Here is a 43,092-nt window from a genome sequence, read left to right on the forward strand (position 1 = left end):
GCTCACTCCTCGGCGATGATCGCCGACCACGACGACCCCTCCGCGCGGTTGTCGAGCACCTCCATCAACGAGTCGGTGAGTGGCACGGACCGCACGGTCTCCAGCACCTCGGCGACCTGTTCCGGTGTGCCCGCTCCCTCGGGCAGCCCGGTGCCGTCGACCCACGACACGGCAACGGCGGCCCGCTCGCCGAACGTGATCACCTCGGTGAGCGGCACCAGCACCTGGAACGGCAGGTCTGCTCCGGCCAGCCGCCGCAGCACCTCGGTGCGGCGAGGCAGCGAGGTAGCGTCCAGCGGTCGCCGACTGACCCGGACGGCGGCGACACCGGGGATCAGCAGCACCTCGTGGATGGTGCCGTCGGGTGCGACGACGGCGTTGTCGAGCGGGGTGCCGGGCAGCAGTGCGGAGGCGACGTCCAGCAGGTGCGGGGCGGGCTTGATCACGTCCGGAATCTGCAACGCGAGTCTTCGTCGCTACCCGCGGTAGACGTTGGCGCGGTGCCAGGTGAAATAGCCCTCGGAGCCGGTGCGGTGTGCTCCGCAGGGCCGTCCGTCCAGCTCGTTGAGGTGGTCGTGCAGCCGCCCGCGCAACCCGTGCTCGAACCAGGCGCGGACGCGACCGGTGTCGTCCACGGTGACGTGGCCGGACTCGAACAGGCTGTCGCACCCGAACGTGCAGGCCAGCATCGCCACATTGGTCAGGTCGTTGCGTTCGTCGTCGGTGCACAACGATCGCTTCTTGATGTGCGCCGCGACGAGGAAGTCCCCGGGGAAGTCATGCCCGCACAGGTCGCAGGGAGCGACGGTCCGGCCGCCGAGCAACACCCTGCGCAGCTCCCGCTGTTCTTTGCGGGTCGTGACCTGCGCGCTGCCGTCGAGCACGGCGAATTTCCGCACGCGCACCGGGAACTTCGCCTCGTGCAACGTGACGACGGCCGGCCGGAGCGAGATGGCCGTGCCGGGAACGGTCGCCAGCACGGCCCCGACGAACGAGGACCGGTGCCCGAGCTCGTCGACGTTGACGAGCACCGACCCCTGCGCGTGCAGCTTCTCCAGACCGGCCTCGACGTCGCGAACGTCGACCCATGTCCCCTCCGGCGACCTGTCGGTGCTCACCAGCACGCGCTTGTCCTCGACCGCGACGATGGTGTTCACACTGCCGGTCAGCGTCTCGATCGGATCCCCGATGAGCGACCGCAGCAGTGCCGACGCGTCCGGCGCCTCACCCCGGCTCGCGCGTCGTGCCAGGTCCGCGGCGAGGCAATCGGCGTCGTCGGCGGCGTAACCGGGCACCCGCAGCCGGAGCCGGATCTGCTTGGTGGCGTTGCCGTCCTGGTTCCGGCCGACCTTCCCCTGCGCGCGGCCGAGGCTCCTGCGCAACGCCTCGACGTCGGGCGTCGCCGCCAGCACGACCGGCGCCTCGACGATGGTACGTTCCGCCTCGGGCAGGTGCCTGGCCGGCGCGGAGTCCACGACTCCGCTCACCAGCACCGCGCCGCGCTCGCGAAGCCGGCGGAGCAGCAGCTCCAGGGCGAGGTTGTACTGGTGGTTGCGGCCGTGCGGGCTCCCGATGACCTTGCCGCCGGCGCTCTTCATGACCAGCGCGAGGTGGTCGCCGTCCGGCTCCACCTCGAACTCGGCGTTGAGCACGGCACCGGCGTCGTCTGTTGCGCGCATGCCTCCATCATCGGTGCCCGTGGTGAGCGGGTTACCGCGAGTGTGCGCCGGAACCTGCAACGCGAGAGGGCGGGTGCTCGTGGTGAGCACCCGCCCTCTCGCGTGTGGATAAAGCTGGTGTCCGAGGGGGGACTTGAACCCCCACGCCCTTACGGGCACTAGCACCTCAAGCTAGCGCGTCTGCCATTCCGCCACCCAGACTGATGTGAACAGAATACAGGGTGCCAGGAGGGGTCTGAACGCGGGGTTACGATCGGCCCGTGAAGGTGATCGTCGAGGCGGATGGCGGCTCGCGGGGCAACCCCGGACCTGCTGGTTACGGTGCGGTCGTGCGCGACAGGCTCAGCGGCGAGACCTTGGCCGAGCGCAAGGGGTTCATCGGGGTCGCGACCAACAACGTGGCCGAGTACCAGGGGCTGATCGCCGGGCTGCGGGCCGCGCGGGAGCTCGGTGCCGAGGTCGTCGACGTGCGGATGGACTCCAAGCTCGTCGTCGAGCAGATGTCCGGGCGCTGGAAGATCAAGCACCCCTCGATGCAGCCGCTCGCGCGGGAGGCGCAGGAGGTGGCGCGCGGGTTCGCGAAGATCACCTACGAGTGGATCCCTCGGGAGCGCAACAAGCAGGCCGACCGGCTGGCCAACGAGGCCATGGACGGCGAGGGCCGCCCCGAGGAGGCCGAAGAGCCTGCGGAGGCCAAGGCCGAGGGGGACAGGCAGCCGCACTGGAGCGGTGCGGTCGGGGAGCCCACGCGGATCATCCTGCTGCGGCACGGGCAGACGAAGCTGTCGGTCGACCGGCGCTACTCGGGGCGCGGCGACCACCCGTTGACGGACCTCGGGCTCGAGCAGGCGGAGAAGGCGGCGGCCAGGCTGTCCAAGTTGGACGGCATCGCGGCCGTCATCTCCTCACCGCTGCAGCGCGCGCACCAGACGGCCCAGAAGCTCGCCGACAGGATCGGCCTCGAGGTGGTCACGCACCAGGGCCTCATCGAGACCGACTTCGGCACGTGGGAAGGGCTGACGTTCGCCGAGGCGAGCGCGCAGGACCCCGAGGTGCACCGCCGGTGGCTCGGCGACACCTCGGTCACACCGCCGAACGGCGAGAGCTTCGACCAGGTGCACGCCAGGGTGCGCAGGGCGCGCACGGACATCATCGCGAGGTACGGCGGCAAGACGGTGGTGCTGGTCAGCCACGTCACGCCGATCAAGACGATGCTCCGGCAGGCGCTGGACGTCGGGCCCCAGTTCCTGTTCCGGATGCACCTCGACCTGACGGGCGTGTCGATCGCCGAGTTCTACCCGGACGGGCACGCGTCGGTGAAGCTCATCAACGACACCTCGCACCTCGGCTGACGTCAGCGCGACGAGGAACGGCGGCGCACCAGCAGCAGTACGCCCGCGGTGGCCGCTCCTGCCAGGAGACCGCTCACCAGCACCGCGACGCTGGGCCCGGCGGTCATGTCCTTGGGGCGCGCGTTGCGCATCTCCTCCTCGGTCCAGCCCGAACCCGGTGACGAGGACGGCAGGCTGGTCGAGGTGGGCTGGGACGCGGCCGGCTCGTCCGGGCCGCCCAGCAGCAGGAAGCCTGCAACGCCCACCACCAGTGCGGCGGCCGCCGCGGCCAGGACGATGTGGAGCAGCTTCACGGTCATCCCTCCCGAGGGGCCGGGCGGACCGCTCCGCCCGGCCGGTGACCAGGTCTAGCCGTTCATGAACGTGCGGTACAGGTTTCCTTCGACGGCGTCCTCGAAGTACGGCGAACGCAGGTTGCCGAAGATGTCGTTGTTGCTGGTCACGCCGTGGACGTAGCCCAGGCCGGTGCCGTTGGCGTTGTCCTGGAAGTCCGTCAGCCACGGGCCGCCGCTGGAACCGCCCTGCAGGCCGCAGCTCATCGTGATCTGCCGCGGGAAGAACACCGTGGCCTGTTCGGACGGGCCCACGCAGTTGTACTGGGCCTGGCAGCTCTCCTTGTCGCAAGGGTAGCCAATGACGGTGTGCGTGCGGTTGAACGGACCGCCCACGCGGACGCCGTTCGCCACGCCCACCGCGTCGACCAGCCGCTGGCCACTGCCATTGGTGCCCATCAGCGCGAACGCCGAGTCGTAGGCCCAGGAACCGTCGTCGGTCCAGCCGCGCAACGTGGTGAGGTTGTACGCCTCGAACGTGCCGAACGGCCTGCTGTTGTGGTGGTAGTCCGGCACGAAGAGCCAGTTGTTGTGCCAGTTGCCGCCGTCGCCCTCGTGCACGCAGTGCCCGGCGGTGGACACCATGTTCCTGGCCGGGCTGTTGACGACGCTGCCGGAGCAGACCCACGACCCGCCGGCCGAGTCCTTGTAGAAGACCTTGCCCGCCACCCGGGTCCGGTAGATCGACGTCCCGACGTCACCGTGGGCCGAGTACGGCTCGGCCAGCTTCTGGTCGGCCTGTGCCCGCGCCTCGCGCCGCGGCGCGTTCGGGTCGCCGTCGACCACGTGGTCCGCGTTCTTGGCCTCGGCCATCCGCTCCGGCGTCCAGTACTCGGCGGCCGCCCTGGCCTCCGCGGCCGAGATGCGGTGCTCGACGACCTGAGACGCGCGCGCCTCCCAGGCCTCGGTCGCCCCGGCCGTGCCGGTGAGGCCGCTCACGAGCAAAAAGGGTATAGCGAACAGAACTCTCTTCTTCACCGTGCGCACACCTTTCCGGGGTGCAGCAAACAGAGCACGCGAAGAAAGCGGCACATCGCCGCGCGCGTGCGAATCCCCGCCCCCCAACGGAAGAACTCCCCAGAGCCGGTCGAACGGACCGGCGCGTTCTCGACCGTAGCGTCAGCGGTCAGGGGATGTCGAGAGCGAAAAGGCCAAAACGGACGTCAGCTCACCCGGCGCAGACGTGGCGTCAGCGCCGTCGTGAACCGGTCGGCCGCCGCCTCCAGGGCCGCGTTCGCCGCGGGGGTGCCCACGTTCTTGTCCAGCACGAACTCGCCCCGCACCACCTGGTCGGCGCCCTTGGCGGCGAGCAGCGGGTGCAGCGCGTAGTCCATCGCCACGAGGAAGCCCTGGCTGCCGCCCGTCGCCAGCGGCAGCACCGCGCGGCCACGCAGCGCCTTCTTCGGCAGCAGGTCCAGCAGGGCCTTGACCAGGCCGCTGTAGGCGGCGCGGTAGACGGGCGAAGCGACCACCACGCCGTCCGCCGACAGCACGCCGCTCACCGCGTCCGCGATCTCCGGATCGCGCAGGTCCTCGGTGAGCAGCGACAACGTGGGCAACGCCCGCACGTCGAGCAGCGCCACGCGGTGCCCGGAGGCCCGCAGGTGGTCCTCGACGTACGACACGACGACCCCGGTGGGCGCGGAGTGGGACGGCGCGCCGGAGATGATCAGCAGATCGGACATGACGAGGCACTCCCGAGGTCGCGGACTGAGGACGACAGACTCACGGAAGGCAACAGAGGCTTGCTGCCACGCGGCCGTAGTCGACGTGGCGACGTCGTGTCATGGCTGAAGTCAACCAACGTCCGCACCGGTGGACAACCGGTTCCAGACGCTGGGATATCCTGGTGAGCGCGGATGAGTCGGCAGGGCGGCCGCGGCGCGTGAGCGTCGAGGAAAGTCCGGACTCCACAGGGCAGGGTGGTTGTTAACGGCAACCAGGGGTGACCCTCGGGACAGTGCCACAGAAAGCAGACCGCCTCGCTTGTCGAGGTAAGGGTGAAACGGTGGTGTAAGAGACCACCAGCGCCCCAGGTGACTGGGGCGGCTAGGTAAACCCCACCCGGAGCAAGGCCAAGAGGGCACCGGATCGCAAGAGAAGGTGCCTGCGTGAGCGTTCGAGGGCTGCCCGCCCGATGCTCGCGGGTAGGCCGCTAGAGCCTGTCGGCGACGGCAGGCCCAGATGGATGGCCGCCGACTGGGACCTCGGTCCCACGAACAGGATCCGGCTTACATGCCGGCTCATCCGCCTTCGCCGACCGCCTCGTTCGGCCCACCTTCCGGAACAGCGTGGAAAACACGATGAAGAGGTCTGCTGTCGCCGACATCACCGGCGCCACGTGCAAGACCGGCCACGGTGGCGGCCTGCAACCGCGGTGTCGAGCAGCGCATGGCCGATCCCCACTGCGGAACGGCGTGAGGGAGGGATTCGTGCCTGAGCAAACGTCACCACCGTGGAAGATGCGGTGGAGCATCGGACTCCTCGGTGACTTCCTGTGGATGAACCTGCCGGAGTCCCGTCCGTTCTTGGCGGAGCGGATCGCGGCCGAGGTCGGGGAGGCGATCGAACTCGACCGGGAGCTGCAGCCCATCCAGCCGATGGACACCGCTCGCGACGTGTTGTGGTATCCGCTGATCCAGCCGGCGCTCGATGCGCGGCCGAGGGACGAGGAGTGGGTGGCCCGGCTGTTGCGGGTCGTTCGAGAGGCGTGGGAGCTGGAGCCTCCTCCGTGGGAGGACACCAGGTACGGCCTGCGCGTGTACGTGCTGGAGAACCTCGACGTACCGGACTGCCTCCCGATCGTCGAACGGCTCGAACCGGCGCTGTACGCCGTGATCAGGAGCGAGATCGGTTCCTAGCTCCACAGAGGACGGTGCCTCGGGGGTTCTGGTGTTCACACCCGAACAGCTACCTGTGTTAGTCCGTTCGGGTGTGATCGGTACGAGTGATTCCTGTATTGATGGACGTGTGCTCTCCCATCTGGAATGTGCTCGCTGCGGTCTGCGTCACGACGCCGACCGGCCGCAGAACCTCTGCCGAGAGTGCGCGTCGCCGCTGCTGGCTCGCTACGACCTCAGTGACATCGGCAAGCCCACCGGGGACAACAGCCTCTGGCGCTACCGGGACGTCCTGCCGGTCCGCGAGCTCGATCCCACCTTCAGCCTCGGCGAGGGCATGACCCCGCTCGTGCCGCTGCCCGCGCTGAGCCGGGCGCTGGACGCGAAGGTGCTCATGAAGGACGAGTCGCTCGTCCCGACGGGCTCGTTCAAGGCCCGTGGCGCGGCCGTCGGCGTGGCGCGGGCCAGGGAACTGGGCATCGAGGGCATCAAGATGCCGACCAACGGCAACGCGGGCGCCGCCTGGGCCCTGTACGCGGCGCGCGCCGGTCTGCGCAGCGTCATCGCGATGCCCGAGGACGCCCCGCTGATCACCCGCGAGGAGGTCCAGGCGAGCGGCGCCGAGTTGCGGATCGTGCCGGGCACCATCGCCGACGCCGGCAAGGCCCTCGCGGACGTCGACCTCTTCGACGCGTCGACGCTGCGCGAGCCGTACCGCATCGAGGGCAAGAAGACGATGGGCTACGAGATCGTCGAACAGCTCGGCTGGCGCGTCCCCGACGTGATCGTCTACCCGACCGGCGGCGGGGTGGGTCTGATCGGAATCCACAAGGCGCTGCAAGAGATGCGCGAGCTCGGCTGGATCGAGGGAGAGCTGCCGCGCCTCGTCGCCGTGCAGTCCACGGGGTGCGCGCCGATCGTCAAGGCGTTCGACGAGGGCAAGGCGGAGTCGACCTTCTGGGACGCCGCCTACACCGACGCGTTCGGCATCAACGTCCCGAAGCCGTTGGGGGACTTCATCATCCTCCAGGCCATCAGGGAGACCGGTGGCACGGCGGTGGCGGTGACCGACGAGCAGATCGCCGCCGACCGTGCCGAGACCGCGCGCCTCGAAGGCGTGTTCCTCTGCCCGGAGGGCGCCGCGACGATCAGCGCCGTCCGGCACCTGCGCGGGACCGGGTGGCTCGAGGCGGACGACGAAGTGGTCGTGCTGAACACCGGAGCGGGCATCAAGTACCCATCTCTCCGCCTCTAGGTCCCCCACTGCCCCAAGGGTGTTACAGAATTTCGGCCGTTCGAGTGGTGCGTTGCCCGCGCTTGTCCACTCTCGGTATCACCAGGAACAACGCCAGATCCTCCTGTCAGACGGTCGGCCCCTGCAGCCGGCCGTCCCCAAAGGGAGGGAAGAGACATGCAACGCAAGCTGACGGTCGTGCTGGCCCTGTCCAGCCTCGTCACCGCCGGAGCGGTCGGTGTCGCGACCGCCGACGTCTCGGAGTTGCCCGTCTACGGGGTCACGAGTTCCGGTCTCGACCAGGAGCAGGCCCAGCAGCTGCAACGGGCGTTCGGACTCAAAGACGTCCAAAGATCCGAGTCCGGCGCGGTGTCCTTCGCGGACGAGCAGCGCTACCAGTACCTGCCGACCGTCGACAAAGGACAGGGCAGACCCGACGAGGACGGCAACGAGACCACGCAGACCGCGCTCGACACCGAGGCGCTCAAGCGCATCAGGACCATCTCGACGGAGGAGGCCACCAAGCGCGCGCAGGAGGGCCTGAGAGCGGCGGGCGTGCTGCCCGGCAACGCGTCGCCCACCGCGCAGCACACGACGTTCGAACTCGCGGACCCCAACGGGCGCAACGCACTCACGGCCAACCTCGACACCAGCGTGACGTACACGTTCCAGCTCGGCGGCATCCCGCTGGAGGGCGAGGGCGCCAACATCCGCGTCTCGTTCGACGCACAGGGCGTGACGGCCGTCAGCCACGCCGCCCGCACCTACGACAAGGCCGGCACGGTCAAGGTCAACGACCTCGCGTACGGCGCCAAGCTGTGCCAGAAGTACCTGGGCGCCTCGGTCAAGGCGGAGGCGAGCTACGTCTACGTCGCGGCGCCGCTGGAGGACAAGACCGACAAGGTCGAGCCCTCGTTCCGCTGCACCGGCCGCAACGACGACGGCGGCGCGCCCCAGGCCATCACCCTGCCCGCCGCGGTCGGCGCCGAACTGCCGCAGCCGGGGCCCGGCCAGGAGCCCCGGCCGCAGGCCCAGTTCAAGGTCCAGGGCGCCGGCACGCAGGTCGGCAGCGAGGGCACCGGCAACTGCGCCGGCCTGCCCAACACCGCGGCCAACATCGGCACGTTCAACACCGAGGCGGGCAACCACGGCATCACCCGCCAGTTCAGCTGGCTCGACGGCAACGCCTGGGAGAGCGACTTCAAGGACCCGGCGTTCGCGGGCGGTGACGACACGAACTGGGCCGACGACGTCGACCTCACCTACTGGCAGGGCCACGGCAGCGGCACCGGCTTCTACTTCACCGGCTGCTCCAACCACACCGACGACAAGCTCGCGAACACCGACGCCCGGTGGGGCCAGAACGACGTCGAGTGGATGAGCCTCTTCACCTGCCAGGTCCTGGAGGACTCGACCGGCGGGCAGACGTGGGCGCAGCGCTGGGGCCAGGCCTTCCGCGGCCTGCACCAGATCAACAGCTTCACGACCGTCAGCTACAACTCGGCCAACCACGGCGGCAAGTTCGGCCACTACATGTGGCGCTCGCCGTTCCTGTGGTGGAACAACCCGATGAAGGTCCGCGACGCGTGGGCGCAGGCCAGCATCGACACCCAGCCGGCGTCGGTCCGGTGGGCGACCATGGGTGTCTACCTGCCCGCGTCCGGTGGGCTCGGCAACTACGACGACTACTTCTGGGGCAAGGGCTCGGTCGGTCCCGACTACGCCTCGACCGGTTGGTTCTGGCGGATCTCCGGCACCTCGTGACCCGCTGATCCACGCGGATGAAGCCCGGTGGCCTCGCGGTCGCCGGGCTTCAGCGGTTCGCCGGACGCCCCGACGGCATCCGCAGCACCGGCCGGAACGGCTCCCCGCCGTTGTAGAGCTCCTCCAACTCCGTCACGTACGCCAGCACCGCCGGATTGACGATGTCGGCGAGCGAGCGGACCCCCGCCTGGGGCTCGTAGGAGGAGAGGTAGGTGGCCGCCGCACGTGCCCGCTCCAGCACCGACCGGTCGAAGTTGATCGTCCTTTGGACCCGACGCCGGGATTGCGCGCCTTGCCCGGTAGGCTCGTCCACGCCTGGAGCACTAGGGGAGGCTGTGATTCCGTCCACACTTCCGTCCGGCACGAGGTCAGGTTCGAGCATGGGCGAATCTCCTCGGGGTCGTCGCTCCGGCGCGCGCCCGCGGTGTCCGTCCCGGGGCTCGCGAACCGGCCGATCAGGGCGTTCACATGGGTGCGCACGTGCGCATGTTTGAGACGCACGCACTGTGGGTGACCAGGGCGTTCGCAGTCGGGTGAACCTTGCCAGCGACGGAGAGAATCTTGATCCGGGTGTTCCCCGCTGACCTCTGCTCGGTGATGATGTGTCGGCCAGATTAGACGTAATTCCTCCCAGGGGGAACGGCCAGATGATCTACAGCCCGCTTCACTTGCCCCACACGCCGTGACGAACTCGTGTTCTACTCGTAGCGCTAGCCCCCGCGCACTCTGGAGTACCTAATGATCGCCATGGACCTGGTGACACTCGCTCAGCAGCAGCCGACGGTGCCGGGCACAGGCAATGTCCGGGACTGGATCCTGGACAACATCGTCCCGCTCCTGCTGCTGACCGTCGCGCTGCTGCTCCTCTGGCTCGGCGGTGGCAAGGGCGACAACGCGGGCGTGATGCGCCGCCTCGGTGGCGTGATCGTCGCGCTGGCCATCATCGGCCTCGCCGTCACCACAGACGCTGGCGCGAACATCGGCCAGTGGCTCGCCGGTTTGTTCGTCGGAGGCTGACACGTGCGGGTCCGCACCGACGACGAGGTCTACCGGGTCGACGCCGTCTGGCTCGGCCCGCCCAAAGCGACTTTCCCCTGGCGCGCGCGATACGTCGCGTGGGGCGTCGGGATCGTCGTTTTCCTCGTCGTACTCACGATCGAGCGGCAGGTGGGCGTCGGGTTCGGGTTCTTCTCGACCGCGTGGGCCCTCGTGGCGACGATCATCCTGACGCGCTTCATCACCCAGCGGATCAGCCATGAACGGCCCCTCACGGCGGTCATGTCGATGTGGGTCCGCGAGCTCACCGCACCTCGAGAACGCACGGCCAGCACCGGCGGAGCGGCCAGCGCCGCCCGGATCCGGGTCAGCCCGCAGCGGCCTCGTCCCAAGTTGAGCAAGAAACAACAACGACGGGCGAGACAGCAGGCCCAGCCCCGCCGGACGTCAGCCAGCCGTAAGAAGGAGGTTCGCGGTGTTCGGACGCCGGCGAGACCGTGACCGTCGCTCCGCCCAGCACATCGCCCAGCACGCCGCCGCCGACCCGCGCGACCGCGACCGGGCCGCCTATTCGAAGCGCGGCCGCCGCCTGCCCGGCGAGCAGGCCGTGCCGAGCTACACGCCGTCGATCAGCGCCCGCAGCATCGACGGTCACCTGCTGCGCACCGGCCAGGAGGTCTACGCCTGGTACCGGCTCGCGCCGCAGCGCTGGTCGTTCCGCAGCGACTCGCAGCGCCAGGACCTGATCGCCGCCATCGCGGGCCAGTACGCCGAGCTGCAGGGCCGCTGGATGCACCTGCGCGTCACCACGCGGCCGTACCCGATCCGCATGTGGGCCGAGGCGCACGTGCACAACGCCGTCAAGCGCCTGCCGGACACCCCCGGCACGCTGTCGTTCGACGACTACATGGTCGGCGAGCAGCAGCAGCTCATGGGCCGCTCGATGGCGGAGAAAGAGGTCTACCTGGGCGTCCAGGTGCAGACCCGCAACATGATGGACCGCGCCGTCGAACGCGCCGCCCCCGTGCTGCGCAAGGTCTTCCCGGACGCCGTGGACGCCGAGCTCGTCGCGCTGGACTCCGAGGTCGAGCACCTCGACCAGGTCATCGGGTCCGCCGGTCTCGAAGGCCGTCCCGCGACGGCCGAGGAGATGTCCTGGCTGATGCACCGGTCGTGCTCGCTGGGCCTGCCCGCGCCGCGCAACCTGCCCGCCGTGCCGGGCGCCGCCTGGGAGCCGGAGGACCTGGCGTCGTTCACCGACGCCGCGGACTTCCACCAGGAGCCCTACTCGCCGACGGTGACCGTGCGCGGCCGCACCGGCTCGAACGCGGGCATCAAGCGGCACGTCGCCGTGCTCACGGTCGGGCTCATGCACGGCCTGCAGATCCCCGAGGTCGATGACCCGTGGGTGCAGCGCGCCGACCGGCTGCCGGCGAGTGTCGAGTGGTCCGCCCGCATCTACGTCCGCAGGCCGGAGGAGGTCTCGGGCGAGCTGTCGCGGCAGATGAGCAAGGTGCGCTCGCAGGTCCGCCACTACACCGACGAGCACGAGCTGGAACCACCGCAGTCGCTGGCCCGCCAGGCCGGGCGCGTGCTGGAGATCGACGACGAGATGACGTCGGGCTTCACCGCGCTGGGCACCCGGGTGCGCTCGTGGTGGCGCCTCGCGGTGAGCGGCCCGACCGAGCGCGAGGCACTGCGCCTGGCCCAGTCGTTGCTGGAGCTGTACAAGCCGAAGGTCGCGATCGAGCACCCCGAGGCCCAGTACGCGATCGCCCGCGAGTTCATCCCCGGCGAACCGCTGTCCAACGGCGCTTACCTGCGCCGCGGCAGCGTGCTGTGGGCCGCGAGCGCGGTGCCCACGGCGACGGCCGAGGTCGGTGACCGCCGCGGCATCCTGCTCGGCGAGACCGTCACGGCCACGCGCCGCCCGGTCGCGTGGGACCCGTGGATGGCGCAGGAGCTCCGCGACGCCTCCGGTCTGACGGCCATGGTCGCGGGCCTCGGTGCCGGCAAGTCGTTCCTCGGCGGCGGCATGGTCTACAAGACGCTGCGCGCGGGCGCCCACTGGACCCTGCTCGACCCGTCAGGACCGCTGTCGGCGCTGTGCGAACTGCCCGAGCTGCGACCGTACGCGCGTCCGATCAACCTGCTCAACGCCCAGCCCGGCATCCTCAACCCCTACCGGGTGGTCGCCGAGCCGATGATCGAGCACTTCCTCGACGAGGACGACCCGGAACGGGCCTGGCGCCGGGAGAAGGCACTGGCGGCGGCGACCCGTCGTCGTCTGGTGCTGGACGTGCTCACCGGCCTGCTGCCGTTCGAGGTCGCGAGGCTCCCGCAGACGCGCATCGTGCTGCTGCGCGCCGTCCGCACGGTCGGTGGCCGCTTCGACGCCCACCCCGGTCTCGTCTTCGAGGCGTTGCGCCGGGACGCGTCCGAGCACCACGAGCACGCGGTCGTCGTCGCGGACTTCCTCGACGAGATGCGCGAGCGCATGTCGTTGCTGATCCCCGAGGACAACCACGACCCGTACAACGAGCAGCGCGACGACCGGCTCACCGTCCTCACGATGGCGGGCCTCAACCTGCCGAAGGACGGCGTCGGCCGCGAGCACTGGACCGACGCGGAGTCGCTCGGCGTCGAGATGCTGAACCTCGCCGCCTGGCTCACCCAGCGCTCGATCTACGACCGGCCGAAGGACCTCCGCAAGGGCGTCTGGATCGACGAGGCGTTCTTCCTCTCCGAGGTCCCGACCGGTCGCGTGCTGATGAACCGCTTCGCGCGTGACTCGCGCAAGTGGAACGTCCGCGTGCTGCTGTCGTCCCAGATCCCCGCCGACTTCCTGAAGATCCAGGGCTTCGTCGCGCTGCTCGACTCGGTCTTCGTCGGCCGCCTCGACGACGACCAGGCGCAGGCCGACGCGCTGCGGCTGCTCAAGGTGCCGGTCGGCGCCGGGTACGAGCAGGTCGTCGCGTCGCTCGGCCGCCGTCCCGGTGGCGAGCGCACCGCGACCGAACGCGACCGGGCGCCCCGCCAGTTCATCTTCGGCGACGGTGCTGGTGGTGTGGAGCGGATCCGCATCGACTTCAGCGGACCGCACCTCGAACACCTGCGCACCGCCCTCGACACGACGCCCGACGCCAAGCGCGACAACGGCAAGGGCGAGCTCGTGCCGGTGGACGACCAGCCCGCGGCGCCGCAGCCGCCCGCCTACGTGCCCGACGAGATCGACGACGAACTGGCGGCGGACATGGAGCTCGGCCTGACGGAGGAAGAGGCCCAACTGGTGGGCCACGGTGACGGCCCGAACCGCCACCGGGACGGCGGCGCATGACCGCGCTGACGATCGTGCTCGCGATCGCCGCCTTGCTCTGGGCGAGGCGGCGGTTCGCGCTGCGCACGTCAGCACGCACCAGGTCGGTCGGCCTCGTGGCGGCCATCCTGGCGCTTCAGGTGGTCATAGGTGCCCCGATGGCGCACGCCCAAACCTGTGGCGAGGCACCGAACCCGGAACGGCCGGGCGCGGGCATGGTCGGCGCGCTCGACCCGCCCGTCGGCAACGGCCTGCCCGGCTCGCCGTACCTCGAGTACGGCTACGCGGGCATGGTCTGGCACAACTACAACGCCAAGTGCAACGTCCTGCCCGACGCCAACGCCACGCTCGACACGTGGGCGGGCAACGAGCTGTTCAGCATCGGCAAGAACATCGTCGGCGCCACGAACGCGTTGCACTACACGGTGATGGGCCGCGGCCTGCTGGTCCCGCTGGACGACGCCGTGAAGAACGGCGTGCAGAAGGTCTACGACAACGTCTACCTGCGCTGGTTCGGCCTGGTGGCGCTGATCCTCGCGATCCTGATGTTCCGGCAGATCTGGACCGGCGACTTCGCCACGATCTCCAAACGCGGGCTCTGGGCGCTGGCGGCCATGTGGCTCGCGACGTCCACCCTCGCGCTACCGCAGTTCTACAACCTCCTGGACAACACGCTGGTCTCCAAGACGTCGGAGATCCAGGCCGGGTTCATCGAGGCACCAGAAGAACAAGGCACGCTCCACGTACTACCGACGAAACTGCACGACGCCGTCGTCTACCAGAGCTGGCTGCGCGGCGCGTTCGGCACGCCCGAGGCACCGCAGGCCGCCGAGTACGGCCCGCGCATCCTGAAGACGCAGGCGTGGACCACGGCCGAGATCGCCGAGGGCAAGGACGGCGACCAGGCCGCCTTGGACGCGAAGAAGTCCGAGTGGAAGGCCCTCGAAGCCCAGCTCGGCACGGCCAAGGGCTACTTCGACGGCACCGACGGCAGCCGCACCGGCGCGGGATTCCTCGCGCTGCTGCAGTCGATCGCGTTCTCGCTGTTCCAGCTGTTCGCGAAGGCCGCCGTGCTGCTCGCCCAGCTGTTGCTGCGCATCCTGACGCTCGCCGGTCCGCTCATCGGTCTCGTCGCGCTGCTGCACCACGACCTGCTCCGCAAGGTCGCCCGCGCGGCCGCCGTGACGGTGTTCAACGTGCTGGTGCTCGCGGTCCTCGCGGGTGTCCACGCGTTGCTGCTGCAGGCGATCTTCAACGCGACGGGGCTGTCGTTGCTGACGCGCACGTTGCTCGGCCTGATGTTGACGCTCGTGTGCTTCGTGATCGGCAAACCGTTGCGGCGCATGTGGCAGATGGTCGAGATGTCCGTCGGCTCCGCGTCCAACGTCCTGCCGATGAGCGGGGGCGTCTGGTCCAAGATGATGGGCCGCCGGAAGCAGGCCGGCCCGACGCCGCAGGACGAGTTCTGGGAGTCCGTGCGCGAGAACGACGGCGAGGGCGCGGACGTGCCGCAGCGCGGCCGCGGCCGGATCCGTCCCGAGGCGTCCAGCCCGGTCATGGCGACGGCGCAACGGCTCGACCGCGACGCGGTGCCGGTCCAGATCGTCAACGGCGGCGACTCCTCCGCGCCGGTGCGAACGGGCGCGCTGCCCGCCGGATCGGGTCCGGCGGCGCTGCCGGTGGCCCGGTCGCGCGTGGTGGACAGCCCCACGGTCACCGACCGGCAGTGGGACAGGGTCGACGACGCGGTGCTCGTGCCGTCGCGCTCCAGCGCCTACGCGGCTCCGGTGCAGGAACCCCGCAGGGCCGAGACGGAAGTGGTGGCAGGACGCCCGGTGCACGTGATCTACCGACCGTCACGCGGTTTCGAAGTCAGGGACAACTGAAGGGAGGCGTAGGTGCCGATCCGGACCAACCGCGGCCGCGCCGCGGTCTACCGCAGGCTGTGGGGATGGCCGCTGCGTTCCCCGCGTCACCTGGCCGCGTCGATCATCATCTTCGTGGTGGTGGTCGTCGCGCTCGGCGTGATCATCCCCAGGGTCCTCGACCGCAGGCCGGCTGACCCGAACGCGGCCGGTCAGCCCTCGACGTCGTCGCAGGGCACCCAGGTCGGGCAGCTGCCGTCGAGCGGCGCCTCGCTGCCGACCAAGCAGCCGGCGCCGTCCAACTCCGCGAAGGCGGCACCGCCCGCCGTCGACGCGCAGCTCACCGCCGAGCTGTGGGCCGAGACGTGGATCAAGCCGCCGCCCGGCAACGACGTCAACAAGTGGCTCAAGGAGCTCGAGGACTACACGACCCCCGAGTTCCTCGCGCAGATGGCCACGATCGACCCGAAGAACGTTCCCGACAAGCTCGTCGACAAGGTCAAGGCGGTGAAGTCGACGACGTCGTCCATCGACTACGAGGTCACCACGAACCTCGGCAAGGTGCGCATCACCCTGGTGAAGGCACCGGACGGCAAGTGGCGTGTGAACAGCTACACGAAGGCGGACTGACCATGCGCGTGATGTTGCTGATCGGGGCGCTCGCCATGATCGTCGTGATCGCCGTGGCGACGTCGGGTGTGTCGCAGGTGGTCAGCAACTCCACGAACCCCGCCGTGGGCGGGAACGTCATGAAGATGAGCTGCAACGCGGCCATCGGGCCGTGGACGATCAAGGGCGGCGAGGCCAAGGGCCAGGCCGACGCGGCCCGCCTCAACGAGGAGCAGCGCAACATCGTCGCGCGCATCATCTCCATCGGCCAGGAGCGCCAGCTGCCGCCGCTCGCGTGGCAGATCGCGATCCAGGCCGGCATGACCGAGTCGGGCCTGCGCCCGCTCAACTACGGCGACCGCGACTCGCTCGGCATCTTCCAGATGCGCCCGTCGATGGGCTGGGGCACCCCGGCCCAGGTGATCGACCCTACGTACGCGATCAACAAGTTCTACGACGTGCTGCTGAAGGTGCCGGACTGGGAGAACAAGCGGCCCGGCGACTCGGCGCAGGCGGTGGAGCGGTCGGCGTTCCCGGACCGCTACCACAACTGGGAACCCATGGCGACGTTCCTGCTGAGCGAGCTGGGGCAGATCAGCGACCCGGCCGGCTGCGGTTCGGGCGCGGGGGAGTTCCTGCTGGCGTCGAACGCGGCGGGCATCGCGATCGAGTTCACCAAGCAGCAGCTGGGCGAGCCGTACCTGTGGGGCGGCAACGGCCCGGACGCGTGGGACTGCTCGGGCATCCTGGTGAAGGCCTTCGGCGCGGCGGGCGTGAGCATCCCGCGCGTCGCGAACGACCAGTACGAGAAGGGCGGCGCCCACCTCCCGGTGCGCGACGCCCAGGCAGGCGACCTGATCTTCTGGGCGACCGACACGTCGAACCCGCGCACGGTGCACCACGTGGCCATGTACCTCGGCGGCGACGAGTACATCCACGCACCTCAAACGGGTGATGTCGTGAAGATCAGCAAGATCAACTGGGACTATTACGAGTTGATGCCGCTGGCCGTCCGGCCGGGCGTGTAGATCGCGGGGAGGCGCTGCATGTTCAACCACGACCCCATCCCGAGGCCTTCCGGACCGCCCGCGTCGAGCACTCCGGTGCGTGACTACATGGCGGCCGGTGCTCCGGGGGTCTCGTCCGACTACGTGGTGATCCCGCGGGCGTTGGCCGAGGCGATGCCGTTGCCGTTCCAGCAGCACCTGGTGCACCTGCTGGCCGACTTCCACCGCACGTACGGGCACCTCAAGTGGCCTGTCTACCGCGTGGTGCCGTCCCGCTACGAGAAGCTCGCGGACCTCGACGAGGAACAGCTGGCCGAGGTCGGCGCGATCATGGAGATCGACTCCGACGGATCTCTCGTCTACCGCGACCGCTCCGGACGTAAGATCGAGAACGCCGAAGACCGCACGGTGCTGGTCTCGTGTTTGGACCCGATCCCGTCGGAGTACGCCAACGCCAACCAGTCGACGCCGCCGCGGGGATTCCCGGCGCCTTTGGGAGGCGAACGCGTATGAGTGACAGCAGCGGGTGGTACTTCTGCCTGACCCACCAGACGGTGGAGCAGGGCAAGGGCTGCAAGGGCCCGGACCGGATGGGCCCGTACCCGGACGAGGCCACCGCGGCCCGAGCCCTGGAGATCGCCAGGGAACGGACGAAGGCGGCCGACGAGTCCGACAAGAAGTGGCGCGGCGACGACGAGGACTGATCTTCGGACTTAGGCTGTGCGGGTGCTTTCCCAGGTGATCCGCACCGGCCGTGCCGACCTCTCGTTCGACGGCCTTCGCTCCGAGTTCAGCCTGCCCTCGTCGTTCCCGGCGGAGGTGCTGGCCGAGGCCGAGGCGGCGGTCTCCCGTTCCCCGGGAGACCGCCCCGACCTCACCGCGCTGCCGCTGGTGACGATCGACCCGCCCGGCGCCAAGGACCTCGACCAGGCGCTCTGCGTGGAGCGCTCGGGTGACGGCTTCGTCGTGCACTACGCGATCGCCGACCTGGGCCTCTTCGTGACGCCCGGCGGGCCGTTGGACCTCGAGGTCCGCCGCCGCGGCCAGACGATCTACCTGCCCGACGGCAACGTCCCGCTGCACCCGACCGCGCTCTCCGAGGGCGCGGCGTCGTTGTTGCCCGGCGTGGTGCGTCCCGCCGTGCTGTGGACCTTCACGTGCGGCGCCGACGGCATCCCGTCCGACGTCGAGGCGCGCCGGGCCCTGGTCCGGTCGACGGCCCAGTTCGACTACGCCACCGTCCAGGTCTCGTTCGACGCCGGTGACCCGCACCCGTCCGTGGCCGCGCTGGCCGAGTTCGGCCCGCTGCGCCGCGCGCACGCCCTCTCCCGGGGTGCGATCGAGCTCCAGCTGCCGGAGCAGGAGATCGAGCAGGACGGCACCGGCTGGAAGCTCGTGACCCGCCCGCGCACGGCCGTGGACTCCTGGAACGCCGAGATCTCCCTGATGACGGGCATGGCGGCCGCCTCGATCATGCTGGAGGCGCGGGTCGGCATCCTCCGCACGCTGCCGGACCCCGACGCCGCCGCCGTGGCGTCCCTGCGCCGGTCGGCCGCCGCCCTGGACGTGAAGTGGCCTGCCGACCTGTCGCCCGGCGCCTTCCTGGCCGGACTCGACCCCGCCACGCCCGAGGCACTGGCGTTGTTCACCGACGCCACCCGCCTGCTGCGAGGCGCGGGCTACACGGCGTTCAACGGTTCTGTGCCCGAGGTCGTGACGCACGCCGGTGTCGCAGCTCCCTACACGCACGTCACCGCACCTCTGCGGCGGCTGGTCGACCGTTTCGCCACCGAGGTCTGCCTGGCGGTGACGGCGGGGGAGGAACTGCCGTCGTGGCTGGCCGAGGCCCTGCCGCAGCTGCCGTCGCTCATGGGGTCGTCGGACTCGCTGGCGTCGAAGGTGGACCGCGCGGCCACGGACCAGGTGGAGGCCTGGGTGCTGGCCGGACGTGCCGGGCAGGAGTTCGACGCGGTGGTGCTGCGGGCCGGCGACGACGAGGCCGAGGTGTTCGTGGCGGAGCCGCCGATCCTGGCCAAGTGCGCGGGTGAGCGGCTGCCGGAGGGGGAGCGGATCCGGGTGCGCCTGGTGGAGGCGGACCCCGTCGAGCGCAAGGTCCGTTTCGCGGGCCCGGTGTGACCCAGGCCAACACCGCCTCGTGTGAAGATGCAGGGGTGACTGACATTCGTGACCTCACCGTCGGCGTCCTCGGCGGTACCGGAGCCCAGGGCAAGGGCCTCGCCATCCGCTGGGCCAAGGCGGGCGTCAAGGTGATCATCGGCTCCCGCAGCGCCGACCGGGCCGAGGTGGCCGCCAAGGAGATCCAGGAGATCGCCGGCGGCGACGTGCGGGGTGCGGACAACTCCGACTGCGCGGCCGACTCCGACATCGTGCTGGTGGCCGTGCCGTGGGACGGGCACGGCGACCTCCTCACGGCCCTGCGCGACCAGTTGGCCGGCAAGATCGTCATCGACTGCGTGAACCCGCTCGGCTTCGACAAGCAGGGGCCGTTCGCCCTGCCCGTCACCGAGGGCAGTGCCGCGCAGCAGGCCGAACTGCTGCTGCCGGAGTCCCGCGTCACGGCCGCGTTCCACCACGTGTCGGCGGTGCTGCTGGCCGACCTGAGCGTGTCCGAAGTGGACATGGACGTCCTGGTCCTGGGCGACGACCGCGAGGCGACCGACACCGTCCGGGAACTGGCCGAGCTCGTGCCGGGCTTCCGGGGCGTCTACGGCGGGCGGCTGCGCAACGCGCACCAGGTCGAGGCGTTCACCGCGAACCTCATCGCGGTCAACCGCCGCTACAAGACCCACGCCGGTCTGAAGATCACGGGCGTCTGATGCTCCCCGCCGACGACCTCGGTGAGCCGGTCCCGCTGGACCAGCCGCGACGAGTGGTCAGCCTGGTGCCTTCGATCACCGAGGCCGTCGCGCGGAGCGTGCCCGACTCCCTGGCCGGTGCCACGGACTACTGCACCCACCCGGCCGGTCTCGACGTCCAGCGGGTCGGCGGGTCGAAGTACCCGGACGTCGACAGAATCCTCGGGGTGAAGCCCGACCTGGTCGTCGCCAACTCCGAGGAGAACCGCCCGGAGGACGTGGACCGGTTGCGCGCCAACGGGATCAACGTCTGGGTCACCGAGGCGCCGAAGACGGTGCCGATGGCGCTGGAGTCGTTGAGGCGGCTCTTCGCACTGGCCTGGGACCTCGAACCGGACTGGCTCACCGAGGCCGAGGAGCTGTGGCGCGACGCGAAACCGGCCGGGCTGACCGCGTTGATCCCCGTCTGGCGCCGCCCGTGGGTCGTCGTCGGCAGGGACACCTTCGCCACGGACGTGTTGCGCCGCCTGGGAATCGAGAACGTCTACGCGGACCACGAGGAGCGCTACCCGCGCCCCACCCTCGCCGAGCTCAACGAGCGGTGTCCAGACCTGGTCGTGCTGCCCGACGAGCCGTACGAGTTCACCCACGACGACGGCCCGGAGAGCTTCCCGGGGCTGCCGTACGTGCTCGTGAACGGCCGGCACCTCACCTGGTACGGGCCTTCGCTCGTGGAGGCAAAGCCTGCCCTGGAGAGAGCGCTCGACTACGGCCAGGGTTGACAACTCCGGGTGGATTCGCGAAACCCGGTGCGCTGCCAGGATTCTCGGCCATGGGGAAACTAGCCGCGATCATCGCGACAGCCGCCGCCACCGTCACGCTCACCGCCCTCCCGGCGAGCGCCGAACCCGTTGTCGTGTACCAGCTCGCGGGCAGCAACCGCTGCCTCGCGGACGCGAGTGGCAACGTCGTCCTGAAGCCCTGCGACGAGATCGACGACCAGCAGCGCTGGATCGTCCCGATCAGCGGCGGCGTCGACTGGCCGCACAACATCGCGACCGACCGGTGCCTCGCCGCGACCTCCGCCGGTGACGTGCTGACGCAGGCGTGCACGACGAGCGCCGGCCAACGTTGGCGCCGCACGACGTCCGGAAGCTCCTTCCAGTTCCGCAACGTCGGCACGAACAAGTGCCTGACGGCGACCGTCACCGTCGCGACCTGCACGACGGCGAGCGCGAAGTGGAACGCTCTGCGCTAGGGCGCGTGTCGAAGTCCGGTCCGCGACCGCCGGGCCCGAGGCGGCCCCTGGCGGCACGGCCGAAACGCCCACGTACAACACCGGTACGCGGCCGTTCCGGCCGCACCACCAGGAACCACCTCAAGCGCGACGTTCATCGAACCGGACTTCGACACACGCCCTAGTCCCGGAACCGGTCCGTCGCCTCCAGCAGGGCGGCCAGGATGCCGGGCTCGTCGTAGGCGTGCCCGGCGTCCGGCACTAGCACCAGTTCCGACCCCGGCCACGCCTTGTGCAGGTCCCACGCCGACACGGCGGGCGTGGCGATGTCGTACCGACCCTGCACGATCACGCCAGGAATGCCCTCCAGCCGCCCCGCGTCCCGGATCAGCTGCCCCTCCTCGAACCAGCCGCCGTGCACGAAGTAGTGGTTCTCGATCCGCGCGAACGCCAGCGCGTACTCCGGCACGGCGAACTCCGCCACGAGCTCCGGCCGGGGCAGCAACGTCACCGTCGCGCCCTCCCACGTGCTCCACGCGACGGCCGCCGGCCCGTGCACCGCGGGGTCGTCGGACGCGAGCAGCTTCGCGTACAGCTCGACGGGATCACCCGACAGCCCGGCCAACGGCGCCGTGAACCGCTCCCACAGGTCCGGGAAGAGCTGCGCCGCACCGCCGCGGTAGTACCAGTCCACTTCGGACGACCGCAGCGTGAAGATGCCGCGCAGCACCAGTTCCGAGACGCGGTCCGGGTGCTTCTGCGCGTAGGCCAGCGCCAGGGTCGAGCCCCACGAGCCGCCGAAGACCTGCCACCGCGAGATGCCCAGCGACTCCCGCAGCAGCTCCATGTCCGCCACGAGGTGCCAGGTCGTGTTCGTCGACAGGTCGCCGGACACGGACGCGTGCGGCAGCGAACGGCCGCACCCGCGCTGGTCGAACAGGACGATCCGGTAGGCGGACGGGTCGAACAGGCGGCGGTGCGACGGCGAGCAGCCGCCGCCGGGGCCGCCGTGCAGGAAGACGACGGGCTTGCCGGACGGGTTGCCGCACTCCTCCCAGTACACCTGGTTGCCGTCTCCGGTCTCGAGGTGTCCTGACGCGTGGGGCTCGATCTCGGGGTACATGGGCCTATCGTCGGACACATGGCGCAGTTCACGAAGGAGACGTCCACCACCGGCGCGTTCGTCCGGCAGCCCAACCGCTTCACCGCCCGGCCGGAACCCGAGCCGGGCCGCTACCGGCTCGTCGTCAGCCTCGCCTGCCCGTGGGCGCACCGCGCGGTCATCGTCCGCAAGCTCCTGGGCCTCGAAGACGCCATCTTCCTCGCCGTCGTCGACCCGATCCGCGACGAGAAGGGCTGGCGGTTCGCCGAGACCGACCCCGTGCTGGGCATCGACTACCTGAAAGAGGCCTACGACAACGCGGATCCCGGCTACGAGGGCCGCGTCACCGTCCCCGCGCTGGTCGACACGACCACGAAGCAGGTCGTCACCAACGACTACCCGCAGATCACCCTGGACTTCAGCCTGAAGTGGCGCCCGGAGAGCACCCTCTACCCGGAGCACCTGCGCGAGGAGATCGACGCCTGGATCGAGCCGATCTTCCACAACGTCAACAACGGCGTCTACAAGGCCGGTTTCGCCACGTCACAGGAGGCCTACGAGGAGGCGTACACGAACCTGTTCGCCGAACTCGACCGCATCGAGGCCCACCTCGCCACCCGCACCCACCTGGTGGGGGAGCAGCTCACCGAGGCCGACATCCGGCTCTGGACCACGCTGGTCCGGTTCGACGCCGTCTACCACGGCCACTTCAAAACGAACCGCAACAAGCTCACCGAGATGCCGAACCTGTGGGCGTACGCGAAGCGCCTCTACGCGCAGTTCGGGGACACGGTGAACTGGGACCACATCAAGCGCCACTACTACGTGACGCACCACCAGATCAACCCGACCGGCATCGTGCCGGCGGGTCCAGACCCGGAGGTCTGGACCCGCTAGAGGCTCAGTGGAAGGTGTGCTCGGGACCGGGGAACTGCTGCCCGCGCACCTCGTTGGCGAACTCGGTGGCCGCGCCGAGCATGATGTTGCCGATGTCCGCGTAGCGCTTCACGAACCGGGGCGCCTTGCCGCGGTTCAGGCCCATCATGTCCTGCCACACCAGCACCTGGGCGTCGGTGTCCGGACCGGCGCCGATGCCCACGGTCGGGATGACGAGGTCGTGCGTGATCTGCTTCGCGACCTCGGCGGTCACCATCTCCAGCACGACCGCGAACGCGCCCGCCTCCTGCACGGCCAGCGCGTCCTGCACCACGACGTCGTGGTTGTCGTGGCGGCCCTGCACGCGGTAGCCGCCGAGCGCGTGCTCGGACTGCGGGGTGAAGCCGATGTGCGCCATGACCGGGATGCCCGCGGCCGTGATCGCGCGGATGTGCGGCGCGAAGTAGGCGCCGCCCTCCAGCTTGACCGCGTGCGCCTGGCCTTCCTTCATGAACCGGACGGCCGTCGCGACGGCCTGCTCGACCGACACCTGGTAGGAGCCGAACGGCAGGTCGGCGACCACGAGAGAGCGCTTGACCGAGCGGGACACCGCACGCACCAGCGGTACGAGTTCGTCGACCGTCACGGGCAGCGAGGTGTCGTTGCCGAAGACGGTGTTCGAGGCGGAGTCACCGACCAGCAGCACGGGGATGCCGGCCTCGTCGAAGATCTGGGCGGTGAAGGTGTCGTACGAGGTGAGCATGGGCCACGCCTCGCCGCGTTCCTTCATCTCACGCAGGTGGTGGACGCGAACGCGCTTGGCGGGGGCCTTCTGGCCCGCTCCGGAGCCGTAGGGCGCGGAAACTTCGGCAGTGGTCATCGTCGACCGTTCCTTTCCTCGAGGCCCACGTCGGTGGGTCCCCGGGCGCTTGTGCACGGTTGCCGAAGTCCAGAGTGGCACCGTTGACCGGAAACGGAACGGAGATGCGGCTACCGTCACACGGGTGGCAGCACGAATCACAGAACTGGTACTCGACTGCACCGATCCCGAACGCCTTGCCACCTTCTGGGGGGAAGTCCTGGGCTACGAGGTGCTCGACCGCGACGACGACTCGGTGGAGATCGGACCGCCGGACAAGCGCACGACCCTGCTGTTCCTGCGCAACCACGACCGCAAGCTGCAGAAGCTCCGCCTGCACATCGACGTGAAGGCCACGGACCGCTCGCAGGCCGAGGAGTTGGAGCGACTCCTCTCGCTCGGCGCCACCCGCGTCGACATCGGCCAGGGCGAGGACGTGAGCTGGCACACCCTCGCCGACCCGGAGGGCAACGAGTTCTGCCTGCTCAGCGGTCGGGCAGACCCCTGAGTACTTCCCGGACGGCCATGACCACGGCGTCCGGCCGGTCCATCTGGATCATGTGACGGCTGCCGGGCACCGGCACGTTGCGTCCCCACGGCACGAGGGCGGCCAACGACCGGTGCTCCGGCCAGACCTTCCGTCCGGCCGTGAGCACGAGCCACGGCACACGGGGCAACGGCCGGCGCGTCCGCAGCCGTTCCAGGGTCGCCACCTGGCCGGGGTAGGACGCGAGCTCCCACAACACCGCCCGCCCGACACCGGGCCGCCGGTAGACCATCTCGACCAGGTCGGCGGGTGCGGGATCGGTGACGCCGAGCGTCGAGACCGCCGTCAGCAGGTTGCGGAACGAGTGCCCGTAGCGCCGCGTGATCCGGGCGCCGAGCCAGCGGCTGCCGAACGCCCGCACGCCCTGCGCGAGCACCGCCGACACGTCGAACGGGGCTCCCGCGCCCGGCGTCTCGGTGTCCGGGTCCAGCAGGACCACCCCGTCGACCCGGTGCGGCCGCAGCCGCGCGTAGGCCTCGACGTGCATCGACGCCATCGAGTGTCCGATCAGGACCGCGCTCGGCACCCCGCGCAGCACGGCGTCGAGCACCGCCACCTCCCGCGCGAGCGACGGCCCGCGCCGGGCGGGACCGCTCAGCCCGAGCCCGGGCCGGTCGAACACGATCACCCGCGCGAGTGGTGCGAGCAGCCGCACGGTCCGGTCCCAGTCGAACCACGCACCGCCCAGGCCCGAGCTGAGCACGACGACGGGTCCGTCGACACGCCCGGACGCCGCGACATGCACCCGCCCGGCGGAAGACGGGATCATGGCGGTCATCGGCTGACCTCGGGAGTGGTAGTGGCACCGGCGTGGAAGTGGAAGACCGCGGGGGCGATCGCGACGATCGTCCAGCTGGCCGGGGTGTTGTCGCTGCTCAGGGTGATCCTGCCCGAGGAGAGCTGGTTCACCGACGTCGCGGACGGCATCGGGTACTTCTTCGGTCTGCCGATCGACGGCAACCTGTTCATCGCCATGGTCTTCTTCGTCCTCGGCGCCGCCCTGCGCAGGCACAAGCGAGCGGCGCTGTGGACGCTGCTGCTGTTCCAGCTCCTGGGCCTGCTGCTGGTCGGGTTCATCATGGTCATCTTGGCCCTGGCGCCTGAAGAAGTCCTGGACGAGGGCGAGAAGCCGCACTGGGTGTTCCTCGGTGTCGGCGTCGCGACCTCGCTGGTGCTGGTGACGCTGCTGTTCGTGGTGCGCGACGCGTTCCCCGCCCGGCTGGCCCGCGGCGCGTGGCTGCGGGCGCTCGTGTCGTTCGTGGTGGGCATGATCGCGCTGATCGGCGTCGGCTGGGCCCTCACCGAGGTGTTCCCCGGGAAGCTGGTCGCGCAGACCGACAAGCTCGCGTGGGCGGCGAACCAGGCCACGGGTGAGGTCGTGCGGCTGGGCCGGCTCGACATCCCCGAGGGCCCGCAGTGGCTGAGCGTGGTGCTGGGCCTCGGTGGCGCGCTCGTCGCGGTCCGCGCGATGTACCTGTTCTTCCGCGGTGTCCGCACCCAGAGCATGATCACCCCCGAGCAGGAGCTGGACGTGCGCCGGCTGCTCGCGGCCGACGGCGAGCCCGACTCGCTGGGCTACTTCGCCACCCGGCGCGACAAGAGCGTCGTGTTCGCGGCATCGGGTCGTGCCGCCCTGACGTACCGCGTGATCGGCGGCGTGACGCTCGCGTCGGCCGACCCGATCGGCGACGAGGAGCACTGGCCCGAGGCCGTGCGCGCGTGGCTGGCCGAGGCGCGCACGTACGGCTGGATGCCCGGCGTGCTCGGCGCGTCCGAACGCGGTGCGCAGGTCTACTCCGACGCCGGGCTGAAGGCGCTGGAGATCGGGGACGAGGCGATCCTCGACGTCCGCCGGTTCGTGCTCGCCGGTCCGGAGCGCAAGGGGCTGCGCCAGGCCGTGTCCCGTGTCGAACGGGCCGGGTACACCACCCGCGTCCGCCGCCACAGCGAGATCGCGCCGGACGAGATGGCGTCCATCCTGGACCTGGCGGAGGCGTGGCGCGGTGCCGAGACCGAGCGCGGGTTCTCGATGGCGTTGGGGCGCCTGGGAGATCCGAGCGACGGCCGGTGCGTGATGGTCGAGGCCTACGACGCCTCAGGTGCGTTGCGCGGCCTGCTGTCGTTCGTGCCGTGGGGCCGTCGCGGGGTCTCGCTGGACTTGATGCGGCGCGACCGTGCTGCGGAGAACGGCCTCAACGAGTACATGGTCGCCCAGCTCGCGGCCGCCGCCGGACATCTCGGCGTGCAACGGATCTCGCTCAACTTCGCGATGTTCCGCGCGGTGTTCGAGGAGGGCGAGAAGATCGGCGCCGGCCCGGTGCTGCGGGCGTGGCGGAGCGTGCTGTCGCTCGCCTCGCGGTTCTTCCAGCTGGAGTCGCTGTACCGGTCGAACGCCAAGTACCTGCCGGAGTGGGAACCGCGTTTCCTCTGCTACCAGCGCTCGCGGTCGTTGCCGCGGGTCAGCATCGCCGCCGGTGTCGCCGAGGGGTTCGTGCCGTCGCTGCGGTCGTTGCGCAAGCGGGCGTTGCAGAAGACGGACGTCAGCGACGACTTCGCGGCCCGCGTGGCCGAGATCGACGCGATCCGGGTCGAGCCGAAGTCCGTGCGCAGGCCCGAGCAGGTCCGGGTGCGGATCGCGAAGGTCGAACGGCTCCTGTCGCAGGGCGTCGACCCGTACCCGGTCGGGTTCGCCCGCACGGATCTCCTCGCCGGGGCACGGGAACGCTTCGGCGAGGAGGTGTCGGTCACCGGCCGCGTGGTGGCGTTGCGGGAGATGGGCAGGCTCTGCTTCGCGCGGGTGCGGGACTTCAGCGGCGAGATCCAGCTGATGCTGACCGCCGACTCGCTGGGCGACGCGCTGGCGTCGTGGAAGTCGGACGTCGACCTCGGCGACCACGTCGGCGTGACCGGACGCGTGATCAAGTCCGACCACGGCGAGATCTCGGTGCTCGCGTCGTCGTGGACGATGACCGCGAAGTGTCTGCACCCGTTGCCGGACAAGCGGAAGGGTTTCACCGACCCGGAGGCCCGCGTCCGCCAGCGCTACCTCGACCTGGTGGTCAACTCCGACTCGGCGCACCTGCTGAAGCTGCGCAGCGACGTCATCCGCAGCGTGCGGGAGTTCCTGCACGCGCAGGAGTACCTCGAGGTCGAGACGCCGATGCTGCAGGCGGTGCACGGCGGCGCGAACGCCCGGCCGTTCGTCACCCACATCAACGCCTACGACATGCGGATGTACCTGCGGATCGCGCCGGAACTGTATTTGAAACGGCTCTGCGTCGCCGGTGTGGACCGGGTGTTCGAGCTGAACCGCAACTTCCGCAACGAGGGCGCGGACGCGACCCACAACCCCGAGTTCACGATGCTGGAGGCCTACCAGTCCTATGCGGACTACCGGGTCATGCTCGACCTCGTGCGCGCGTTGATCCAGCACGCGGCGCGCGAAGCGTTCGGCGAGGAGGTCGCACACCGGCCCGAGGGCGTCTTCGACATCTCGGGGGAGTGGCCGGTGGTTCCGGTCTACACGGCGGTCTCCTCGGCTCTGGGCGTTGAGGTCACCCCGGACACGTCCGTCACCGACCTGCGGTCGTTGCTGGGCGCGCGGGGCGTGGAGGTCAACGAGGACTGGGACCACGGCCAGCTGGTGCAGGAGGCGTACGACTCGTTCGTCGAGGCGAACACCGTCGGCCCGACCTTCTACATCGACTTCCCGACGTCGGTGTCGCCGCTGACCCGGCAGCACCGCGTCGACCCTCGCCTGGCCGAGCGGTGGGACCTGGTGGCGTTCGGCGCGGAGATCGGCACGGCCTACTCGGAGCTGACCGACCCGCTGGAGCAGCGGCGACGGCTGGAGGCGCAGTCGCTGAAGGCCGCGTCCGGTGACGTCGAGGCGATGGAGCTGGACGAGGACTTCCTGCGGGCGCTGGAGCACGGCATGCCGCCGACCGGGGGGCTCGGCATGGGCGTCGACCGGTTGCTGATGATGCTGACCGGCACGTCGATCCGGCAGACCGTGCTGTTCCCGTTCGTCCGGCCCCAGTGATCAGGCCCAGTGATCCGGCTCAGTGGTCCAGGTACGCCAGGACCGCTTGCACCCGGCGGTCGCCTGAGCCGTCCTCGCTGTTGAGGCCGAGCTTCAGGAACACGTTGCCGATGTGCTTGTGCACGGCTCCCGCGCTGAGGACGAGCTTCTCGCCGATGGCGGCGTTCGACAGCCCTTCCGCCATCAGTCCGAGGACCTCGCGTTCGCGCGGAGACAACACACTCAGCGCGTCGTCCGCCTTGCGCCGCACGAGGAGTTGTGACACGACCTCGGGGTCGAGCGCCGTGCCGCCGTTCGCGACGCGGTGCAGCGAGTCGAGGAAGTCCGCGACCTTGCCGACGCGTTCCTTCAGGAGGTAACCGACGCCGCCGTTGGTGCCGGCGAGCAGTTCGTGCGCGTAGCTCTGCTCGACCCATGCGGACAGGACCAGCACGGCCAGCTTCGGGTGCCGTCGCCGTGCCTCCACCGCGGCCCGCAGGCCCTCGTCGGTGAACGTCGGCGGCATCCGCACGTCGACGACGGCGATGTCCGGCTCGTGCTCGGCGACGGCCACCAGGAAGTCGTCCGGGTTGTCGGTCGCCGCCGCCACTTCGATGCCTTCGTTGCGCAGCAACAACGTCAGCCCTTCGCGGAGCAGGGCGTCGTCTTCGGCGATCACGATGCGCATGAGTTCACTTCCCCACAGGTAGCACGACGGTGAGAACGGTAGGGCCACCCTCGGGACTGCTCACTTCCGCGGTGCCGTCGAGCGCCGCGACCCTGCCGCGAATGCCGTCCAGCCCCGTCCCCTGCTTCTCGTCCGCGCCGCCCTTGCCGTCGTCGTGGACGACCACGGCGAGCCGGTCCCGGTCGAGGTTCAGGCTGACCCACGCGTGCCGGGCACCGCTGTGCTTGGCCACGTTCGTCAAGGCCTCGGCCACCGCGAAGTACGCCGCCGCCTCCACCGCCGCCGGCAGCCTGCCCAGGTGCTCGGCCGTGAGCACGCACGGCACCGGGCACCGCGCCGCGAGCGCCTGGATCGCGCCGTCCAGCCCCAGGTCCTCCAGCACCGGCGGGTGGATGCTGCGCACGACGTTGCGGAGTTCTTCGAGGGCGTCCCCCGCCGCGTCCTGCGCCCGCAGCAACGCCTGCAACGCGTTGTCGGGGTTCTGCTTGAGCGTCCGCTCCGCGATGCCGAGCATCATGACGACGCCGACCAGCTTGTTCTGCGTGCCGTCGTGCAGGTTCCGCTCGATGCGCCGCAGCTCGGCCCCGTGCGCCTGCAGCGCGGCGGCACGGGTGGCGACGACCTCGGCGAGCCGCTTCTCGAGCGACGCCTTGGGCGGCGACAGCATCTTGCCCGCCCACCGCGCGTCGAGGTTCGCGAGCTTCGGGAACTGCAGGACGACCAGCCAGAGCACGAGCGCGATGGGCACGCTCAGCAACGCCTTCGGCCAGGAGTCGACGTGGACGCCGAACGAGTTGTCGTTGCCGCCGGGGATCATCCACCACGTCAGCATTACGAACGGCTGCTGGATCAACGAGCCGGGGATCCCGATCGCGAGCGCCCCGAACACCGTGCCGAACAGGGCGTGCGTGACCAGCCACAACCCCTCGCGCCGGCTCTCCGGATCGGCCAGCACCCGCTGGGCCCGGTGCAGCCACGGCCCGTCGAGCGGCGGCGGTGACGGCAGCTCGACCCCGGTGTAGCGGGCGAGCCGCCGCCGGTCGAAGTCGACGATCCGGCGCACGTACGGCGCGGTGATCGGCAGCAACGGCAGGACCACCACCGACAGCAACAGGATGCCCAGCGCGAGCCACGAGGCGATGGCCGTCAACAGGCCGCTCGCCAGGTAGACGATCGCGGCCCAGATCCGTTTCATGCCGAGAAACCTAACGGTCCGACCTGGGGCGGCGCGGTACAGCAGGCTCCACTCTCGTCCCGGGAGCCCAGGCCACCGCGAGGGCCACCGGCCCTCGGCGGGAGGCGCTCGCGCGTCCCGACCGCGTCCGGCACACGAGAGTCAGCGCTCGCGCCACGCGCCGCCGTGCGCGGGGCGGCCCGCGATCCTCAGGCCTGGCACCGCCCGCCGTCGTCTCGCACCACCCGCGCGTCAGCCCGAGCCCTCAGCCCTCGCGCCACCCGTTCGTGATCGGCAGCCGCCGGTCCCGCCCGAACGCCTTGTTCGAGATCTTCGTGCCCGGCGGGTACTGGCGCCGCTTGTACTCGGCCTTGTCCACCATCCGCAGCACCCGGTCGACCAGCTCCGGCGAGTGCCCGGCGGCCAGCAGCGCGTCGTACCCGCGGTCGCAGTGCACGTAGTCGTCGAGCAGGGCGTCGAGGACCTCGTAGTCCGGCAGCGAGTCGGTGTCGACCTGGCCGGGGCGCAGTTCGGCCGACGGCGGCTTGGAGATCGAGTTCTCCGGGATCGGCGGGGTCTCGCCGCGCTTCTCCGCCTCGGCGTTGCGCCAGCGGGCGAGGTCCCAGACCAGCGTCTTCAGCACGTCCTTGATCGGGGCGTAGCCGCCGACCGCGTCGCCGTAGATCGTCGAGTAGCCCACGGCGAGCTCGGACTTGTTGCCGGTCGCGAGCACCAGGTGACCGTGCTGGTTCGACAGCGCCATCAGCAGCATGCCGCGGCATCGGGCCTGGATGTTCTCCTCGGCCAGGCCGGTCAGCTTGAGCTGCGAGACGTACACGTCGACCATCTCGCCGATCGGCTCGGTCGTGAAGTGCAGGCCCGTGCGCTCGGCCATGTCGGAGGCGTCCGACCGCGAGTGCTCGGACGAGTAGGAGGACGGCATCGAGACGCCGTAGACCGCGTCGGCGCCGAGGGCGTCCACGGCCAGAGAGGCGACCACGGCCGAGTCGATGCCACCGGACAGACCGAGCACCACGGATCGGAAGCTGTTCTTGTGCACGTAGTCCCGCAGGCCGGTGACCAGGGCGTGCCACACCTCGGCCTCGTCGGACAGCGGCTCGAACACGCGCGGCGCGGGCAACGGCTCGTAGGCCGGCACCGCGTCCGAGACGAACACGCGGCGCACGTCGAAGTCGCCGATCTGACCGGTCCGGTAGGTACCGCCGCCGGGCAGGTCGAAGTCGACGAACATCAGGTGCTCGACGAACTGCGGCGCGCGTCCGACGAGCGCGCCCTCGGCCGACACGACGAGCGAGTCGCCGTCGAACACCAGCTCGTCCTGGCCGCCGACCAGGTTGCAGTACGCGAGGGGCGCGTGGGCCTCGGCGGCGCGGCGGGCCACCAGCGGCAGGCGCAGGTCGTCCTTGTTGCGCTCGTACGGCGAGGCGTTGGGCGAGACCACGACGTCGACGCCCGCGTCACCGAGCGCGGTGATCGGGCCGCCGTCCTGCCACAGGTCCTCGCAGATCACCATGCCGACCTCGACGCCGTTGACGCGCACGACGTCGAGCGACGAGCCGGCCTTGAAGTAGCGGCGCTCGTCGAACACGCCGTAGTTCGGCAGGTGGTGCTTGAACTGCCGCGCGACGACCTGGCCGCCGTGCAGCACGGCCGCGGCGTTGCGCGGGCCGACGGAGTCGTGCTCCAGGTACCCGACGACGGCGGCGACGTCACCGAGCCCGGCCGCCTCCAGCGACCCCGCCAGCGCCTCCAGCGCCTCGGCGGACGCCCGTGCGAACGACGTGCGGATCGCCAGGTCCTCGACCGGGTAGCCGGTCAGCACCATCTCGGGGAACACGACGAGGTGCGCCCCGCCCTCACGGGCCTTGCGCGTCCAGTCCACGACCAGCGAAGCGTTGCCCCGAAGATCGCCAACAGTGGCGTTGACCTGGGCTAGCGCGATCCGAAGCTGCGGCATGCCCCCATCATCTCCCATACCATCGGACTGTGGTCCGTCTCTTGAGCGTGTTGCTCGTCATTCCGCTGCTCGCGTCCTGCACGTCGGTCATCGAGGGGACGTCCAAGCCCGGCGTCTCCTTCGAGTCCTCAGGCCCCGCCGGCGTCGTTCCCGCTGGTCTGGAGGAGTTCTACGGCCAAAAACTCGGCTGGGAGAACTGCGCTCCTTATGCCACCACCGGGTCCAGCAGGGACGCCTACGGCACCAAGCGCGACGTCGAGTGCACTCGCCTGAGGGTTCCCCTCGACTACAGCAAACCAACCGGCGACACGATCACGATCGGCGTGCTCCGGTACAAGGCGACCGGGCAGAAGATCGGCTCGCTGCTGACCAACCCCGGCGGCCCCGGCGCGTCCGGCATGGCGTCGGCCGCCGGCATGGTCTCGGAGTACCGCAAGACCGACCTCGCGGAGAAGTTCGACCTCATCGGGTTCGACCCGAGGGGCATCGGCGCGAGCGAACCGGCGGTCACCTGCCTCACCGGACCGGAGCGCGACGCCGAGCGCCTGGACCTCGACACGGACACTTCTCCGGCCGGAATCGCCCAAACGGAGCAAGAGAACAGGACGTATGCCGAGAAGTGTGCCGCCGGGACAAAATTCGGGGCGGCAATGCTCGCCAATTTGGGCACGCGGGACGTAGTTAAGGACATGGATGTCCTCCGCTCTGCGCTCGGCGACGCGAAGCTGAGCTACGTCGGGTACTCGTACGGCACACGTATAGGCACCGAGTACGCCGAGACCTTCCCCCAGAACGTGCGCGCGCTCATCCTCGACGGTGCCGTCGACCCCACCCAGGACCAGCTCGCGTCGCTGGTCGCCCAGGCCGCGGGCTTCCAGAAGGCCTTCGACGAGTTCGTGAAGTGGTGCCGCGGGAAGAAGGACTGCCCCCTCGGCGCCGATGCCAACTCGAGCTTCCGGCAGCTCACGACGCCGTTGATCCAGAAGCCGGTCGACGTCGGCGACCGCAAGCTGTCCTACAACGACGCCATCACCGCGGCGATCCAGGCGATGTACTCGGAGCAGTTGTGGCCGATCCTGCTCAACGGCCTGCAGGAGCTGAAGGCCGGCAAGGGCACGACGCTGCTGCGCCTCGCGGACGCCTACTTCGACCGCGACGACCAGGGCCAGTACTCGACCATCACGGACGCGTTCAACGCCGTGCACTGCGTCGACGACCCACGGCTGACGGACAAGAACGCGCTGTTGGAGACCCAGAAGAAGTACAAGGAGGCGGCGCCGTTCCTCGACGACGGCAACCCGGCCGGCGCGGCGCTCGACTCGTGCGCGTTCTGGCCCGCCCCCGTCACCGCCCGCACCGGCCCGCCCAAGGCCGACGGCATCCCGCCGCTGCTGGTCATCTCCACGACCGGCGACCCGGCGACGCCGTACGAGGCGGGCGTGAACCTGGCCAAAGCGCTCAACTCGCGCCTGCTCACTTTCGAGGGCGTGCAGCACACGGTCTTCCTGCAGGGTGACCGGTGCGTGGACGACGCGGGCGTGAAGTACCTGATCGACCAGACCTTGCCCGCTGACGGAACCCGGTGCGCCTAATGACGAAGAGGCGATCCCGAGTCACCGCGGCCTTGTTCGCCTTGATCGTTGTGCTCAGCACGTCCACCTCCTACGCGCGCATCGACGGCACGCCCGTCGCCGGCCGCAAGGGCATCGAGCGCTTCTACACGCAGGTGTTGGCGTGGGGCGCGTGCCAGCCCTACGCGACCGATGCGAAGAGCAAGGGGCTGTACGAGCGCGAGGGCATCCAGTGCGCGCGATTAGCGGTCCCCCTCGACTACGAGAAGCCGGACGCGGGGACAATCACCGTCGGACTGCTGCGCAGGCCCGCCACCGAGAAGGACCGCAGGGTCGGCTCCCTCGTGGTGAACCCCGGCGGTCCGGGCGGGTCGGGCATGGCGCACGTCGCGAACATGCAGGCGGGCAACCCGGTCGGCAAGCGGTTCGACGTCGTCGGGTTCGACCCGCGCGGCGTCGGGGCGAGCCAGCCCCGCGTCCAGTGCCTGACCGACGCGGAACGCGACGCGCAGCGGTTGCGGCCCAAGGGCGAGAGCGCGAACCAGACCGAGCAGGAGAACAAGTACTTCGTCGACAAGTGCGCCGAACGCAGCGGCATCGACCTGCTGCGCAACGTCGGCACCCGTGACGTCGTGCGGGACGTCGACGTGCTGCGCGCCGCGCTGGGGGAGAAGAAGCTGAGCTACCTCGGCTACTCCTATGGCACGCGCATCGGCACGTTGTACGCCGAGATGTTCCCTCGCAACGTGCGCGCGATGGTGCTCGACGGCGCTGTGGAGACCAACGCCGACAAGGTGGCCGCGTCAGCGCGTCAGGCGCAGGGCTTCGAGGAGTCGTTCAACCGCTTCGCGGGCTGGTGCGCCCAGCGCGACTGTCCGATCGGGAGGGACACGGCCACGGCCGAGTCGAAGTTCCGCCAGATGATCGAGCCGCTCAAGAAGGCCCCGCTGCAGGTCGGCGACCGCAAGCTGTCCCACTCGGACGCGAACACCGCCATCATCCAGGCGATGTACACGGACCGGCTGTGGGAGACCGCCTACAAGGGACTGCAGGAGCTCAAGCAGAACAAGGGCACCACCCTGCTGCAGCTCGCCGACCAGTACCTCGGCCGCGCCCAGGACGGCACCTACAGCCGCATCCAGGACGCGTTCGTGGCCATCCGCTGCGTCGACGAGCCGCCGATCAAGGACCGCGCCACCCTGGAGTCCAACCGTCGGAGGCTGTTGGAACTGCTGGGCAACGACACCGTCCCCACCGACGAGACGGCGCTCGGCCCGTGCGCGTTCTGGCCGGCCCCGCACACGTCGGAACCGCACCCGCCGATCGTGAACGGGCTGCCGCAGGTGCTGGTGGTGTCGACGACCGGTGACCCGGCGACGCCCTACCAGTCCGGCGTCGACCTCGCGCAGGCCCTCGGCGCACGACTGCTGACGTACAACGGCAACCAGCACACGGCGTTCCTCGCGGGCATCGGCTGCGTGGACGGCGTGGGCACGAACTACCTGGTCGACCTGAGGCTGCCCGAGACGGATTCGATCTGCTGAGCCCGACCGGGGAGGAAGACCGATCCCAGCGCTCCGAACGCGCAGATCACCGCCGTGATCAGGAAGATCTCGTGGTACTCGGTGAGCAGCGCCTCGGTGAGCCCGCGCTGGTACTCGGCCATCTGCCGCTGGAACTCAGCGGGTTCGACGCCGAACGGCAGCGGCGTGTTCAAGCCTGCCGTGAGCTCGCGGAACCGGTGCAGTCCCCACGCGGACAACGCCGCCACTCCGACGAGCATGCCCGTCATGCGCGCGACGACGACGAACGCCGACGCCACGCCGTGACGCACTGACGGGACGACGCGCAGCACAGCACCGGACAACGGCGCGATGACCAGGCCCAGCCCGAAACCGGCGATGGCCAGGTCACGCGTGAGCACGAGCCCGCTGACGTCCGCGGGCCACTGCGCGATGAACACGTACGACACCGACGCCAGCGCGAGCCCGCCGAACGACACCCAGCGGTCGCCGATCCGCGACGCGAGGAACCCACCCAGCACGGCACCGACCGGCAACGCGATCAGGAACCGCGTCAGCAGCGTGGCGGCGGACGCGGAATCCCGCCGCAACACCGTCTGCGCGAACAACTCCACGTCGACCAGCGTCACCATCAACGCCGCCCCGGCCGCGAGAGAGACCCCGAGAACGGCCCAGAACGGCCGCCACTGCACACCCTCGGGATCGATGAGCCGCACGGCACTACGGCGTTCCCACAAGAAGAAGGCACCCAGCACGACGAAGGCCGCCGCCAACGTCGGCCAGCCCCACGACGGCAGCACCGATTCGGCCGGAGTCGGGTTGTAGAGCGCCACGACCAGCAACGACAGCGCGGCGGCGAGCAGAACGCCGCCCACGACGTCGATGCGCACCTCACGCCGTGTGTTCGGCACGGTCCGTTGCACGATCACCATCGCGATGACCGCCAACGGGATGTTCACCCAGAAAATCCACCGCCAGCTCTGCGGCTCCCACGCCTCGAACAACGGCAGGGCGTTGAACAGCGACGCCACCGCGATGCCGTACAGCGTGCCGAGAACAGACCCCAGCTCCTGAGCGGCACCCACGGTCCCGAGAGCGGCCGACCGCCGGTGCTCCTCCCACAGGTCCGCGACCAGCGCCATCGTCACCGGCAGCAACGCGCCACCGGCCAGGCCCTGCACCACGCGCCCGAGGACGAGCAACGGCACGTCAGCGGCCAACGCCGTGATGACCGAGCCCACCAGGAACCCGAGCAGCGAGACCTGCAGCACGAACCGCCGCCCGAGCCGGTCCGACAGCTGCCCGAGCAGCGGCATCCCCGCCACGTACCCGAGCAGGTACCCGGTGACGATCGGCGTCGCCTGCTCCAGCTCGTTCACCGCGATGCCGAGATCACGCACCATGTCCGTGAGGACGCCGACGACGACGTACGCGTCGAGGGCCCCCAGCAGCACAGCCGCGCCGGACGCGGCGAGAGCGACTTTCCGCATTACGCGGGCGCTGTCACGGTGACGGGCTTGTCGAAGTCGGTCAGGCCGATGTCGACCTTCTGACCACCGGGGAGCTCGAACAGCGCGCTCTTGAGCTTGTTGTCGCTCCCGACCGAGAACGTCGACTTCACGTCCGCGGAGATGCCCGGCACCAGCCCGGCCGCCACGTCCTTCGGCACCGTCGCCTCGACCACCGACACGTCACCGGACGACTTGGTCTTCGCGTCCTTGGCGCTGCTCAGCACCTTGGCCACGCCCTTGTCCGGGTTCAGGATCGCGGACGGGTCGTACACCTGCCCCGCGAACGCCGCCGGCAGCTTCGTGAACCCGCCCGTCGGGCCCTTGAAGTGCAGGTTCCCGCCGGTCAGCACGTACTCGACCGACAGCAGCTGCCCGCCGAACGTGACCTTGGCGGTGCCCTTCGAGTCCCCTGCGGAGGTGAGGTCGCCGTCGGCGTCCTTCACCGGCACGTCCGGCAGCTCGCCGTCGACCTTGATGGTGAAGTGCACCGTCTTGACCGACTTCATCGACTCGGCCGATTTCGAGAGCAAGGTCGCACCATCGGGGAGATCTCCCCCGGAGGTGCAGCTCGTGAGCAGGGCGAGTGCGCAAACCAACAACCAACGTGCCGACATGCGTTGATCGTAGAGACTCCAGAGCCCTTAAGCTGCGCACTATGGACCGCCAGCAGGAGTTCGTGCTCCGCACGCTAGAGGAACGCGACATCCGGTTCGTCCGGCTCTGGTTCACGGACGTCCTGGGCTTCTTGAAGTCCGTGGCGGTCGCACCGGCCGAGCTCGAGGGTGCCTTCAGCGAGGGCATCGGGTTCGACGGCTCCGCGATCGAGGGCTTCGCCCGCGTCTACGAGTCGGACATGGTCGCGAAGCCGGACCCCGGCACGTTCCAGGTGCTGCCGTGGCAGACGCCGGAGGGCACCAACTACTCCGCGCGCATGTTCTGCGACATCACCATGCCGGACGGCTCCCCGTCGTGGGCCGACCCGCGCCACGTGCTGCGCCGCACGCTGTCGAAGGCGAGCGAGGCCGGCTTCACCTGCTACGTCCACCCCGAGATCGAGTTCTTCCTGCTCAAGGGCCTGCCCGGTGACGGCAGCGAGCCCGAGCCCGCGGACAACGGCGGGTTCTTCGACCAGACCTCGCACGAGACCGCCACGCACTTCCGCCGCCACGCCATCGAGGCGCTGGAGGCCATGGGCATCTCCGTCGAGTTCAGCCACCACGAGGGAGCGCCCGGCCAGCAGGAGATCGACCTGCGCTACGCCGACGCGCTGACCATGGCGGACAACGTCATGACGTTCCGCTACCTGGTGAAGGAGGTCGCGATCACGCAGGGCGTGCGCGCCTCGTTCATGCCCAAGCCCTTCTCGGACCAGCCGGGCTCGGGCATGCACACCCACTTCTCTCTGTTCGAGGGCGACCGCAACGCCTTCTACGACGAGGAGGACCCGTACCAGCTCTCCGACATCGGCAAGCAGTTCGTCGCGGGCATCCTCAAGCACGCGCGCGAGATCTCCGGCGTCACGAACCAGTGGGTCAACTCCTACAAGAGGCTGATCGTCGGCGGTGAGGCCCCCACGGCCGTGTGCTGGGGTCACGCGAACCGCTCCGCACTGGTCCGCGTGCCGATGTACTCGCCCGGCAAGTCGTCGTCGCGCCGCGTCGAGGTCCGCTCGCTCGACTCCGCGTGCAACCCGTACCTGGCGTACTCGGTCATCTTGGCCGCCGGCCTGCGCGGCATCGAGAAGGGCTACGAGCTGCCGCCGCCCGCCGAGGACGACGTGTGGTCGCTGACCGACCGCGAACGCCGCGCCGCGGGCTACGCGAACCTGCCGCAGAACCTCGGTGAGGCGCTCACCGAGATGGAGAACTCCGAGCTGCTCCCCGAAGCGCTGGGCGAGCACGTCTACGACTTCTTCCTGCGCAACAAGCGGACGGAGTGGGACGCGTACCGTCGTAGCGTCACCCCGTACGAGTTGCGCACACTTCTTCCCATGCTGTGAGGCATTCACGTGCTGTCCGTGACTGAGGTACCCGAGTTCCAGCCGACGATCTGCGCGTGCACGGTCGCCACGGCGGCCGAGCTGCCCGCGGTCAAGGTCCTGTCCAGCTCGTTCCTCGCGGAGCACCCCGAGGGCCGGTTCGTCGCGCTGGTCGTCGACGCGCAGCCCGAGCACTCGGGACCGGGACTGATGACGCCGCTGGACATTGGTGTCGACGAGCACGACCTGTACGTGCTCGCGACCTCGCTCGACGCCTCCGAGCTGAAGGCCGCCATGGTGCCGAAGCTGCTGGAGGCGTTGCTGCCGCAGGGCATGCCCGTGCTGTACCTCGACCCGTGGGTGCAGGTGTTCGGGTCGCTGACGAAGCTCGTGCTGGAGGCGTTGCAGAACGCGCCGGTCGTGCTGCTGCCCCGCACGTTGCGGCCGCTGGCGGCGGACGGGCTGCAGCCGGGGCCGTCCGACCTGCACGACCAGGGCGCGTTCGACCCCGGCTTCATCGCCGTGGGCAAGGGCTCCGAGCCCTACCTGACCTCCCTGGACATGCCGGCGATCGTGCCGCACCACGTCGTGCGGGACGCACGGGTCGGATTGTCCGTGTGGAACGTCGCCGACCGGCCGTTGCACCGCACCGAGTCCGGCTCTCTCGCCGTGGTGGGTCAAGACCTGCTGACGGTGCACTTCCGCGGATTCGACCCACGTCGCCCATGGCTGCTCTCCGCCGATTTCGCCGAACGTCCCCGTGTGCTGCTCTCGGAGCACACGGAAGTCGCCGAGCTCTGCCAGGCCTACCGCGCCGAACTGGTGCGTCACGGCTGGTCCGTCGCACCCGTGCCGTACCGGTTCGACGCGTTGATCGACGGGACGTCCATCCCGTCCGAGCTGCGCGCCGACTACCGCGCCTCCGCGCTCACACCGCCGCCGGCGTTCGGCGAGGACGGTGGGGGCGGGTTCCTCATCTGGGCGTGCGAGCCGACCGAGCACGGTGGCACGCGGTGGGCCGACGCGGTGTGGCGTGCGGATCCTTCTTTGCAACAGCAGTTCCCGGCGCCGTTCGGGGCCGACGCGGACGCGTGGCGCGAGTGGTGCGCCGGGGTCGGGGTCGCCTCAGGACGGCTGCCCGCGCCCGCCGTGCCGCAGCCCCGGTCGGAAGGCCCGGCGCTGCTCGACCAGCTCGGCGTGTCCGTCGTGGGGTCGGGGCCGGTGGCGGAGCTGATGCTCGCCGCCGCCCGCGCGTCCGGACTGCCCGTGTCGACCGATGGCGGTTATCCCGTCGTGGTGCGTGCATCTTCCGACGAGGTGCCTCCGGGCCGTTTCGTCGTCGAGGTCGCGTTGGACGCCACCGCTGCGGACGACCGCACGGGCGTGAACGAACTATGGCTTTCTTCGGACGTGTCACGTGCCGCCGCTGAACGCATCGGCGGGCCCATCGTGCGTGTGGTCCCAGTACCCGTGCACGACACCGGTGCGCGTGAGCACGAGACCGGCGAAGTGGTGGTGTTCGCGGCGATAGCGGACCACGAGCTCGACAGGCCCGGCAACGTGCTGGGCGCGGTGTCGGCGTTCCTGACCGCGTTCCCCGACCGGACGGACGTGGAGCTGCGGATCGCCGTCTCGGGGGCGTTCGACCACCCGGAGGCGGCCGAGCGCCTGCGCCTCGCCACCGCGTCCGACCAGCGCATTTCCCTGGTGGAAGACCTCGACGTGGCCGAGGTCGCCGATGCCGTGGTGTCGTTGCACCGCGGCGGGGCGGACGACCGGATCGCGCTGCGCCTGGCCGAACTGGCCGTGCGGGGCGTCCCCGTCGTCGCGTCGGACCACGGCGCCGTTGCCGAGCTGTTCGGCAAGACGGCGGTTCTCGTGCCGTGCCACCAGGGTGCCGAACCGGACGTGCAGGCCGCCGCGAAGCTGCTGCGTTCCCTGGCCGACGACCTGCCCACGGCCGTGGCGCTCGGTGCGGCCGGACGTGAGCACGTCTTGTCCGTGCGCTCGGTTTCGCGCGTGGCCGAGATCCTGCGCGAACGCGTCGAGCACGCGTACCGGGGATGGCGGGCCCGCCGGCCGAAGCCGAAGGCCGAGGTCGACCCGATGCTCGCCCTGCAGTCGGCCAAGCACGCTTTACTGAGGCAACCGACCGTCGACGGCCCGAGCCGCACGCCGATGGCACCCGCGCTGCGCAAGGTCGTGCTGCGCGCGCTGGACCACTACGACAACCACATGCGCCAGGTGCTGCACACCCTGATCGACGGGGTCGAGCGCACGGTGTCCGAGCTCGTGAACAGGCAGGACGCGCTCAAGGCCGGTGTCGGTGCCGGCGAGCTCGAACTGCTCCGCGCCGAGATCGAGCAGGTCGCGGCGCGGCAGTCGCACTTCTCCGACCAGCTGGTCGGCGTGGACGACGGGGTCGTGCGCGTGCGCGCGGACATGGCCGGTCAGGGCCGCCGGCAGCGCGACGTCGAGGACGCCGTCGTCGCCGAGGCCGCCAAGCGCGCCAAGTCCGACGAGGTGCTCGCCGAGCGGATCGACAAGCTGACCGTGGCGCTCGACCGGACGCTGGACCGGATCGACAGCCTGGAGTCCAAGGTCGTCGAGGTCTTCCGCGAGCGCGACTCGCGCCTGGACGTCGCCATCCGCGCGGCCAACCACGCCCAGCAGACCGCGGATGCACTGCGTCGCGTGGTGGTCCGTCAGCACGAGGCCTCGGGCGACGCGCCCGAAGTGCGTTCGTCGTTGGTGTTGTGCGACGCGGGCATGATGCGGCTGCCCTCTGACGACGCGTTCATGCTCCCGCTGTTGTCGTCCAACGGCGTGTGGGAGCCCGACCTGGCCGAACTGCTCGACTCGGTGCTGGAGCCGGACGGGATCTTCCTCGACGTCGGCGCGTACGTCGGCTACCACTCGATTCGCGTGTTGTCGCGCCTCGGGCTGATGGGCGCCGTTGTCGCCGTGGAGCCGGACGCGTCCGCGGCCGCACTGCTGCGGCACAACGTCTCGGCGAACCTCCCCGCCGCGGTCGCCTCCCGGCTGACGGTGGTCGAGGGTGCCGCGTGGGAGAGCGCGGGCGAGCTCGCCGCTTCGCCGACGTTGACCGGTGGCGTGTCGGTGGCGCCGCTGGCCGAGGACGCCGGCGAAAACGTGGCCCGCGTTCCGGCCGTGCGCCTGGACAAGGCGCTCGAGGACATCGCACTGGTGCAGGGCATGAAGCTTTCCGTCGTGCGCGTCGACACGCCTGGACGCGGGCATCGCGCTCTCGCGGGACTCGTCCGGTTGTTGCGCCGCGACAGGCCGCACGTGTTCCTCGAGTTCTCGGCGACCGCGACCACGGACTTCGGTGACGATCCGGTGACGGTGCTCAAGGAGTTCGGCGTCTGGGGCTACGACCTGGTGCCGGTGGCGACGCGTCAGCCCGCCGCGCCGGACCAGATCGTGCGGGCGATGGAGGGACTCCGTTCCATCACCCTGTGGCTGCGACCGCGTCCAGTCGGCGCCAAGCCGGCTGCTCCGGCGCCGTCCGTGCCGATCAAGCAGCCCGCTGACCAGGCGATTTGACTTTGATCGTCCCCGTGCGTAACTTTCTCCAGGTCGCAAGCGAGACCCCCGGAACGAGCGGTTGACACCGCGAATCGGGCCGGGTAGAGTTTCACGGCGTCAAACCCCCAGAAGTAAATGAACGGCCTAACGTGCTGTCCGGGATCTGAAAATGACCCCGATTTGACACCGGGAAAGCCACTCAGATAACTTCTGAACCAAGCAAAAACTGAATGCGAAGCGAGTTTGCGCCGAGCTGAAGAAGCCGAAACGGCCGATTTGACAAAGCGAAAACGAACGAGCTAAGCTTTCAACACAAGCCCCGAGAGAAAGCCTCCGGAAACGGAGACTGGAACCGGTGAGCGCGTGTTCTTTGAGAACTCAACAGCGTGCCGAAACACAGCCAGTAATATGAATACCCCTCGTCGGGGTATTCCTTTGAGATGCAAGACCAGATTGCCAGACATATTCCGTCTGGAGCGATCACAACGATCCTTATTGGAGAGTTTGATCCTGGCTCAGGACGAACGCTGGCGGCGTGCTTAACACATGCAAGTCGAGCGGTAAGGCCCTTCGGGGTACACGAGCGGCGAACGGGTGAGTAACACGTGGGTAACCTGCCCTGTACTCTGGGATAAGCCTTGGAAACGAGGTCTAATACCGGATACGAC

Annotated in this window: 37 protein-coding genes, 1 tRNA gene, 1 rRNA gene and 1 other RNA gene; 25 read left to right on the forward strand and 15 right to left on the reverse strand. The window is 69.8% G+C overall.

Annotated features, from left to right (window positions below):
- Positions 1–2: 2 nt before the first annotated feature.
- The 3 genes from BMY74_RS05240 to BMY74_RS05250 all read right to left on the reverse strand — a co-directional run bounded on the left by BMY74_RS05240 (position 3) and on the right by BMY74_RS05250 (position 1,880).
- Positions 3–446, reverse strand: coding sequence for a hypothetical protein (locus BMY74_RS05240; protein WP_143091448.1), 444 nt, complete (start codon positions 444–446; stop codon positions 3–5).
- Between the two features lie 30 nt (positions 447–476).
- Positions 477–1,679 carry a hypothetical protein gene (locus BMY74_RS05245; RefSeq protein ID WP_089910056.1) on the reverse strand — a complete coding sequence of 401 codons (1,203 nt, stop codon included), beginning with the start codon at positions 1,677–1,679 and terminating at the stop codon, positions 477–479.
- 115 nt (positions 1,680–1,794) lie between these two features.
- A tRNA-Leu gene (locus tag BMY74_RS05250) sits at positions 1,795–1,880 on the reverse strand.
- 65 nt (positions 1,881–1,945) lie between these two features.
- On the opposite strand from BMY74_RS05250, the gene BMY74_RS05255 reads away from it, so the two are divergent.
- Positions 1,946–3,031, forward strand: coding sequence for a bifunctional RNase H/acid phosphatase (locus BMY74_RS05255; RefSeq protein ID WP_089910572.1), 1,086 nt, complete (start codon positions 1,946–1,948; stop codon positions 3,029–3,031).
- Positions 3,032–3,033: 2 nt separating this feature from the next.
- Here BMY74_RS05255 and BMY74_RS05260 read toward each other — a convergent pair whose 3' ends face one another.
- The 3 genes from BMY74_RS05260 to BMY74_RS05270 all read right to left on the reverse strand — a co-directional run bounded on the left by BMY74_RS05260 (position 3,034) and on the right by BMY74_RS05270 (position 5,048).
- Positions 3,034–3,324: a hypothetical protein gene (locus BMY74_RS05260; RefSeq protein WP_143091449.1), complete on the reverse strand. Its 291-nt coding sequence runs from the start codon at positions 3,322–3,324 to the stop codon at positions 3,034–3,036.
- A 54-nt stretch (positions 3,325–3,378) separates the two neighbouring features.
- Positions 3,379–4,302 (reverse strand): trypsin-like serine peptidase, encoded by a 924-nt coding sequence (locus BMY74_RS05265; protein WP_143091450.1) that lies wholly within the window; start codon positions 4,300–4,302, stop codon positions 3,379–3,381.
- A gap of 224 nt (positions 4,303–4,526) precedes the next feature.
- Positions 4,527–5,048, reverse strand: a complete 522-nt coding sequence (locus BMY74_RS05270) for an NAD(P)H-dependent oxidoreductase (protein WP_089910065.1) — start codon at positions 5,046–5,048, stop codon at positions 4,527–4,529.
- A gap of 175 nt (positions 5,049–5,223) precedes the next feature.
- On the opposite strand from BMY74_RS05270, the gene rnpB reads away from it, so the two are divergent.
- From rnpB to BMY74_RS05290, 4 genes are all read left to right on the forward strand, one after another.
- Positions 5,224–5,613: RNase P RNA component class A (gene rnpB, locus BMY74_RS05275), an RNA gene on the forward strand.
- 182 nt (positions 5,614–5,795) lie between these two features.
- A complete protein-coding gene (locus BMY74_RS05280) occupies positions 5,796–6,224 on the forward strand; it encodes a hypothetical protein (RefSeq protein ID WP_143091451.1) in 429 nt (142 codons plus the stop codon).
- 109 nt (positions 6,225–6,333) lie between these two features.
- On the forward strand, positions 6,334–7,458 hold the full coding sequence (locus BMY74_RS05285) for a threonine synthase (protein ID WP_245785896.1): 1,125 nt from the start codon (positions 6,334–6,336) through the stop codon (positions 7,456–7,458).
- Between the two features lie 156 nt (positions 7,459–7,614).
- Positions 7,615–9,201: a DUF6345 domain-containing protein gene (locus tag BMY74_RS05290; protein WP_089910071.1), complete on the forward strand. Its 1,587-nt coding sequence runs from the start codon at positions 7,615–7,617 to the stop codon at positions 9,199–9,201.
- Between the two features lie 49 nt (positions 9,202–9,250).
- Here BMY74_RS05290 and BMY74_RS05295 read toward each other — a convergent pair whose 3' ends face one another.
- Positions 9,251–9,514: a hypothetical protein gene (locus tag BMY74_RS05295; protein ID WP_245785897.1), complete on the reverse strand. Its 264-nt coding sequence runs from the start codon at positions 9,512–9,514 to the stop codon at positions 9,251–9,253.
- Between the two features lie 425 nt (positions 9,515–9,939).
- On the opposite strand from BMY74_RS05295, the gene BMY74_RS05300 reads away from it, so the two are divergent.
- From BMY74_RS05300 to BMY74_RS05355, 12 genes are read left to right on the forward strand one after another with little or no spacing between them, the layout of a single operon-like run.
- On the forward strand, positions 9,940–10,218 hold the full coding sequence (locus tag BMY74_RS05300; protein WP_177229566.1) for a hypothetical protein: 279 nt from the start codon (positions 9,940–9,942) through the stop codon (positions 10,216–10,218).
- 3 nt (positions 10,219–10,221) lie between these two features.
- The gene (locus tag BMY74_RS05305; protein WP_089910077.1) at positions 10,222–10,698 is read left to right on the forward strand and encodes a hypothetical protein; all 477 of its coding nucleotides are present in this window, start codon (positions 10,222–10,224) and stop codon (positions 10,696–10,698) included.
- Positions 10,673–13,534 carry an ATP-binding protein gene (locus BMY74_RS05310; RefSeq protein ID WP_089910080.1) on the forward strand — a complete coding sequence of 954 codons (2,862 nt, stop codon included), beginning with the start codon at positions 10,673–10,675 and terminating at the stop codon, positions 13,532–13,534. The genes BMY74_RS05305 and BMY74_RS05310 overlap by 26 nt, the downstream gene beginning before the upstream one ends.
- Entirely contained in the window at positions 13,531–15,399 is a 1,869-nt protein-coding gene (locus BMY74_RS05315) for a hypothetical protein (protein ID WP_089910082.1), read from the forward strand. Before BMY74_RS05310 ends, BMY74_RS05315 begins: the two co-directional genes overlap by 4 nt.
- 12 nt (positions 15,400–15,411) lie before the next feature.
- Positions 15,412–16,008, forward strand: a complete 597-nt coding sequence (locus BMY74_RS05320) for a hypothetical protein (RefSeq protein WP_089910087.1) — start codon at positions 15,412–15,414, stop codon at positions 16,006–16,008.
- Positions 16,009–16,010: 2 nt separating this feature from the next.
- Positions 16,011–17,015: a C40 family peptidase gene (locus BMY74_RS05325; protein ID WP_089910090.1), complete on the forward strand. Its 1,005-nt coding sequence runs from the start codon at positions 16,011–16,013 to the stop codon at positions 17,013–17,015.
- Positions 17,016–17,033: 18 nt separating this feature from the next.
- Positions 17,034–17,507 carry a hypothetical protein gene (locus BMY74_RS05330; RefSeq protein WP_089910093.1) on the forward strand — a complete coding sequence of 158 codons (474 nt, stop codon included), beginning with the start codon at positions 17,034–17,036 and terminating at the stop codon, positions 17,505–17,507.
- Positions 17,504–17,698 (forward strand): hypothetical protein, encoded by a 195-nt coding sequence (locus tag BMY74_RS05335; RefSeq protein ID WP_030481005.1) that lies wholly within the window; start codon positions 17,504–17,506, stop codon positions 17,696–17,698. Before BMY74_RS05330 ends, BMY74_RS05335 begins: the two co-directional genes overlap by 4 nt.
- Before the next feature lie 34 nt (positions 17,699–17,732).
- On the forward strand, positions 17,733–19,130 hold the full coding sequence (locus BMY74_RS05340; protein WP_425434818.1) for an RNB domain-containing ribonuclease: 1,398 nt from the start codon (positions 17,733–17,735) through the stop codon (positions 19,128–19,130).
- 35 nt (positions 19,131–19,165) lie between these two features.
- Positions 19,166–19,831: an NADPH-dependent F420 reductase gene (npdG, locus tag BMY74_RS05345; RefSeq protein WP_089910095.1), complete on the forward strand. Its 666-nt coding sequence runs from the start codon at positions 19,166–19,168 to the stop codon at positions 19,829–19,831.
- Positions 19,831–20,592: a helical backbone metal receptor gene (locus tag BMY74_RS05350; protein WP_089910098.1), complete on the forward strand. Its 762-nt coding sequence runs from the start codon at positions 19,831–19,833 to the stop codon at positions 20,590–20,592. Before npdG ends, BMY74_RS05350 begins: the two co-directional genes overlap by 1 nt.
- Before the next feature lie 50 nt (positions 20,593–20,642).
- The gene (locus BMY74_RS05355; protein ID WP_089910099.1) at positions 20,643–21,068 is read left to right on the forward strand and encodes an RICIN domain-containing protein; all 426 of its coding nucleotides are present in this window, start codon (positions 20,643–20,645) and stop codon (positions 21,066–21,068) included.
- A 160-nt stretch (positions 21,069–21,228) separates the two neighbouring features.
- On the opposite strand, the gene pip is transcribed toward BMY74_RS05355, so the two are convergent.
- The gene (pip, locus tag BMY74_RS05360; RefSeq protein ID WP_089910102.1) at positions 21,229–22,170 is read right to left on the reverse strand and encodes a prolyl aminopeptidase; all 942 of its coding nucleotides are present in this window, start codon (positions 22,168–22,170) and stop codon (positions 21,229–21,231) included.
- 18 nt (positions 22,171–22,188) lie between these two features.
- On the opposite strand from pip, the gene BMY74_RS05365 reads away from it, so the two are divergent.
- Positions 22,189–23,046, forward strand: a complete 858-nt coding sequence (locus tag BMY74_RS05365) for a glutathione S-transferase family protein (protein WP_089910105.1) — start codon at positions 22,189–22,191, stop codon at positions 23,044–23,046.
- A gap of 4 nt (positions 23,047–23,050) precedes the next feature.
- Here the strand turns inward: BMY74_RS05365 and panB are convergent, their stop codons facing one another.
- A complete protein-coding gene (gene panB, locus BMY74_RS05370) occupies positions 23,051–23,905 on the reverse strand; it encodes a 3-methyl-2-oxobutanoate hydroxymethyltransferase (protein ID WP_089910109.1) in 855 nt (284 codons plus the stop codon).
- Positions 23,906–24,029: 124 nt separating this feature from the next.
- Here panB and BMY74_RS05375 point away from each other — a divergent pair, with 124 nt between their 5' ends.
- Entirely contained in the window at positions 24,030–24,392 is a 363-nt protein-coding gene (locus tag BMY74_RS05375; RefSeq protein ID WP_089910112.1) for a VOC family protein, read from the forward strand.
- On the opposite strand, the gene BMY74_RS05380 is transcribed toward BMY74_RS05375, so the two are convergent.
- The gene (locus BMY74_RS05380) at positions 24,370–25,209 is read right to left on the reverse strand and encodes an alpha/beta fold hydrolase (RefSeq protein ID WP_089910114.1); all 840 of its coding nucleotides are present in this window, start codon (positions 25,207–25,209) and stop codon (positions 24,370–24,372) included. The two genes, BMY74_RS05375 and BMY74_RS05380, sit on opposite strands and share 23 nt — an antisense overlap.
- On the opposite strand from BMY74_RS05380, the gene lysX reads away from it, so the two are divergent.
- On the forward strand, positions 25,171–28,473 hold the full coding sequence (lysX, locus tag BMY74_RS05385; RefSeq protein ID WP_089910118.1) for a bifunctional lysylphosphatidylglycerol synthetase/lysine--tRNA ligase LysX: 3,303 nt from the start codon (positions 25,171–25,173) through the stop codon (positions 28,471–28,473). The two genes, BMY74_RS05380 and lysX, sit on opposite strands and share 39 nt — an antisense overlap.
- Positions 28,474–28,492: 19 nt before the next feature.
- Here the strand turns inward: lysX and BMY74_RS05390 are convergent, their stop codons facing one another.
- The 3 genes from BMY74_RS05390 to BMY74_RS05400 all read right to left on the reverse strand — a co-directional run bounded on the left by BMY74_RS05390 (position 28,493) and on the right by BMY74_RS05400 (position 32,292).
- The gene (locus BMY74_RS05390; RefSeq protein ID WP_089910121.1) at positions 28,493–29,140 is read right to left on the reverse strand and encodes a response regulator; all 648 of its coding nucleotides are present in this window, start codon (positions 29,138–29,140) and stop codon (positions 28,493–28,495) included.
- Between the two features lie 4 nt (positions 29,141–29,144).
- Positions 29,145–30,335 (reverse strand): sensor histidine kinase, encoded by a 1,191-nt coding sequence (locus BMY74_RS05395; RefSeq protein ID WP_089910124.1) that lies wholly within the window; start codon positions 30,333–30,335, stop codon positions 29,145–29,147.
- 244 nt (positions 30,336–30,579) lie between these two features.
- Positions 30,580–32,292, reverse strand: coding sequence for an NAD+ synthase (locus BMY74_RS05400; protein ID WP_089910127.1), 1,713 nt, complete (start codon positions 32,290–32,292; stop codon positions 30,580–30,582).
- Between the two features lie 29 nt (positions 32,293–32,321).
- Between BMY74_RS05400 and BMY74_RS05405 the strand changes: the two genes are divergently transcribed.
- Entirely contained in the window at positions 32,322–33,884 is a 1,563-nt protein-coding gene (locus BMY74_RS05405) for an alpha/beta hydrolase (protein ID WP_089910130.1), read from the forward strand.
- A complete protein-coding gene (locus BMY74_RS05410; RefSeq protein ID WP_089910134.1) occupies positions 33,884–35,407 on the forward strand; it encodes an alpha/beta hydrolase in 1,524 nt (507 codons plus the stop codon). The genes BMY74_RS05405 and BMY74_RS05410 overlap by 1 nt, the downstream gene beginning before the upstream one ends.
- On the opposite strand, the gene BMY74_RS05415 is transcribed toward BMY74_RS05410, so the two are convergent.
- Both BMY74_RS05415 and BMY74_RS05420 read right to left on the reverse strand, forming a co-directional pair.
- On the reverse strand, positions 35,362–36,876 hold the full coding sequence (locus BMY74_RS05415; protein WP_089910138.1) for an MFS transporter: 1,515 nt from the start codon (positions 36,874–36,876) through the stop codon (positions 35,362–35,364). The genes BMY74_RS05410 and BMY74_RS05415 overlap by 46 nt on opposite strands.
- Complete coding sequence (locus BMY74_RS05420) at positions 36,876–37,427, reverse strand: LppX_LprAFG lipoprotein (protein ID WP_177229567.1); 552 nt, start codon at positions 37,425–37,427, stop codon at positions 36,876–36,878. Before BMY74_RS05420 ends, BMY74_RS05415 begins: the two co-directional genes overlap by 1 nt.
- Positions 37,428–37,552: 125 nt before the next feature.
- Here BMY74_RS05420 and glnA point away from each other — a divergent pair, with 125 nt between their 5' ends.
- The 3 genes from glnA to BMY74_RS05435 form a co-directional block, all read left to right on the forward strand.
- The gene (gene glnA, locus BMY74_RS05425; protein WP_089910147.1) at positions 37,553–38,896 is read left to right on the forward strand and encodes a type I glutamate--ammonia ligase; all 1,344 of its coding nucleotides are present in this window, start codon (positions 37,553–37,555) and stop codon (positions 38,894–38,896) included.
- An 18-nt stretch (positions 38,897–38,914) separates the two neighbouring features.
- Positions 38,915–42,442 carry an FkbM family methyltransferase gene (locus BMY74_RS05430; RefSeq protein ID WP_143091452.1) on the forward strand — a complete coding sequence of 1,176 codons (3,528 nt, stop codon included), beginning with the start codon at positions 38,915–38,917 and terminating at the stop codon, positions 42,440–42,442.
- A gap of 474 nt (positions 42,443–42,916) precedes the next feature.
- Positions 42,917–43,092 (forward strand): 16S ribosomal RNA (locus BMY74_RS05435); the annotation flags it as partial.

It is taken from the genome of Lentzea albida, assembly GCF_900111005.1.
Taxonomy (GTDB): Bacteria; Actinomycetota; Actinomycetes; order Mycobacteriales; family Pseudonocardiaceae; genus Lentzea; species Lentzea albida.

Bases quoted from the DNA above. Each gene is read 5' to 3' on its own strand.
- BMY74_RS05245 (WP_089910056.1), bottom strand. From the start codon at position 1,679: ATGCGCGCAACAGACGACGCCGGTGCCGTGCTCAACGCCGAGTTCGAG.
- BMY74_RS05270 (WP_089910065.1), bottom strand. From the start codon at position 5,048: ATGTCCGATCTGCTGATCATCTCCGGCGCGCCGTCCCACTCCGCGCCC.
- BMY74_RS05290 (WP_089910071.1), top strand. From the start codon at position 7,615: ATGCAACGCAAGCTGACGGTCGTGCTGGCCCTGTCCAGCCTCGTCACC.
- BMY74_RS05300 (WP_177229566.1), top strand. From the start codon at position 9,940: ATGATCGCCATGGACCTGGTGACACTCGCTCAGCAGCAGCCGACGGTG.
- BMY74_RS05315 (WP_089910082.1), top strand. From the start codon at position 13,531: ATGACCGCGCTGACGATCGTGCTCGCGATCGCCGCCTTGCTCTGGGCG.
- BMY74_RS05325 (WP_089910090.1), top strand. From the start codon at position 16,011: ATGCGCGTGATGTTGCTGATCGGGGCGCTCGCCATGATCGTCGTGATC.
- BMY74_RS05330 (WP_089910093.1), top strand. From the start codon at position 17,034: ATGTTCAACCACGACCCCATCCCGAGGCCTTCCGGACCGCCCGCGTCG.
- BMY74_RS05335 (WP_030481005.1), top strand. From the start codon at position 17,504: ATGAGTGACAGCAGCGGGTGGTACTTCTGCCTGACCCACCAGACGGTG.
- BMY74_RS05350 (WP_089910098.1), top strand. From the start codon at position 19,831: ATGCTCCCCGCCGACGACCTCGGTGAGCCGGTCCCGCTGGACCAGCCG.
- BMY74_RS05355 (WP_089910099.1), top strand. From the start codon at position 20,643: ATGGGGAAACTAGCCGCGATCATCGCGACAGCCGCCGCCACCGTCACG.
- pip (WP_089910102.1), bottom strand. From the start codon at position 22,170: ATGTACCCCGAGATCGAGCCCCACGCGTCAGGACACCTCGAGACCGGA.
- BMY74_RS05365 (WP_089910105.1), top strand. From the start codon at position 22,189: ATGGCGCAGTTCACGAAGGAGACGTCCACCACCGGCGCGTTCGTCCGG.
- panB (WP_089910109.1), bottom strand. From the start codon at position 23,905: ATGACCACTGCCGAAGTTTCCGCGCCCTACGGCTCCGGAGCGGGCCAG.
- lysX (WP_089910118.1), top strand. From the start codon at position 25,171: ATGCACCCGCCCGGCGGAAGACGGGATCATGGCGGTCATCGGCTGACC.
- BMY74_RS05380 (WP_089910114.1), bottom strand. From the start codon at position 25,209: ATGACCGCCATGATCCCGTCTTCCGCCGGGCGGGTGCATGTCGCGGCG.
- BMY74_RS05390 (WP_089910121.1), bottom strand. From the start codon at position 29,140: ATGCGCATCGTGATCGCCGAAGACGACGCCCTGCTCCGCGAAGGGCTG.
- BMY74_RS05395 (WP_089910124.1), bottom strand. From the start codon at position 30,335: ATGAAACGGATCTGGGCCGCGATCGTCTACCTGGCGAGCGGCCTGTTG.
- BMY74_RS05400 (WP_089910127.1), bottom strand. From the start codon at position 32,292: ATGCCGCAGCTTCGGATCGCGCTAGCCCAGGTCAACGCCACTGTTGGC.
- BMY74_RS05410 (WP_089910134.1), top strand. From the start codon at position 33,884: ATGACGAAGAGGCGATCCCGAGTCACCGCGGCCTTGTTCGCCTTGATC.
- BMY74_RS05415 (WP_089910138.1), bottom strand. From the start codon at position 36,876: ATGCGGAAAGTCGCTCTCGCCGCGTCCGGCGCGGCTGTGCTGCTGGGG.
- glnA (WP_089910147.1), top strand. From the start codon at position 37,553: ATGGACCGCCAGCAGGAGTTCGTGCTCCGCACGCTAGAGGAACGCGAC.